This is a genomic window from Oerskovia enterophila, assembly GCF_044748475.1.
Lineage (GTDB): Bacteria > Actinomycetota > Actinomycetes > Actinomycetales > Cellulomonadaceae > Oerskovia > Oerskovia enterophila.
The window spans coordinates 218,805-275,959 of sequence record NZ_JBIVFZ010000003.1; the positions used below are offsets into that span (position 1 = coordinate 218,805).

A 57,155-nucleotide genomic window follows, 5' to 3' on the forward strand; every position below is an offset into this window, starting at 1 on the left:
GGGGGCGGGGGGGGGGTGCCCACCCCCCCCCCCCGCCCCCCCCCGGGGGCGCACGGCCGAGGGGTCGACCGGTGTCTCCGGTCGGCCCCTCGGCCGTCTCACGCGGCCGGCACGGCCAGGCCGCCTAGGTCGTGTCCTGTGAATGTTGTTGGTGTGTGTCCGGTAATGTCCTGGTTGTGGTTGTGGTTGTGGTTGTGGTTGTGGTTGTGGTTGTGGTTGTGGTTGTGGTTGTGGTTGTGGTTGTGGTTGTGGTTGTGGTTGTGGGTCGTGGTGAGTTGACGGATGTGGCGTGGGCGCGGATCGAGTCGTTGTTGCCGGTCGCGACGGGCCGTGGCGGGCGCTGGCGTGATCATCCGTCAGGTGATCAACGGGCGCTGCCCGACCACGACGAGGCCGAGCTCGTCCAGCCGCGCGAAGGTCGTCAGATCAGGAACATCGAAGAGAAGTTCAGGCACGTCGAGGTCTTCCAGATGGGCAGTGTGAGAACTTCCATCATCGAGGGACCTCGACCCGTCCCCGACCTACTCAGCCCCCCAGCGCTACACCCTCAACTGCGATGAGCCTGTATATCACCGATCCCGCTTGCGTGATCTTGGGCGACTGCTAGTGTCCGCGGTACCAGATCACCACCAGTTGTGCCGCAATGAGGGGGCGTCGAGATGTTGGCTCGGAGCGCGTGGTCAGCACTTGGGGGATTTGCCCTGCTCGTGGGAGGAGGGCTTCCTGCGGGGGCACAAGGCCCGATAGATGATGACCGCACGATCGCTAATCCGTCGTTTGACCGCTCAGCTCTACCCGAGGCCACAAGCGTCACGGACTCCGGTTACCGGAATGCGTCAGGAGAGTGCGTCGAGTCGTCATCGGGCGGCTCAGAGCGCACGAGCTCCGGGACGGTCACGATCGGTGTTCAACTGTCGCTTGATCCGGCGACCTGCGAATCCGAGTACTTGGTAGCCACGTACCCCGTGTCCGATGTCCCTGCCAAGACCATCGCCACGTTCTTTGATACGAGAGAGAGCCTCGACGCGTTGCAACAGGCCAAGGTGGCCCGGGCCGCTGGAACGTTCTACCAGTCGCTGACGAACCAGTACCGCGACCCACTGTTCATCGTCGTGTCACAAACCTTCGCGGGTCTCCAGTGGACCACGACCGGGACGTGTATCACCTCAACCAACCCTCAGCACAGCACGTACGCGTACGCCGGAACCGGTTGGTACCGGACGGGGTACAACACCAGCAGTCCTTGGGGATGTACCCCGCAGGCATCGGCCAATACTGTTGCTTCATTCGCCAACACCGCCTTCCCGTGCCCTGGCGGTGGGACGACCTACACCAATCACACGAAGACGATGGTCGTGGGCTACCCGGGCGGCGGCAATACCTGGTCGCGAACTCAATCCAAGAGCGGCGCGTGCAACAACCTGCTCCACACCAACTACGTCCTCTTCAACTGAGTCATGCTGCCCCCCTCGAAATCACCAGATTCCGTCTCGCCGACGAATGAATCGGACGACGGCCGCGTTCTCGCGGCCGTGGCGATTTCTCTAGTCCTCGCCATCGCTTGTCTGATCCTCTTCGTGTACAACTGGATCGTCGCGAGCTTGGCGATCGGATCATTTGTACTACTCGCGGGGGTGGTCGGCTTTACATCGCGAGGAGCTCGACGAGTGTTTGTACTTACCATTGCCTGTGGGCCGCTCGTCGTGCTAGTCGGGTGGTGGCTTGTCGCGATTATGGCCCCCCTATTCGACTGAGCGAAGCGCCGGTATCGAACCAGTGGAACCCTCCTAGGGCGAGGCCTGTGGTTCGCGGAGCCAGAGGATGATGGCGGCGATGGTGAGTTCGGCGCGGTAGTAGGCGGCGCGTTTGGTGTAGCGGGTGGCCAGTGCGCGGAATTGTTTGAGGCGGTTGAAGCAGCGTTCGACGACGTTGCGGCTGGCGTAGGTCTGGGGGGCGAAGGCGGGAGGGCGGCCTCCGGCTGAGCCCTTGCGTTGGCGGTTGGCAGCGTGGTCCTTCTTCTCGGGGCTGGTGAACGCGATGCCGCGTGCGCGCAGCGCCCGGCGGGTCGCCGGGCTGGAGTAGGCCTTGTCGGCCAGGACCCGGTCGGGTCGCTTGCGGGGTCGCCCGGGCCCCTCGCGCTTGACGTGGACCTGGTCCAGCAGGGGCAGCAGCTGGGGGTTGTCCCCGGCCTGCCCGGGTGTGAGGATCACGCTCATCGGTAGCCCGCGACCGTCGACCGCGAGGTGGATCTTGGAGGTCAGGCCTCCCCGCGACCTGCCGAGCGCCTCATCAGTGACCGCGAGGTCTTCGACCCAGTCGGTCTTGCAGCCCCTTTTTTCCGGGCACCGGCGCCATGCTGGTGAACCCGGACGTTCGTCGAGTCGATCGAGAAGGTCCACTCGATCTTCCCGATCGAGTCGTCCTTGACCCGCACATGGTCCAAGATTGTCTCCCACGTGCCGTCCGCGGTCCACAGCCGCAACCGTTCGTGGGCCGTCTTCCACGGCCCGTACTTGGCCGGTACGTCCCGCCATGGCGCCCCAGTGCGCAACCGCCACAAGATCGCGTTGATCACCTGCCGATGATCACGCCAGCGCCCACCACGACCCGTTGCGACCGGCAACAACGGCTCGATCCGCGCCCATGCCGCATCCGTCAGCTCACCACGCCCAACACCCACAACCCAGACATTGCCGGACACATGCCGAGAACATTCACAGGACAGGCCCTAGGACTCCCCTGCCTCGGCCGCGTCGCGGCGCAGGATCCCGACCGCCAGCAGCGCCTGGCCCGCGAGGTAGGTGACCATGACCCAGAACCCCGAGGACAGCGGCCCCGGCACCTCGAAGCCCGGGACGAACGCCCCCAGGGCGATGAGCGCGTCGGAGACCAGGAAGATCGCCCCGCCGATGCCCGCGACCCGGTTCACCCCGGTCGACAGCACCGCCATGAGCGCCAGGCAGAGGCCGTAGACCATGACCGGGACCAGCAGCGCGCCCGCGTGCGGGGCGCACAGGACCACGAGCGCGACGAGGGCGAGCGCGTAGGGGACGAGCAGGACCGGGCGACGCAGCACGCTCGAACCGCGCGACGGCCAGAAGGCCGCGACGTACGCGACCTGCGCGAGCAGGAAGAACCCGACCATGGTCAGGAACGAGGCGTCGCCGCTCGACAGGTCGGGCGCGGAGTCACCGAGCCACGAGAACCCGAGCGCGACGAGCGTCCACCGCACGAGGCGGGACCGCCCGCGCGGCCCTGCGGCCGGTGCGGCGGCCGTGCCCCGAGGCGCCCCCGTGGCGGTCCAGACGACGAGCGCCAGGAGCGGCATGACGAACCACTGGGTCACGTTGGCGACCTGCTCCTGTCCGGCCAGGTGGGCGACCAGGTGCACCGCGGAGAGCAGCAGGAAGGCACCGGCCGCGAGCGCCGCCACGGGGCGGCGCCGCAGCACGGTCACGATCGAGACCGCTCGGTGCGAGGTGGGTGCGTGCGAGACACGAGGAGTCGAGGAGACCACGTCGTTCCTTTCCAGGAAGGGCGACCCGGGTCACGGGCGCCCTGGCGCGCGGCACCGTTGCCGCGCTGACCTGGGGACACGGTAGGGCCTCAGAGCTCGATCGAGTACATCCGGGAGCCGTCCTTCTTCTCGTAACCGAGGCTCGCGTAGAGCCCGTGGGCCCCGGACGGATTCTCGGTGTCGACGTCGAGCTCGGCGTACTCGACCCCGCCGGCCTGGTAGGCGGTCATGCCCGCGCTGAGGAGCGCGAGCGCGATCCTGCGCCCGCGGTACTCCCGGCGCACCCCGAGGGTCTCGGTGTACCCGCTCGAGTACCCCGCGACGGGCCAGTCCTGCTCGTACCGCCCCGACAGGAGGTACCCGGCCACGACGGGACCGCCGCCGGTGCTCGCGCGGGGAGCGACGCCGTCGGGCGCCGTGCTCGCGGCGGGAGCCGCGCCGTCGGGCGCCTCGCTCGCCGACCCGGCGTCCTCGGCTGCGCCTGCCGCGGGCGCGGCGTCGTCGACGACGAGCACGCTCCACTCGGGCGCGAACATGCTGCGCCCGTGCACCCAGGACTCGGGCGTCGCGGGCTCGCTGCCCCAGTGGTCGCGGAACGCGTCGTTGTGGGCCAGGCGCGTGGCCTCGTCGAGCTCGGGAGACCACGGGACGACGCGCAGGCCGTCGCCCAGCGCGACCTCGGGGACGGGCAGCGACAGGTCGCGACGCAGGGTCGAGTAGTAGCGGTTGGCCGTGTAGCCCGCGGCCTCGAACAGGCGGCACTCGGGCGCATCGCCGTCCTGGACGTAGCCCGCGATGCGCGCGGGCAGCTCCTTGCCCGAGGCCGCGAGGAGCTGACGCGCACGACCCGTCGACCAGGCAAGGACCTGACGCCCGACGCCGCGTCCCCGCCACCGCGGGTGGACCGCGCCCTGGACGAACGCGCGGACGACGCTCGCGTCGCCGGGGCGGGTGTCGACCGACGCGTAGGCCCGCGGCTCGCCGTCGGCGTCCAGGCCCACCAGGGTGTCGCGGGCGAGGTCGCGCCACTCCCCCTCGAACATCTCCTCGGTCTCCTCGAGCGAGGTGCGGAACGGATGCCGGTCGTGCTCCTCGACGGCCGCCGTCAGCGCGAAGAGAGCCGGTGCGTCCGCGAGCGTCAGGGAGCGCCAGACCAGGCCGTCGACCTCGGGGAGCGGCAGGTGGGCGGGCGCGGCCACGCGCTCGGCGATCGGGGCGAGGGCCGGCGGGGCGGACGGTTCGGTGCTCATGCGCACCACGCTAGGTCGCAGCGTCGCGCGCAGCATCCTGTTTTCCGGACACCCGGGTGACGGCGTGCGGCCCGGCGTTACAGTTCGCCTCATGCCCCACGACGTCGCCAACGCCCGATCCGCCGCCTTCGCCGAGGCCCTGCGCACCCGCGTGGTCGTCGCCGACGGCGCCATGGGGACCATGATCCAGGAGCAGGACCCGAGCCTCGAGGACTACCAGCAGCTCGAGGGCTGCAACGAGATCCTCAACGTCTCGCGACCCGACATCATCGCCGCCGTCCACGACGCCTACCTCGAGGTCGGCGTCGACTGCGTCGAGACCAACACGTTCGGCGCCAACTGGTCCAACCTGTCGGACTACGACATCGAGGACCGCATCCGCGAGCTCGCCGCGGCCGGGGCACGCATCGCACGCGAGCGCGCGGACGCGTTCTCGACCCCCGAGCAGCCCCGCTGGGTGCTGGGCTCGATGGGCCCCGGGACCAAGCTGCCGAGCCTGGGCCACACGACGTACGCGAACCTGCGCGACACGTTCGCCGAGCAGGCGGCCGGCCTCCTCGAGGGCGGGGTGGACGCGATCCTCGTCGAGACCAGCCAGGACCTGCTCCAGGCCAAGGCCGCGGTCAACGGCTCGCGCGCCGCGATGGCCGCGGAGGGGCGCTCGGTGCCGGTCATCGTGCAGGTCACGGTCGAGACCACGGGCACCATGCTCATGGGGTCGGAGATCGGCGCAGCGCTGACCACGCTCCAGTCGCTCGGCGTGGACGCGATCGGCCTGAACTGCGCCACGGGGCCCGCCGAGATGAGCGAGCACCTGCGCCACCTGTCCAAGCACGCCGAGATCCCCGTGACGTGCATGCCCAACGCGGGCCTGCCCGTGCTGGGCAAGAACGGCGCCTCCTACCCGCTCACGCCGAGCGAGCTCGCCGCGGCGCACGCCCAGTTCGTCACCGAGTTCGGCCTGGGCCTCGTGGGCGGGTGCTGCGGCACCACGCCCGAGCACCTGCGTCAGGTCGTCGAGGCCGTCCGCGCCCGGCCCGTGACCCCGCGCAGCCCCGCGCGCGAGGTCGGCGTCGCGAGCCTGTACTCGCACGTCGACTTCGACCAGGACGCCTCGTTCCTCGCGATCGGCGAGCGGACCAACGCCAACGGGTCCAAGGCGTTCCGCGAGGCCATGCTCGCCGAGAACTGGGACGAGTGCGTCGCGATCGCGCGCGCCCAGACGCGCGACGGTGCGCACCTGCTGGACGTGTGCATCGACTACGTGGGGCGCGACGGCGTCGCGGACGCCCGCGCGGTCGTCTCGCGGCTCGCGAGCGCCTCGACGCTGCCGCTCGTGATCGACTCGACCGAGCCGCCCGTGATCCAGGCGGGTCTCGAGCTCATCGGCGGGCGCGCGGTCGTGAACTCGGTGAACTTCGAGGACGGCGACGGCCCCACCTCGCGCTACGCGCGGATCATGCCGCTGGTCAAGGAGCACGGCGCCGCGGTCATCGCCCTGACGATCGACGAGGACGGCCAGGCCCGCACGGCCGACGCGAAGGTGGCCATCGCGAGCCGCCTGATCGACGACCTCGTGGGCACCTGGGGCATGCGCATCGAGGACATCGTCGTCGACACCCTGACCTTCCCCATCGCGACCGGGCAGGAGGAGACGCGACGCGACGCGATCGAGACCATCGAGGCCATCCGCGCGCTCAAGGCCGCCTACCCGGGCGTGCACACCACGCTCGGCGTCTCCAACGTGTCGTTCGGGCTCAACCCCGCCGCGCGCGTCGTCCTCAACTCGGTGTTCCTGCACGAGGCCGTCGAGGCCGGGCTCGACTCCGCGATCGTGCACGCGGCCAAGATCCTGCCGCTCGCGAAGATCCCCGACGAGCAGCGCCAGGCCGCGCTCGACCTCGTGTGGGACCGCCGCGAGTTCGACGCCGAGGGGAACATGACGGTCGACCCCCTGGCCCGGCTGCTCGACCTGTTCGCGGGCGTCGACTCGGCGTCGCTCAAGGACGCCCGCGCCGCCGAGATGGCCGCGCTGCCGCTCGGCGAGCGCCTCGAGCGACGCATCGTCGACGGCGAGCTCAAGGGGCTCGACGCCGACCTCCAGGCCGCGCTCGACGTGGGCTGGAAGGCCCTCGACATCGTCAACGACCACCTGCTCGAGGGTATGAAGGTCGTGGGCGAGCTGTTCGGCAAGGGCGAGATGCAGCTCCCGTTCGTGCTGCAGTCGGCCGAGGCCATGAAGACCGCCGTGGCCTACCTCGAGCCGCACATGGAGAAGTCCGAGGACGCGAGCGGCCGGTCCAAGGGCACCATCGTGATCGGCACCGTGCGCGGCGACGTGCACGACATCGGCAAGAACCTGGTCGACATCATCCTGACCAACAACGGCTACACCGTGGTCAACATCGGCATCAAGCAGCCCATCGCCGCGATGATCGAGGCCGCCGAGGCCCACGACGCCGACGTGATCGGCATGAGCGGGCTGCTCGTGAAGTCGACCGTCGTCATGAAGGAGAACCTCGAGGAGCTCAACGCCCGCGGGTACGCGCAGCGCTGGCCCGTCCTGCTGGGCGGCGCGGCCCTGACGCGCACGTACGTCGAGGACGACCTCGCCGACGTCTACCAGGGTGAGGTCCGCTACGCGCGTGACGCGTTCGAGGGCCTGCGACTCATGGAGCCGCTCGTCCGTGTGGCGCGGGGAGAGGCGCGCGACGCCGTCGGGCTCCCTCCCCTCAAGAAGCGCCGGCACGCGACCGTGACCGTGACGCAGACGCCCGAGGAGGACCTGCCCGCCCGCTCCGACGTCGCGGCCGACAACCTGGTCCCCACCCCGCCCTTCTGGGGGACGCGCATCGTCAAGGGCATCCAGCTCGCCGACTACGCGGCGTTCCTCGACGAGCGCGCGACGTTCATGGGGCAGTGGGGGCTCAAGCCGGGGCGCTCGTCCGGTGCGGAAGGCGCGGCCGGGGCGTCGTACGAGGAGCTCGTCGAGACCGAGGGGCGCCCGCGCCTCAACGCGTGGCTCGAGCAGGTCCGGACCGACGGGATCGTCGACCCGTCGGTGATCTACGGGTACTTCCCGGTCTGGTCCGAGGGCAACGACGTGGTCGTCGGGCACCACGACGGGCCCGACGGCGGCTCGGGCGGTCCGGTGGGGACCGAGCGGTTGCGCTTCACGTTCCCCCGGCAACGGCGCGACCGTCACCTGTGCCTCGCGGACTTCGTCAAGCCGCGCTCGTGGGTCGAGGAGACCGGGCGCTACGACGTCCTGCCCGTCCAGCTCGTGACCATGGGCGACACCGTCGACGTGCACACGGCCAAGCTTTTCTCGGCCAACAAGTACCGCGAGTACATGGAGCTGCACGGCCTGTCCGTGCAGCTCACCGAGGCGCTCGCCGAGATGTGGCACTCGCGCGTGCGCTCCGAGCTGGGGTTCGCGAGCGAGGAGCCCGACGACGTCCAAGGGATGTTCGACCTGAAGTACCGCGGGGCGAGGTTCTCGTTGGGGTACCCGGCGTGCCCCGACATGGAGGACCGCCGCAAGGTCGTCGAGCTGCTGCGGCCCGAGCGGGCCGGTGTGGTGCTCTCGGACGAGCTGCAGCTGCACCCGGAGCAGTCGACGGACGCGTTCGTGTTCCACCACGCAGAGGCGAAGTACTTCAGCGTGTGATCCCCACGTGAGTCACGAGCATGGTGCTGGGCGGGGAGCTGTGCCAGACTGAACCGGACAGAGTTGTCCGGTTGAGGAGGCTAACGGTGCGCAGTTTCGATCACACCTACGACGTCGTCGTCGTCGGCACGGGAGGTGCGGGACTCGCGACCGCGCTGGGCGCCATCGATGAAGGGCTCAGCGTCCTGCTGCTGGAGAGCACCGACCGGTGGGGCGGCAACACCGCGATGTCGGGCGGCGGCATGTGGCTGCCGAACAACCCGCTCATGCAGCGCGCCGGTGCCGGCGACTCGCGCACGGAGGCGCTCGAGTACATGGAGGCAACGATCGGCGTCGTCGGTCGCGCCTCGACGCACGAGCGCAAGGAGGCGTATGTCGACGGCGTCGACGACTTCGTCCTCACGGCAGAGAAGCACGGCATCGTCTTCGCCCGTGCGACCGACTACCCGGACTACTATCCAGAGCTGCCTGGCGGCAAGATCGGCCGAGCGATCGAGCCCAAGCCGTTCGACGTACGCCAGATCGGCGACCTGGCGAAGTCGCTGCGCATCCTCATGCCGTTGCCGATGATGACAGACGACGTGTGGCAGATCGTGCGCGCCTGGTCGACCCTCGACGGATTCGGGCGCGGCGCTCGAGTCGTCTTCCGTGTGCTGGGCGGCGTCATCACTGGCAAAAAGCTCACCGGCATCGGCGCGGGCCTCGCCGCCCGGCTCGGGCACGCCGTGTTCGTCGAAGGCAAGGCACCCCTGTGGCTGCAGTCGCCGCTGGAGGAGCTGCTCCTCGAGGGCGACCGGGTCGTCGGAGTGCAGGTTCGCAAGGACGGCAATCCGGTGACGGTCGGCGCGAAGCGCGGGGTCATGCTCGCAGCAGGTGGCTTCGACCAGAACAGGGCCAAGCGCCTGGAGCTCCAGGGTGTCGAGGGCACACCGTCTGGCAGCCCAGGTGCTCTCGGCGTCCCGATCGACCTGGCACAACAGGCCGGCGCCGCCGTCGAGCTCATGGAAGACGCCTGGTGGGGGGCGTCGATCGCAGGCCCGGAAGGATTCGGCCCGTCCTTCCTGGTCGGCGAGCGCTCCCTCCCCTTCTCGCTCATCGTCGACGCCCGAGGCGCCCGGTTCGCCAACGAGGCCGAGTCCTATGTCGACCTCGGCCATCACATGCTCGAGCACGACAAGGACGGTGACTACTGGTTCATCCTCGACGCCCGCCACCGCCACCGTTACCTGCGCTCGTTCGCACTGGATCCGAGGCTCAGCAAGGCGATGAGGGCCGAGGGAATCGAGGTGAAGGCGGACACTCTCGAGGAGCTCGCCGAGAGGCTCGATCTTGACAAGGCAACCTTCCGGTCCACGGTGGAGCGTCTCAACGGGTTCGCTCGCACCGGCCGCGATCAGGACTTCGGCAAAGGCGACTCGGCGTACGACCGCTACTACGGTGATCCGACCGTGCGCCCGAACCCTTGCCTGGGAACGATCGAGAAGGGGCCCTTCGTCGCCTACAAGATCGTTATCGGCGACCTCGGCACCAAGGGCGGAGTGGTGACCGACACCAACTCCCGCGCCCTGCGTGAGGACGGCACCGTGATCGAGGGGCTGTACTCCGCCGGCAACAACTCCGCCTCCGTCATGGGACACACCTATCCGGGTCCAGGGTCGACGATCGGCCCGGCTGCCGTGTTCGGCATGCGTGCCGCCCGCCACATGGCCCGCGCACGAGGATGACACGGGTCTAGGCTCCTTGGCATGCCCACGACCGACACGCCGCCGGGCCGAGCCGCCAACCTCGGCCCGGCTGCGGCGGCGCGCAATCGCACCGCACTTCTCGCGGCGGCTCGAGCCGTCTTCGCCGAAAGCGGGATCGAAGCCCCGCTCGCAGCGATCGCCAGGCGAGCCGGCGTCGGGCAAGGCAGCCTCTACCGGCACTTTCCCGACCGGGTCGCTCTCGCTGTAGCAGTCTTCGAGGACAACGTGGCGGAGCTCGAACTGCTCGCCGCCGATCCGCGCTCGACGCTTCGGGACCTGCTCACGACGGTCACGCAGCAGATCGTCGATTCGACCGCGTTCGTCGACCTCGTCCGCGCCGCCAACACTGACCGGCGCGTCGCCTCGCTGGCAACCCGCGTCGAGGCAGTCATCGACGCGCGGGTCCGGTACGGCCATGCGGACGGCACAGTCCCGGGAGATCGCACCGCTTCGGACCTGATGCTCTCGGTGACGATGGTCTCCGCTGCCGTCTCTTCAGACGCGCCCGCGACCACGCGCCTACGGCTCGCGCTACGTGCCTGGCGTCTGCTCGGGGTGGATCTGAGCGAACATTGACCCTGGCGACGTCCCGCGAGCGCTCGTCGGCCGTGACGGGCCGCGGGACGACGTCGCCTGTGAGCGCTGCGATGGACCAGCCACGTCGAACCATCGGCAGGACGTCGTCGCGGAGAGTCGACCAGAGCGTCGAACAACACGGCGCGCCCGATGACTTCTCCCCCGCCACCCGGTCTACCCCCATGACCCTGCCACCGACCCACCGGAGCACATCATGGGATCGATCGAGATCGAGCTGTTCACAACCCTGGACCTCGTCGGGCAGGCGCCCGGCGGGCCCGACGAGGACCCGATCGGGTTCCCGTTCGGCGGCTGGCAGGCTCCCCTGCTGGACGACGTCGCCGGTGAGCAGGTCGCGGCCGCCTACGAGGGCACCGACGCCCTCCTGCTCGGGCGCCGCACCTACGACATCTTCGCCGCCTTCTGGCCCCACCAGGAGGGCAGTCCGGACGACGACTTCGCCGCGCTCTTCAACCGCATCCCCAAGTACGTCGCCTCACGCGGCAAGCCCGACCTCTCCTGGGCCGGGTCTGCGCAGCTCGGCCCCGACCTCGCCGCCGCGGTGCGCGAGGTCCGCGACCGGCACGAGCACGTCAAGGTCGTCGGCAGCCTGGGCCTGGTGCAGACGCTGCTGCGCGAGAAGCTGTTCGACCGCCTCGACCTGTGGGTCCACCCGATCGTCCTCGGCGTCGGGAAGTCGGTGTTCGACGGCGGTGCCGTCCCCACCAACCTGACCCTGCTCGAACCGCCGGCGGCGAGCCCAGCGGGCACCGTGCTCCTGCGCTACGGTCTTGCCGACGGCACCCCCGCGACGGGCGACATGGCCGCTGCCGACCGCGGCGTCAGTGCTGCAGACCAGACCGACTGAGGCAGGAGCACCCATGGCGATCCAGCGGCTGGACAACATCGGCATCGTCGTCGCCGACCTCGACGCGGCGGTCGCGTTCTTCGTCGAGCTCGGGATGGAGCTCGAGGGCAGGGCGCCCATCGAGGGGGCCTGGGCCGGGAGCGTCGTCGGGCTCGACGGGATGCGGTCCGAGATCGCGATGATGCGGGTGCCGGGCGGCTCCGGTCGGCTCGAGCTGTCCACGTACCACTCGCCCGACGCGGTCGACATCGGCCTGGGCACCGCGCCGTCGAGCACCCTGGGCCTACACCGCGTGATGTTCGCTGTCGACGACATCGACGACACGGTCGAACGGCTCGGCGCGCTCGGTGCCACGCTCGTGGGCGAGATCGTCCGGTACGAGGACGCCTATCGGCTCTGCTACCTCCGCGGGCCGGAGGGGATCATCGTGGCCCTGGCCGAGGAGCTCGGGTGAGCAGGGTCCAGGCCCCAGAAGCCGCTGAGGTAGAACGTCCTGCGTGAGGTAGTACCCACCGGGTTCTCTCTCGCGCGGGACGTTCTACCTCAGCGAAAGACGAAGCGACCTCACGCCGGCTGCGGCACCGCCACGAGTCCCCGCGACCGCTCGAGCCGCTCCACGAGCAGCGTGCCCGCGGCCACGACCGGCAGGAGCACGAGGTTCCCGACCAGCATGGTCCGCAGGAACGGCAGCCCGGCGACGTAGCTCGCCACGAGCCCGTCGAGCCCCGCGGGGTACCAGACCCCGCGACCCTGGAACCAGACGCCGAAGTTGGTCCAGAAGAAGAACCACAGCGACCCGCCGACGCCCAGCCCGGCGGCTGCGCCCACGCGCCCCCACCCCGACGTGCTGCGCGTCAGGAGAGCTGCGAGGCCCACGACGAGCCACGCGCTCCAGGTGAACAGCGCGATCGACGTGTTGCCCAGCGCGAGGTCCGAGACCACCGCGACGACCAGCGGCGCCAGGAACGCCAGGCGGTGCCGGACGAGGACCGCGGCGACGAACGCCGCCGAGGTCACGAGCTCGAGGTTCGGCGGGGCGCCGATCTCCTCGCGCACGAGCCGGAACACGATCGCGAGCGCGACGAACGCCACCGCGATCGCGGGGCGCCACCAGCGGGTCAGTAGGTCTCGAGCTTCCACGTGATCTCGTCTCCCGTCTCCGTCACGAGCGACCCGGCGCCGACCTGGGCCATCTCACCGTTCACGTACAGGGCCCAGAACTCCTTGGCGGAGTCCTGCGCCTCGCGCCCGTCGATCCCCGTGACGAACGCGTTCTCGCCCTCGCCCTGGACCACGGCGGTGGGGTCGGCCACGATGAGGAGCTCGAGCGCGGTCTTCCCGGCGACGCCCTCGTAGGTGAGCTCGACGTCGTCCGCCGAGTCGTCAGCGTCGCTGCTCGTCGCGTCATCCGCCGAGTCGGACGCGTCGTCGTCCGCGGCGACCGTCGAGGAGGCCGTGGTGTCGGCCGCGGGCGTGTCCTCGCCCTGGGCGCATCCGGCCAGGAGGCCGACCGCGAGCAGGAGGGACGTCAGGGCGGTCAGCGAGCGTGCCGGGGTGGCACGAAGAGTCTGGGGGTTCACACCTGGCAGTCTACGAACGCTCGCCCCGAGGCGGGGCGAGCGCCCAGCAGACGGGACGTCAGGCGTCGATGCGCGCCCTGTCCAACCCTGCGGCCCCCGCGATGATGAAGTCCTTGCGCGGTGCGACGTCCGATCCCATGAGCAGCTCGAACACGCGCTCGGCGGACTCGGCGTGCTCCGCGGTGACGCGGCGCAGCGTGCGGTGGCGCGGGTCCATGGTGGTCTCCGCGAGCTGGTCGGCGTCCATCTCCCCGAGCCCCTTGTAGCGCTGGATGTCCTCCTTGTAGCGCTTGCCGGACCGGTCGAGCTTCTTGAGCACGTCGCGCAGCTCGGCCTCGGAGTACGTGTAGATGTACTCGTTCTTGCGCGAGCCCGCGCCGATGACCTCGACGCGGTGCAGCGGCGGCACGGCCGCGTAGACCCGGCCCGCGTCCACGAGGGGGCGCATATACCGGAAGAAGAGCGTGAGCAGGAGCGTGCGGATGTGCGCGCCGTCCACGTCCGCGTCCGTCATGAGCACGACCTTGCCGTAGCGCGCGCCCTCGAGGTCGAACGAGCGCCCCGAGCCGGCACCGATGACCTGGATGATCGCGGCGCACTCCGCGTTGCGGAGCATGTCCGTGACCGAGGCCTTCTGGACGTTGAGGATCTTCCCGCGGATGGGCAGGAGCGCCTGGAAGTCGGAGCTGCGGGCGAGCTTGGCCGTGCCGAGGGCCGAGTCCCCCTCGACGATGAAGAGCTCGCTGCGCTCGACGTCGTCGCTGCGGCAGTCGGCGAGCTTGGACGGCAGCGACGAGGTCTCGAGCGCGTTCTTGCGGCGCGAGATCTCCTTCTGCTTGCGCGCGGTGATGCGGGCGCGCATCTCGGCGACGACCTTGTCGAGGAGCAGGGAGGCCTGCGTCTTCTCGTCGCGCTTGGTCGAGGTCAGCATGGCGCCGAGCTGCTGCTCGACGACGCGCGCCACGATCGCCCGGACGGGGGCCGTCCCGAGGACCTCCTTGGTCTGCCCCTCGAACTGCGGCTCGGCGAGCCGGACCGTGAGCACGGCCGTGAGTCCCGCGAGGACGTCGTCCTTCTCGATGCGCTCCGAGGCGTCCTTGGTGGACACCTTGAGCCGGCGGGCGTTGGTCTCGACGCCCTTGCGCAGGATCTTGAGCAGCCCGGCCTCGAAGCCCGCGAGGTGCGAGCCGCCCTTGGGCGTCGAGATGATGTTGACGAAGGTCCGCAGCTCGGTGTCGTAGCCCGTGCCCCAGCGCAGCGCCACGTCGACCTCGCAGTCGCGCGTGACCTCCTGCGGGGTCAGGTGGCCCCGCTCGTCGAGGACCGGGACGGTCTCCTTGAACGTGCCGGAACCCGTCAGGTGCCACGTCGCGGTCACCGCGGGGTCCGGGGCGAGGAAGTCGACGAAGTCGATCGTGCCGCCCGAGTGCTGGAAGCTCTCCTCGACCGGGCCGTCGGCGCCGGGCGTGCCGGGCAGCCCGCGCTCGTCGCGCAGCGTGATCTTGAGGCCGGGCACGAGGAAGGTCGTCTGCCGCGCGCGCGTCACGAGCTCGTCGTAGGAGAAGACCGCGGTCTTGGGGAACACCTGGCGGTCCGCCCAGTAGCGCACGCGGGTCCCGGTCCTCCCGCGGGGCGCCTTGCCCACGACGGCCAGCTCGGAGCGCTCGACGAACGGTGTGAAGGCTGCGTCCGGGTCCGGTCCGGACGCGGGGTCCGCGAACACCCCGGGCTCGCCGCGGTGGAACGTCATGCGGTAGGTCTTGGAGCTGCGGTCCACCTCGACGTCGAGGCGCGAGGACAACGCGTTGACGACCGAGGCGCCCACACCGTGCAGCCCGCCCGAGGCCGTGTACGAGCCGCCGCCGAACTTGCCGCCCGCGTGCAGCTTGGTGAAGACGACCTCGACGCCGCTGAGGCCCGTCTTGGGCTCGATGTCCACGGGGATGCCGCGCCCGTTGTCCTTGACCGTCACCGAGGTGTCGGCGTGCAGCACGACCTCGATCGCGTCGCAGTTGCCCGCGAGGGCCTCGTCGACCGAGTTGTCGATGATCTCCCACAGGCAGTGCATGAGACCGCGCGAGTCGGTGGACCCGATGTACATGCCGGGTCGCTTGCGGACGGCCTCGAGTCCTTCGAGGACGGAGAGGTGCCGTGCGGTGTAGCTGGACTCAGAGGTGGTCGTCACGAAGGGAAAGCCTAGACGCTGCCACCCACAGGTCCTCGCCGCCGGGCCGTGACGCGTCGCACTCGGTTCCCACGGCCTCCGTATTCCCGAGAAGCCGCGGCTACGCGGGTAGCGAACCCGGGCCATTTCGGTACGAGGAAAGGGTCCCGGGATGATTACATGGTCACGTGACTGCTACGACGACTGAACCGCTGACCGTGGCCGACCGTTGCGACCGTTGCGGCGCCCAGGCGTACGTGCGCGTGACCATGCCGAGTGGGGAGCTGCTCTTCTGCGCCCACCACGCCCGCGCGCACGCTGCCGCCTACGCAGACATCGCGACGCACGTCCAGGACGAGACCGACCGCCTGCTCGCGGAGCACGGCGCTCGCTGAGACCCCCGCGTGCGCTCGACGCGCACAGGACACCCTGAACCCCGACCGGTGATCATCACCGGCCGGGGTTCTTTCTGTCCGGACCACGGCGCCCGGGCGACGTGCGTGCCGGACGGAGCCCCCGCCGTCGGGCCGCAGGAGCAGCGCCCGTGCCGCTCCCGACGGCGCGGGCGCGCCTCGTGCAAGCCTCTCGCCAGCACGCGACGCTCCCCCGTGCCCGACGGCGCCACGCGCCCCCCGTACCCCGTCTCGCCCGGGCCGGGCGTGGGCAGGGCGCACGACCCCGGACGTACGAGAGGCCCGCACCCCTCGCGGGGTGCGGGCCTCTCGGCGCTGCTGGTGGAACCGGTCAGTCCAGGTAGTCGCGCAGGACCTGCGAGCGGCTCGGGTGACGCAGCTTCGACATGGTCTTGGACTCGATCTGACGGATGCGCTCGCGCGTCACGCCGTAGACCTTGCCGATCTCGTCGAGCGTCTTGGGCTGCCCGTCGCTCAGGCCGAAGCGCATGGAGACCACGCCGGCCTCACGCTCGGAGAGCGTGTCGAGGACCTGGTGCAGCTGCTCCTGGAGCAGCGTGAAGCTCACGGCGTCCGCGGGGACGACGGCCTCGGAGTCCTCGATGAGGTCACCGAACTCGCTGTCGCCGTCCTCGCCGAGCGGCGTGTGCAGCGAGATGGGCTCGCGGCCGTACTTCTGGACCTCGACGACCTTCTCGGGGGTCATGTCGAGCTCCTTGGCGAGCTCCTCCGGCGTGGGCTCGCGGCCCAGGTCCTGGAGCATCTGGCGCTGCACGCGGGCCAGCTTGTTGATGACCTCGACCATGTGCACCGGGATACGGATGGTGCGGGCCTGGTCGGCCATGGCTCGCGTGATGGCCTGCCGGATCCACCACGTCGCGTACGTCGAGAACTTGTAGCCCTTGGTGTAGTCGAACTTCTCGACCGCACGGATCAGACCGAGGTTGCCCTCCTGGATCAGGTCCAGGAAGAGCATGCCGCGGCCCGTGTAGCGCTTGGCGAGCGAGACGACCAGACGCAGGTTGGCCTCGAGCAGGTGGTTCTTGGCGCGACGACCGTCGCCCGAGATCCACTCGAGCTCACGGCGCAGCTTGGGCTCGAACGTGTCGCCCGAGCTCAGGCGCTCCTCGGCGAACAGGCCGGCCTCGATGCGCTTGGCGAGCTCGACCTCCTGCTCGGCGTTCAGCAGCGCGACCTTGCCGATCTGCTTGAGGTAGTCCTTGACCGGGTCCGCCGTGGCGCCCGCGGTCACGACCTGCTGGGCAGGGGCGTCGTCGTCGTCCGCGTCGGAGTAGACGAAGCCACGCGACTCGTCGGCCTCCTCGGCGGGCTTGGCGGCGGTCGCGGGGGTCTCCGCGTCGTCGTCGGTCTCGACGAGGTCCTCGACCACGACCTCGTCGGAGTCCTCGTCGTCCTTGGCGCCGCGCTTGCGGCGCGTCGTGGCCGCGGCCTTGGGTGCAGCCGTCTTGGCCGTCGTGGCACGCTTGCGCGCCGCGGGGGCCTTGGCGGCGGGCGCTGCGGCCTCGTCGGTCGCGGCGTCCGTGGACTCAGCCGCGGCGGCTGCGGTGGCCGCAGCGGTGCGCGTCGTCGTGACGGCACCTGCCCGCGGGGTCGCGGCCTTCTTGGTGGCGGGCTTGACGGCCCGCGACGTCGTGGTGGAGCGCGAGGAGGTGGCGGCGGCGACCTTGGTCGCGACGGGGATCTCGACCTCGACACCGGCACCGGCCAGTGCACGCAGCACGGCCTTCAGACGCTTGGGGTCGCCGATCGTCGCGCTCTCGCAGGCGTTGCGGAAGCTCTCGGCGTCGACCCGGCCGTTCTCACTGCCCTTGCGCAGCAGTTCCTGCAACGCGGGGTGTTCGAACTCGTGCGGGAGAGCGGGGTTCTGGGAAGAGGGCGCCACAAACCGACCTTTCGGCAATCACTGGAGGGGCGTGCCCGGGAGATCGGAGGACTCTCGGATCATGTGCGGACACCTATATTGTACCGGCCGAACCGTCGTCGGACGCCGGTGAAGCGTGTTCCGACGCGGGTGAGTTGCCGCCAACGGGCCTGCACACGTCCACTCCGCTGCTGTCGTCCCCTGGTCAACGCACCGGAGCCGCGGAAGATTCCCCCCGACGATGGTCCTGGTCACACCCTCCTGCCCGCGCGCGTCGCGGCCGTCCGGGCGACGCCTCACGGGTCCTGCGAGCCGTGTCAGGGTCGGTGGGGCTTGACCGCGAGCACCGGGCAGGGAGCGTCCAGGAGGATGCGCTGGGCGTTGGACCCGAGGATGAGCTTGCCGACCGGGCTCCGCCGCCGCAGACCGATGACGATCAGGCCGGCACCATGGGTCTCCGCGGTCGACACCAGGTCCTCCGCGACCTCGCCCGTGCCCGTCACGACCTGGTGAGCGATCCCCGCCTCGTCGAGCGGCGCCGTGATCCGGGCGATGTCCGCGAGCCGCTCCTCGACCTGCTCGGGGAGGGACCGGCCGTCCTTGTCGCTCACGACGACCAGGAGCTCGCTCCGACGGCTGATCGCCTCGTCGACGGCCGTGCCGAGCGCCTCGCGCCCCTCGGGGGTGGACAGGTAGCCGACAACGACTGTCATGGGATTCCTCCGTCATGCCTGAGGCATGCCTGCTGGCGCGCGCAGGACGGGCTGCTCCCGGGCTGCGGACCGGGACCACCCCGGCAGGTGCGACGGTACCGGAACGCCCGTGGATCCTCACCTCGCGACACCTGCCTCGGCGCGGGCCCAACCCGGCGCGAGCCCCACCTCGAGCGCGCTCCTCACGAGCAGCGCGAGCCGGTAGGCGGGATCCGCGTCGAGCGCCCTCCCGAGCCGGTCCGCGGCGAGCCCGCCGTCGCCCTCCCACCAGGCGAGGAGGGCGAGGAGCGTGAGCGCCGGCGCCTGTCGCCCCGTGCGGCCGGCTCCCACGACGGCCTCGAGGACCGTGCGTGCGCTCCGCACGACGTCCGGGTCCGGCGGGAGCCCGACCGCGGGGTCGACCATCGCCGCGATGGCCGAGGCGGTCCCCGCCTCGACCCGCGGTCCCGGGACGGCGGTCGCGGTGAGGCGCGCGACGTCCTCGGTGCCCGCGGCGAACGAGAGCAGGACGGCGTCCCGGACCGGGATGCTCTCGAGCGCCGCCTCGAGTCGTCCCAGGAGGGCGGGCGGAAGCACTGTCTCGCCCCCACCCTCGCGCCGGTCGGCGACCGCGACCGCGGACCGCCACGCCTCGAGCCCTCCGGCCCGCCAGCGGGCTGCGGCGTCCCCGCCGACCGCGAGCGCCTTCTCGCGGTCGGCGCGCCAGCGCGCGGAGGCCCGGACCGCCCGACGGCGCAGCGCGGGCTCGACGACCGGGATCGCGAAGGAGTGGGCCCGGGAGGGCGCGACCGCAGCCCCCGCAAGGACCATGTGCGCGCCGACCTGGGTGGACTCGAGGTCGGTGAGGGGCCTGCCTGCCGCGGGGCAGCACGCCTCGTCGAGGCAGTCGAGCGAGGAGTACCCCCGCGGGCCCACGACCCAGACCTCGAGGTCGCCGAGGAAGTCCTCGGCGGCCTCCCGGCAGTGCTCGACCGCCGCACGCTCACGGGCCGCCGGGGCGCCGCCCGCGCGCAGGTCCACGTCGGTGTACACGACGAGCACCGCGCGCCGTGCACCGTCGGCGCACAGGTGGGACACGAGCGTGCGGGCGACCTGCGGGCCGTGCTCGAGGTCCGCGAGGTCGGCCAGGTCCGTACGGGCGACCAGGCCCACCCGGCCGCGCGGGGCGCGCAGGCTGATCAGGACCGCGCTGTCGGCGGGGCGGTACCCGAGCCGGAAGGGGACGTAGGCGAGAAGCTCGCGGGGCCCGCGGGCCCGGATCGTGGTCGTCATGTCGCTCATCCCACCGCGCGACCGGCGTCCTGAGGAGAGGGCGGGCACGGCTGTGGACATCGGGCCGGGCCGGCGTGGGCTGTGGTCGAGCCACGTACCGCGCACTGACTACGGTGTGGGGGTGCGTCGTCCACCTGACTCGATCGATCGCCCCCGGACCGTGGGGGCGACCGCTGCCGCAGCCTGCCTCGCGCTCGGTCTGCTCGCGGGCTGCTCGGCCCCCGCCGACTCTCCGACCGGACCCGACCGAGGCACGGGCGCGACGCCGTCGGGCGATGCCTCCGCCCCGGCTCCCGAGGGCCTGTCCCCCGTTGCCGACATGCCCTCGTTCGACGAGAGCTCCGTCGCTGGCTCGCTCGTCGCGGGCTTCCCGGCCGACGTCGTCCCCGTCCCGCCCGAGGCGCAGGTCCTCGCGAGCTCCGCGGCCGACGTCGAGGGCCAGCCCCTGCGCCAGGTCACGCTCAACCTCGCGTCGACCGCCTCGGTCCAAGAGGTCCTCGACTTCTACTCGCAGGCGATGGCCGCGGCGGGCTTCACCGCGGTCGAGGGCTCCTCGACGGGCGGCCTGAGCGGCCAGGCCGCGTTCAACCGGGCGACGCCCGAGGGCGCGACCGAGACCCTGTTCGTGGGCGTCCTCGACACAGAGGACGCCCGGCTCGTGACGGTCAGCGGGCAGGTCGCGCCTCCCGCGTGACCTAGGCTGCGGTCATGCCTGCTGACGCCCCTGCGCCCGCCTCCCTGCCCGTCGACCGCGAGAACCTCCGCCCCGACGTCGACGCGGCTCTCAGCGCCTTCCTCGACGCCCAGCGGGCCCAGCTCGCCGCGATCGGCGAGGACGCCGCACCGCTCGCCCAGGCGACCGCCGACCTGCTCACGGGCGGCAAGCGGCTGCGAGCCGCCTTCTGCTACTGGTCCTGGCGCGCGCACGGCGGCCAGGTCGACGACGGACGCCGGCGCGCGGCCGTCCGGACGGGCGCCGCGCTCGAGCTCTTCCAGGCGGCCGCGCTCTTCCACGACGACGTCATGGACAACTCCGACACCCGGCGCGGCCGTCCCGCCGCACACCGGGCGTTCGCGGCGCGGCACCGCGACGCGGCCTGGTCCGGCAGCGACGTCCAGTACGGCTCGTCGGCCGCGATCCTGCTCGGCGACCTGTGCCTCATCGGGAGCCAGGCGGAGATCCGTGGGGCGCTCGTCGGGGTCCCCGAGGACGTCGCGCTGCGGACCCGGACGCTGTTCGACGACATGCAGACCGAGGTCACGGTCGGGCAGTACCTCGACGTGCTCGCGCAGGCCGTGCCGTGGGGCCAGGACCTCGACGCCGACGAGGCCAGGGCGCGCGCGGTGATCCGCTCGAAGTCGGCGCGGTACTCGGTCGAGCACCCGCTCGCGCTGGGGGCGGCCCTCGCGGGCGCCTCCCCCGACCGCCTCGCGGCGGTCCCCACCTACGGTCTGCCGATCGGCGAGGCGTTCCAGCTCCGCGACGACCTGCTGGGAGTGTTCGGCGACCCGTCCACGACGGGCAAGCCCGCCGGGGACGACCTGCGCGAGGGCAAGCGGACCGTGCTGGTCTCGCGGGCGCTGCGGACCGCGACGCCTGCCCAGCGCGAGCTGCTGCTGGGTGCTCTGGGCGACCCCGCGCTGGACCTGGCCACGGTCGACACGCTGCGTGGGCTGCTGGTCGAGACCGGCGCGGTCGCGGCGGTCGAGCGGCTCATCGACGAGCTGAGCGAGCAGGCCTTCGCGGCGCTCGACGCAGCCGACCTCGCGGCGCCGGGTGCCGAGGTGGTCGCCGAGCTCGCGCGCGCCGCGGTGCAGCGCACGGCCTGAGGCTCGGCGCGTCGGCGTCGGACACCGACCGGCCCGCGCTGCGCCTCCGGCGGCGCGCGTCCGACGGTCGCCGCTCGACGGTGCGCGTCACCGCCGAGCGGCGCCGGGCGTCAGGAGGTCAGAGCAGCGCCTGGGCGACCCGACGCACCTCGGCCTTGCGTCCGGCGAGCAGCGCCTCCATGGGCGACGTCCCGAGCGCCTCGTCCGGGCTGAAGAGCCACTCGATGATCTCCGCGTCGGTGAAACCGAAGTCGGTGAGGACCGCGACCGTGCCCTGCACGGACATGAGCACCACGTGGCGCCCGTCCTCGGGGTTCTCGGGGGCGGGCGCCACGTTGGCCGGGTTGGCGCGGTGCGCCGGGACCACGAAGGCCGCGGGGATCTGGAACGAGGTGCGTTCGCCACGCTTGACGCCGACGACGCGCCGGTCCTGGACGATGCTGCGGGCCTGCGTCACGGTCGTGCCGAGCACCTCGGCGAGTTGGGGAAGGGTCAGCCACTCGGGAACGAGCTGCTCGAGGTCAGTCACATCAGTCACGGGACCAGCGTACGTGGCTCCGGGCACGGCGCCCGCCCCCCGTCGCTCACGATCCGTCCGCACGACCCCCACCACCACGATGCGGCGCCTCACCGGTTCCACGTCCCAGGACGCCTAGACTTCCCACGTGGCAACTGTGACGACTGATCCGTTCGTCGGCCGCCTGGTCGACGGGCGGTACGAGGTCGTGTCCAAGATCGCCCGTGGCGGCATGGCCACGGTGTACCTGGCGCTGGACCGACGACTCGACCGCGAGGTCGCGCTCAAGGTCATGCACCCCCACCTGGCCGAGGGCTCGGACGGCGCGGAGTTCGTCTCGCGCTTCCGGCGCGAGGCGCGGGCCGCGGCGGGCCTGACCCACGCGGGCGTGGTCGCCGTCTACGACCAGGGGATCGACGGCGAGACCAGCTACCTGACCATGGAGTACGTACCGGGCACGACGCTCCGCCACGTCCTGCAGGACGAGCGCGTGCTGGCCGTGGGCCGCACCCTCGAGCTGCTCGAGGAGATCCTGGACGCCCTGGCCGCGGCCCACCGCAAGGGCCTGGTCCACCGCGACGTCAAGCCGGAGAACGTCCTGATCGACGCGTCCGGGCACGTCAAGGTCGCGGACTTCGGTCTCGCGCGTGCCGTGACGGAGGCCGCGTCGACCGCGACCAGCACCATCCTCGGCACAGTCGCCTACCTCGGCCCCGAGCTGATCACGTCGGGCCGCTGCGACGCACGGACGGACGTGTACGCGGTCGGTGTCATGGCCTACGAGATGCTCACGGGCCGCCTCCCCTACACGGGCGAGACCCCGCTGCAGGTCGCCTTCCAGCACGTCAACTCCGACGTGCCGCCACCCTCCGACGTCGAACCATGGCTCCCCGCCGAGCTCGACGTGCTGGTCTGCGCCCTCGCGGCGCGCACACCCGACGACCGGCCGGTCGACGCCGGGGCGGCCCTGACCCTGGTGCGCCAGACCCGGGCAGCGCTCGACCCGGCCGTCCTCGACCGGCGATCGGTCTCCGCGAGCAGCGGCACGGCAGGCACGGCAGGCACGGACCGAAAGAGCCCGGACTCCGGCGCGACGGCGGTGCTGGCCTCGGTCGCCGCGGTGGGGGCCGCGACCGCCGGCGCGTCTCGCGCCGCCCTGGACAGGCAGGCCGGCTCCCTCGCGCCCGCCCAGCCCGACTCGACCCCCACGACCGTCCTCACAGACATCGGGCCCGCGTCGACCGCTCACCTGGTCACGACGTCGGCCCAGGGCGACGGCGTGCAGCACACGCTCGCGATGTCGCGCGGCGACCTGGCGGTCGACGGCCCCGACGACGGCACCCCCTCACCCCGGTCACGCCGTCGGCGTGCCGGCTGGTGGTGGTTCGTGGTCGTCCTGTTCCTCGCCGGGGCCGCTGTCGGCGCGTCCTGGTGGTTCCTCAGCGGCCCGGGCGCCTACACGGCCGTCCCCGGGAACCTGGTGGGCGCGACGCAGGCCGAGGCCGAGACGACGCTCCGGGCGGTCGACCTGCGCAGCACGGTCAAGGAGGCCTACGACGACAGCTTCCCGGCCGGCACGGTGATCTCGACCGATCCCCCCGCGGGCGGCAAGGTCCGCAAGGACGGTGCCGTGAACCTGCTGGTCTCGCTCGGGGTCAAGATGCTCGACGTCCCGACCGGGCTCGTCGGGACCACGGCTGACTCGGCGACCGCTGCCCTCGAGGCCGCGGGCTTCGAGGTCGGCGACCCGGTCGAGGACTACAGCGACAACATGCCCGCGGGCGACGTGCTCGCCGTCTCGGTGCCCGAGGGCAGCTCGCAGCCCCACAGCACCGTCGTCCAGCTGACGGTCTCCCAGGGGCCTGCCCCCGTGACGGTCCCGCAGGTCGTGGGGCTCGAGAAGGAGGCCGCGCTCAAGGCCCTCACCGACCTCGGCCTCGACCCGAGCTCGACCGACGACTACTCCGAGACGGTCGCCGCGGGGCTCGTCATCAGCCAGACCCCCGAGAACGGGAGCGAGGGTCACCGCGGTGACAAGGTCGCGCTCGTCGTCTCGCTCGGCCCACCGCTCGTCGAGATCCCCAACACCTACGGGCGCAACGTCACCGAGGCCGAGAAGATGCTCACGGACGCGGGCTTCGTCGTCGAGGTGCGCCACCCGCAGGGCATCAGCCCGCTCAACATCGTCTACGCCCAGTCACCCGAGGGCGGGGCCGGGAAGACCGCGCCCAAGGGGTCGACGGTCGTCGTCAACGTCTTCTGACGTGCTCGGTCTTCTGATCGGCTCGGTCTCCGGACCCTGCTCGGTCTTCTGACCCCGGCTCGGCCACCTGGCCGTTCGCGAGCCCCCTCCGGGCCCCTCGACCTCGCACACTCCCTCTCCCCCGGCACGAGACAGCCCGACGGCGGCGCACCTGCGGGTGCGCCGCCGTCGGGCTGCGTGGGTCTTCCCGGGCCTCGGGCCCGGTCGTGAGCGGACGCCGGCTCAGCGCGCCTGGAGCATCTCCGCGACCTGGAAGGCCATCTCGAGCGACTGCTGGTGGTTCAGGCGCGGGTCCACGAGGGTCTCGTAACGCAGGGCCAGCCCCGCGTCGTCGATCTCCTCGCTGCCGCCCAGCACCTCGGTCACGTCGTCGCCCGTGAGCTCGACGTGCAGTCCGCCGGGCACCGTGCCGAGCGAGCGATGGACCTCGAAGAAGCCGCGGACCTCGTCCAGGACGTCCTCGAGGCGGCGCGTCTTGTACCCGCTGTCCGAGGTGATGGTGTTGCCGTGCATGGGGTCCGTGACCCACGTGACGGGGGCGCCGGACTCGCGCACGGCCTCGACGAGCGCGGGCAGCGCGTCGCGGATCCGACCCGCTCCCATGCGCGTGATGAACGTCAGCCGGCCCGGGATCGCGTCCGGGTTGAGCTTGTCGATCAGGCGCAGCGCGTCGTCGGGAGCCGTGGCGGGACCGAGCTTGACCCCGATCGGGTTGGCCACGCGCGACAGGAAGTCCACGTGCGCGCCGTCGAGCTGGCGCGTGCGCTCACCGATCCACAGGAAGTGCCCCGAGGTGTCGTACGCGTTGCCCGAGCGCGAGTCGATGCGCGTGAGCGAGCGCTCGTAGTCGAGGATGAGCGCCTCGTGGCTCACGAAGAACTCGACCGTGCGCAGCGCGTCGAAGTCGACCCCGCACGCCTTCATGAAGCGGATCGCACGGTCGATCTCCGCGGCCGTGCTCTCGTAGCGCGCGTATGCGGGGTTGCGCATGAAGCCGCGGTTCCACTCGTGCACCTGTCGCAGGTCGGCGAAACCGCCACCCGTGAACGCCCGAACCACGTTGAGGGTCGCCGACGAGATCCGGTAGGCCTGCATGAGCCGCTCGGGGTCCGGGACGCGGTCCTCGGTCGTGAAGGCGTGCCCGTTGACCATGTCGCCGCGGTACGCGGGCAGCGTGACCCCCTCGCGCGTCTCGTCGTTCGAGCTGCGCGGCTTGGCGTACTGCCCCGCGAGCCGACCCATCTTCACGATAGGCATGCTCGCGCCGTGCGTCAGGATCACGGCCATCTGCAGGATGGTGCGGACCTTGTTGCGGATGCGCAGGGCGTTGGCGTCCGCGAACGTCTCGGCGCAGTCACCGCCCTGCAGGAGGAAGGCCTCACCCCGGCCCGCGGCGGCGAGCCGCGAGCGCAGGGTGTCGGCCTCCGAGGGGACCACGAGCGGCGCGGAGGCCGCGAGCCGCGCGGACACGTCCGCGAGGGCCGCGGCGTCGGGCCACGTGGGTTGCTGCTGCGCGACGAGGGAACGGAACGCGTCCAGTCCCTGGGTGATCTCCGCGCCGGTCGTGGTCGCCATCAGCGGATCAGTGCGCCGTGGGAGCAGCGGGCACGAGCGGCTGGCCGATCTCGCCCAGCAGGTCGCCGAACCACGGCTGGGAGACGTCGAACGCCTTGCCGCCCGCGATGCGCGGGAACTCGATCGCGCGCAGGCGGTCGCCGTTCTCCTCGTCGTGGCCGATCACGCCCGACTCGCCCTTGAACGCGCAGTCCACGGCGAGGTCCGTCATCGACTTGATGAGGCGCAGGTCCTCGGCGTTCGCGGCCGCGGCGCGCGAGTAGTAGCCCGACTTCTGGACCATGGTCTTCTCGGCGCCGAGCTTCTCCGCGAACTGCTTGGCGAACCAGGCACCCGGGTTGATGGTGTCGAGCTTGACGTGGCCGAACGGGTCGCGCTCGACCGTCTCGCCCGACGCCTCGAGCTGCGCGACGATCTCGTTCATGCCCGCGCCCTCGGACAGGAAGATGTTGACGTTGCCGACCTCGTCCATGACGGTGCGCAGACGCGCGGCCTCGGCCTCGATGTCGAGCGCGAGCTCGGGGACGAACACCGCGTGGATGTCCCACCGCTCCTTGGTCAGGCCGATGCCCGGGACCCACTCCTGCGTGTCGAGCCACTTGCGGTACTCGGCGGCCGAGGCGGCGGTCAGCCAGCCGCAGTGACGGCCCATGACCTCGTGCACGATCAGCATGCGCGGGCCCGAGCGGTGCTCGCCGATGATGTTGCGCGCGAAGCCCGCGGCCTCCTCGGCGGCGGTCCACGCACCGAGCGACTGACGGATCGGGATCACGTCGTTGTCGATCGTCTTGGGCAGGCCCACGACCGTGAGCTCGTAGTCGTTCTCGTGCAGGTAGGCCGCGAGGTCCGCCGCGGTCGTGTTGGTGTCGTCGCCACCGATGGTGTGCAGGACGTCGACGCCGTCGGCCTTGAGCTGCTCCGCGGCGACCTGCAGCGGGTCCTGGCCCTCCTGGACGAGGCCGCGCTTGACGCAGTCCTTCGCGTTGGTGAGCTTGACGCGCGAGTTGCCGATCGGCGAGCCACCGAAGCGGTGCAGGATGCCCGCGTTCTTCCGGGTCTCCTCGTCGACGACGATCTTGTTGCCGGTCAGCAGGCCGTGGTAGCCGTGCTGGTAGGCGATGATCTCGACCTCGGGGGCGAGCTCGGTGTAGCGCTCGATCAGACCGCCCACGGCGGAGGACAGGCACGGGGCGAAACCACCGGCCGTCAGGAGTGCGACGCGACGAACCTGCCGACGATCAGACATAGCAAAGGAGCCTCTCGTTGAAGGATGCCGCCGTGCCTGCGTCGATCGACGCCGGGGATCCCCCGGGGCAGCGGGACGGCCTGCTCCCTCAGTCTACTGACGGCGCGGGGTCCTCCTGCGGCGGTTCCGGCACCTGGACGTCCGGGACCGGCCTGCCGCCCGGCGCTGCGGGCGAGGCCGGCGGTGTGGTAGCGGCGGGTCCGGCCGCGAGGCGCGCCTTGGCCGTCGCGGCGTAGATGTCCACGTACTCCTGGCCCGACAGGCTCATGATCGCGTACATGATCTCGTCCGCGACGGCGCGCAGGATGAAGCGGTCGTTCTCCATGCCCTTGTAGCGGCTGAAGTCGAGCGGCTCGCCGATCACGATCCCGATCCGCATGGGCTTGGGGATCACCTTGCCGATGGGCTGGGCGATGTTGGTGCCGATCATCGCGACCGGGACGACGGGCGCGCCGGACTCGAGCGCGAGGCGGGCCACGCCGGTCTTGCCGCGGTACAGGCGCCCGTCGGGGCTGCGCGTGCCCTCGGGGTAGATGCCGAACAGCTCGCCGTCGCCCAGGACCCGCAGGCCCGTGTTGAGCGCGGCCTCGCTGGCCTTGCCGCCCGCACGGTCGACGGGGATGGTGCCCACGCCCCGCATGAACCCGGCCGTCAGACGCCCTTTGACGCCTTTGCCCGTGAAGTAGTCGGACTTCCCGAGGAACTGGACCTTGCGGTTCAGCACGAGGGGCAGGATGAAGGAGTCGATGACCGCGAGGTGGTTGCTCGCGAGGATCGCTCCGCCCTCGTCGGGGACGTTGTCGACGCCGCGCGTCCACGGACGGTACAGCAGCCGGAGCAGGGGGCCGACCATCACCTGCTTCATGAACCAGTAGAACAACGTTCCTCCTTGGAGCACCCCGCGAACACGGGCTGCGGTTCCGACTCTAGAGTGAACCCCATGGCCGCACCGAATGCAGGACCGCAGGACGAGAACGACGGGAAGGACGACGCGATCGAGCCGACCGACGACCAGCCGACCACGCCGAAGGACGACCTCCCCGACGTCGAGGCCCGCTGGGCCGACATCGTGGCGGACCTCTCGGACGTCTCGGCCGCGGCGGAGTCGGCCGTCGCCGAGGCGGGTCCCGGCCCGTCCGGGCCCGACGCGCGCCCCTCGGCCCCGCGCGACCTGCACGAGACGTTCCCGGTCGCGCCCTGGGTCCAGGGCCCGGCCGGCCCCCGGGACTGGCCGGCCACGCCCGAGGTCGAGGACCTCGAGGAGGCCGAGAGCCACTTCACTCCCCCGGACCCGGACATCGGCATGGGCCGCGACCCGCTGCTCACCATGGCCTGGGGCCTGGTCGCCGGCATCCCGATCCTCCTGCTCGTCGGGATGGTCGTGCTCCGCCCGTTCCCGACGATCGTGGCCCAGGTCGCGGGCGGCCTGTTCCTGGTCGGGCTCGCGGTGCTCGTGTGGCGCATGCCCCACCGCCGTGAGGACGACCGTGCGGGGCCGGGCGCCGTCGTCTGACGATCCGCGCCCCGCACGCACCGCGGCAGGGGTCCGGGCGGCGCCGGGTCGTGCCCTCCCGTGCCCGACGACGTCGCGCGCCCCGGGTGCGCTGCGCACCCGGGCGGGACGACCGACCGGCCATCTTCCCTGACAGGACGGCCGACCGAGCAGCCCGACGGCCCACGACCTCGTGCAGAGGTCGTGGGCCGTTCCCGTGACAGAGGCGATGCGACTAGCTGCGAGCGAGGTCCGCGGCGCCGACGATGCCGGCCTCGTTGCCCTGCTGGGCGAGGTCGATCTGCGCCTCGGGGCGGTGCCCACGAGCCGAGAGCTGGTCGGCGAACGCCTTGCGCACCGGCTGGAGCAGCAGGTCGCCGGCTGCGCCGACGCCACCGCCGATGACGATCAGCTCGGGGTCGAGCAGCGCCGTGACCGAGGCTGCACCCTCGCCGATCCACCGGCCGAGGGTTGCGAGCAGCTCGATCGCGAGCTCGTCGCCGTCCTGCGCGGCCTGCGTGATCTGGGGGCCGTTGAGCTTGGAGGCGTCGCCGCCCGCGAGCTCGAGCAGCGCGGCAGCCCGGTCCGGCTGGGCGATGAGCGCGGCCTGGCCGTCGCGCACGAGCGCGCTGCCCGACGCGTACTGCTCCCAGCAGCCCTCGTGGCCGCACCCGCAGTAGTGCCCGCCGGGCACGACGCGCATGTGCCCGACCTCGGCCGCCACACCCCAGCGACCGCGCACGAGCTTGCGGTCGACGATGATCGCGCCGCCCAGCCCCGTGCCGACCGTGAGCATGAGCATGTCCGAGGCGTCGCGTCCCGCGCCGAACTGGAACTCGGCCCAGCCCGCGGCGTTGGCGTCGTTCTCGACGACGATCTTCACGTCGTCGTCGCCGATCAGCGCGCGGACCTTGTCGGCCAGCGGGTACTCGCGCCACGCGATGTTGGGGGCGAAGAGGACCGACGTGCGGTCGGGGCTCACGAAGCCGGCTGCGGCCAGGCCCATGGCCTCGACCTCGAACTCCTTGGACAGCTCGGCGTACACGTCGGCGACCGCTGCGTCGATGCTCGCGACGTCGTCGGGCTCGGTGTCGCGACGCGTCTGCGCAAGGATCTTGCCGTTCTCGTCGACCACACCCGCGGCGATCTTCGTTCCGCCGATGTCGACTCCGATGGCATGCATGTCAGGTCCTCACTCACGTAGCGGTCTGGAACTCACAGGATGGGAACACCCGCCGGTAACGGTTGTGCACCGCCTCGGCATCGGTTCTGCGTACGTCCGTCGGCTCCGATCGTCGGTCGATCCCGGCGTTCGCCCAGGTACGGCCTGAAATCTTGCGCAACAGCGCACAGCACCATGAAGAGTACCGACTCGGAGGCGGTCAACGACACTTCCGACCTGTGGGTAGTGTTCTCACACCGTCGACTTCTGCCACTGGAGCCAGCATGGACGAGTTCAGCGCACCGCGCATCATCGATGTCGATCCCCTCGACAACCTCAACGACCTCTTCGCCAGCCGTGTCGCGGCCGGGCCCGACCAGCCGATGGTCGAGGTCAAGAGCGGGCCGGGCGCCCCCTGGAAGACACTGACCGCACGGGAGGTCGACGCCGACGTCGTCTCCGTCGCCAAGGGCCTCGTGGCCCTGGGCATCCAGCCCGGCGAGCACGTCGGCATCATGTCCCGCACCCGCTACGAGTGGACCCTGCTCGACTGGGCCACGTGGGCCGCGGGAGCGGTGCCCGTGCCGCTCTACGAGACCTCGAGCGCCGAGCAGGTCCAGTGGATCCTCTCGGACGCGGGGGTCAGGCTGCTGGTGGTCGAGTCCCCCGCGCACGCCGCCACGGTCGAGGAGGTCCGGGCACAGGCGCCCGAGCTGGGCCAGGTGTTCGTGATCGACGACGGCGGGATCGCCGCGCTCAAGGAGGCGGGCAAGGACGTCAGCGACGACGAGATCGCCCGCCGTCGCGGCCTCGCGAACCTCGCGGACGTCGCGACCATCATCTACACCTCGGGCACCACGGGACGGCCCAAGGGCGCCGAGCTCACGCACGAGAACTTCTACTCGCTGACCGTCAACGCCGTGAAGGCGCTGCCCGAGGTCTTCGCCGAGGCGAACGGTCGCACGCTGCTGTTCATGCCCCTGGCGCACGTGTTCGCGCGCTTCATCGGCGTGCTCGTCGTGGCGGGCGGCACGGTCCTCGGGCACACCCCGGACACCAAGACCCTCCTCGAGGACCTGGGCGAGTTCAAGCCGACGTACATCCTCTCGGTCCCTCGCGTGTTCGAGAAGGTCTACAACTCCTCGGAGCAGAAGGCCGCCGCCGGTGGCAAGGTCAAGATCTTCCACTGGGCCGCCGCGACCGCGATCGCCTACTCCCGCGCCCTGGACGACCCCAAGGGCCCGGGCATCGGTCTCAAGCTCCAGCACAAGGTCGCCGACGCGCTCGTCTACAAGAAGCTGCGCGCGGCGCTCGGCGGGCAGACCAAGTGGGCCGTCTCGGGCGGCGCCCCGCTCGGCGAGCGGCTCGGACACTTCTACCGCGGCATCGGCGTGCGCATCCTCGAGGGCTACGGCCTGACCGAGACCACCGCGCCGACGTCGGTGAACCGTCCGACCGCGACCAAGATCGGCACCGTCGGGCCCCAGCTCCCGGGCTGCGGGGCCAGGATCGCCGAGGACGGCGAGATCCTCCTCAAGGGCCACCACGTGTTCCGCGGGTACCACAACAACCCGCAGGCCACGCAGGACGCGTTCGTCGACGGCTGGTTCCGCACGGGCGACCTGGGCTCGCTCGACGCCGACGGGTTCCTGCGCATCACGGGCCGCAAGAAGGAGATCATCGTGACCGCCGGCGGCAAGAACGTCGCCCCGGCCGTGCTCGAGGACCGCATCCGTGCGCACGCCCTTGTCAGCCAGTGCGTGGTCGTCGGGGACGGGCAGCCGTTCATCGGCGCGCTCATGACGATCGATCCCGAGGGCCTGCCCGGGTGGCTCGCGATGCACGGCAAGGAGCCCATGACCGTCGAGGCCGCGGCGATCGACGTCGACGTCCTCGCAGCGCTCGACACCGCCGTGGACCGCGCCAACAAGGCCGTCTCGCGCGCCGAGTCCATCCGCAAGTTCACGATCCTGACGACGGACTTCACGGTCGAGAACGGCTACCTGACGCCCTCGCTCAAGGTCAAGCGCAACGTCGTGCTCCAGGACTTCTCGGTCGAGGTCGACGCGATCTACGCGGGTGCTGCCGCCCACTGATCCGCACGGAGAGCGCACAGCAGGACGGCCGGTCCCCACGAGGGGGGCCGGCCGTCCTGCTGTCCGCGGTCCCCGCTCTCAGAGCCGCGCGAGCCGCGCGACGAGCGCGGGCGACCCGATCGCCACGGCCCCCATGGCCTGGACGTCGTCCGCGACCTCCCGGTCGCTCGTGACGACCGCGACGGGCCGGCCTTCCGGCTCGGCCGCGACGAGCCGGCGGATCAGGTGGTCGGCGATCTCGCCCGACGTGAACAGCACGCGTACCCCGCGGGTGCTCGCGGGCGGCAGGTGGCCCAGGTCCTGGCCGTCGAAGCAGCACGTGACCTCGGCCCCCGTGCGCGACGCGACGCGCACGAGCCCGTCCACGAGACGGCGGCGCTGCTGCGCGAGGGTCAGCGCACCGAAGCCGGTCTTGGTCACGTTGTACCCGTCGACGATCAGGTGCATCTGGGGGACGGCCAGGACGTCGTCGAGCAGCGCGGGATCGTCCCCGGCACGCCCGCGCGACCCGGGCCGGGTGCGGCCGGGGACCCCCGGGGCACCTGCGCTGTCCGCGGGAGCGACGGTGTCGGCCGGGCGGAGCGTGGTCGGCGGGATCCCGAGCTCGCGACGGAGCCCGACGGCCGCGTCCACGACCGTCTCCAGCAGGAGCCGGGCGCGCGCGTTGGCCAGCTCGGCACCGGTGTGCGTGAGCGTGCGCGCCTCGTCCCGGGCCGCGTGCGCCCGGTCGAGCGCGACCGACGCCTCGCGCCGCTCGTCGGCGGCCCGGGCCGCGAGCGCCTCGGCAGCCTCGGTGCGCGCGGCAGCCTCGGCGAGCGCTGACCGCGCCTCGGCGCGGGCACGGTCGGCGTCCGAGCGGAGCTTGCGCTCCTGCCGACGCAGGGTCGCGATCTCGGCCCGCGCCTCCTCGAGCGCTGCGCGGTCCGCCGCCGCTGCCTCCTGGGCCGCGGCGAGCTCCGCGACGGCCCGGTCGCGCTCCCCCGCGGCGCGCTCGGCCTCCAGCGCGCGGCGCTGCGCCTCGGCCTGCGCCTCGAGGGCCTCGGCCGCGCGGGCCAGGTGGGCCTCCCAGCCGTCGGGTCGCAGGAGGAACGCGCCGACGGCCAGCTCCACGAGGTCGCTCGCGGCCCGCGCTCCCTCGCCCTCCCCCTGCCCGACGGCGGAGCCCCCGTCCCGCGCGGGAGCCGTACCTGTCGTCGTGCTCGAGTCGTCCGACGTGGGGGTGGGGACCAGGGCCTCCGCCGCCTCGGGCGCGGCGTCGCCGCGCGCCCCGCCTCCCGCGCCCGCCGCGCCCTGGGCGGCGTCGCCTGCCGCCGACGTGCCGCCGTCGGGCCGGAGGGCTCGCGCCTCCCGCGGGTGCGCGGTGCTCCACGCGGCCGCGACCGCGTGCCGGAACGACGCACTGGTCTCGAGCGCCTGCCACAGCGGCGCCGCGCCCGACACCGCGCGCCGGCGTGGCGCGAACGTGCGGACCCTGCGCAGGGGCACCGGGACGGTCGACGGCTCCCAGGTGCCCAGGACACGCGCGGAGAGCTCGAGGAGCTGGGTGCGGACGACGGAGGGGACGACGAGCGGGTCGGGCGGCGCGTCGTCCGACCGATGCGGTGTGTCCTTCTTGTCCCGACTCGTCCCATCCATGGGTCCACACTACGGGCAGCGATCATGCATCGCGCGGACGGACGTGTCAGTGCCCGCGGCTACCTTCACCCCATGTCGTCCACGACCGTCCCCACCCGGGACGCACCACGCCGACCGCCCGCGCCGGGCGGGACCCGGTTGCTCTCGGTCCACGCCTTCACGCCCACGGCGGTCGAGGGAGCCGCTCCGGTCCAGCTCGGGCTCGACGAGCTCGGTACGCCCCTGCAGGACGTGACCTTCGTGGTCGTGGACCTCGAGACGACGGGCGGCTCGCCCGCCTCGGCCGGGATCACGGAGATCGGGGCGGTCAAGGTCCGCGGCGGCGAGGTGCTCGGCGAGTTCCAGACCCTCGTCAACCCCGGTACCCCGGTCCCCGCGTTCATCGCGCGCCTCACGGGGATCACCACGGGGATGGTCGCGACCGCCCCACCCATCGAGGCCGTGCTGCCCAGCTTCCTGGAGTTCTCCCGCGGCGCGGTGCTCGTCGCGCACAACGCGCCGTTCGACATCGGCTTCCTCAAGGCCGCCGCCCGGGACGCGGGCTACGAGTGGCCGGGCAACCAGGTCCTCGACACCGTGCCGCTCGCGCGACGCGTCGTGACCCGCGACGAGGCCCCCAACCACAAGCTCTCGACCCTGGCCTCGCTCTTCCACGCGACCGTGACCCCCGAGCACCGCGCGCTGGCCGACGCGCGCGCGACGGTCGACGTGCTGCACGCGCTGCTCGAACGCATGGCGCCGTTCGGGGTCACGCACCTCGAGGACCTCGCGACCGCGACCGACCCGGTCCCGGCCGACGTCCGGCGCAAGCGCACGCTCGCCGACGGACTACCCGACGGGCCAGGTGTCTACATGTTCCGTGGTCCCGGCGAGGAGGTCCTCTACGTGGGCACCTCGACGTCGATCAGGCGCCGGGTGCGCAGCTACTTCACGGCCGCGGAGAAGCGTGGCCGCATGACCGAGATGGTCCGGATCGCCCACGCCGTCACGCCGGTCGAGTGCGCCACGGTGCTCGAGGCCCAGGTGCGCGAGCTCCGGCTGATCGCCGAGCACTCGCCGCGCTACAACCGTCGGTCCAAGTTCCCCGAACGCATGAGCTGGGTCCGTCTGACGAGCGAGCACCACCCCCGCCTGTCGATCGTCCAGGACGTGCGCGCGGACGCCGCGCACATCGGTCCGTACTCGTCGCGGCGCCAGGCACAGCTCGCGATCGACGCCCTGCACGACGCCCTCCCCGTGCGCCAGTGCACCTCGCGGCTCCCGCTGCTGCCCGCCCGGGGGGCGAGCGCGTGCGCCCTCGCCGAGATGGGACGCTGCGGCGCTCCGTGCACCACCGCGCAGGAGCCGCAGGGCTACCCGGCCGTGGCGGGGCGCGCACGGGCGACCATGCTCACCGACCCGGCCGACGTCGTCGAGCACCTGACCGCGCGCATCGCCGAGCTCGCCGCGACCGAGCGCTACGAGCAGGCCGCCGACGTCACCTCCCGGCTCGAGGCCTTCCTCCTGGGCGCCGGGCGCGCCCAACGGCTCCACCCGCTCGCGGCGTGCGCCCAGCTCGTCGCTGCCCGCCCCGTCGAGGGCTCCCGCTGGGAGATCGTGGTCGTGCGGCACGCGCGGCTCGCCGCCACGGGCCTCTCCCCCTCCGGCGCCGACCCCTGGCCGACGATCGACGCGCTCGTCGCGACAGCCGAGGACGTCCCGGCCCCCGTGGCGCCCGCGCCCGCGTGCCACCCCCACGAGGCCGACCTGGTCCTGGGATGGCTCGAGCAGCCAGGGGTCCGGCTCGTCGACGTCAGCCACCCGCTCGCGTGGCCCGTCCGCTCGGCCCGCGCCTTCGCGGACGGCACCCGCACCGCGCAGCGCGTCGCCCACCACGGCAGGGCTAGATTGGGCAGCGGTTCCCCGACCGGCGAACCACGTGCCACGGACCCGACGGAGGACCCATGCTGACCGCGATCGTGCTGATCGACACCGAACCGAACCTCATCCCGGAGGTCGCCTCGCACGTCGCCTCGCTCAAGGGTGTCAGCGAGGTCTACTCGGTGACCGGCAAGGCGGACCTCGTCGCGATGGTGCGCGTCAACGAGCACGACGACCTCGCCGACGTGATCGCCGACAAGATCAGCAAGGTGCACGGCGTGCTGCGCACCGAGACGTTCATCGCGTTCCGCGCGTACTCCGACGTGGACCTCGAGCAGGCGTTCGCCCTCGGCCTGGACGACTGACCCGCGCAGGTCGAGGCGGACCGGGCAGGGCGCCGCACCACGAGCCGGCGCGCGGCGCCGCACAGGCAGCTCCGGTCCTGACGAACCGCTGGAACCCCGGTGGGGCGGCCCTCGCAGGCCGCCCCACCGGTACGTGTCAGCGCGACGACGCGGCGACCCAGCGGTCGAGAGCGGCCGCGGCCGCCCCCGAGTCGATGCTCGTGGCGGCGTGCTGCATGCCGGCCGCGAGGCGCTCGACGAGGGTTCCCTCCGCGGTCCCCGGCAGGCTCGCGTCCGCCACGAGCGCGGCTGCTGCGTTGAGCAGGACCGTCTCTCGCGCGGGGCCCGGGTCGCCCGCGAAGACGCGCCGGGCGACCTCGGCGTTGAACACCGCGTCGGCCCCGCGCAGGTCCTCGACCGTGATCCGCTGGAGACCGAGGTCGCGGGCCGCGTCGAGCGAGTGGACGGTCACCGCCCCGTCGCGCACCTCCCAGATCGTCGAGGTGCCCGTCGCCGCCAGCTCGTCGAGGCCGTCGTCGCCGCGGAAGACGATCGCCGACGCACCACGGGACGCGAAGACCCCCGCGACGAGCGGCGCCATGCGCTCGTCGGCCACCCCGATCGCGGCGGCGCGAGGCTGCGCCGGGTTCGTGAGCGGCCCCAGGAAGTTGAAGGCGGTCGGTACGCCGAGCTCCTTGCGAGCGACCGCCGAGTGCCGGAACGAGGGGTGGAAGACCTGCGCGAAGCAGAACGTGATGCCGACCTCGTCGACGATCTGGGCCACGCGCTCGGGTGCCTGGTCCAGCCGGATGCCCAGGACCTCGAGCACGTCCGCCGACCCCGACGAGGACGACGCGGCACGGTTGCCGTGCTTGACGACGCGCACCCCGGTCCCGGCGATGACCACGGCGGCCATCGTCGAGACGTTGACCGTGTGCGCACGATCGCCCCCCGTCCCCACGATGTCGACCGAGGGGCCCGCGACCTGGAAACGCGTGGCGTGCGCGAGCATCGAGTCCGCGAGGCCCCGCAGCTCACCGACCGTCTCGCCCTTGGACCGCAGAGCGATCAGGAACGCTCCGAGGCGGACGGGGCTGACCTCGCCCGTCATCACCCTGTCCATGGCCCATGCGGTCTGCGCGGCGCTCAGGTCATGGCCGGCGATGAGCTCCGTGAGGAGCCCGGGCCACGTCGGCTCCGGCTGCTCGGACACCAGGACGGTGGCCGTCGGCGTGGGGTCGGAGGAAGCGTGTGCCGGGTTGCCCGGGGTCGTGGTCACAGGACCTGCCCTTCATGAGGTCATTCGATCAGCGAGACGATCGCCCGCTGCAGCTCGATCGCGTCGAAGGGCCGAGGAACGGCATCGTCGGCGAGCGACCACGATGCTAGCCAACCGTCCTGGGGCCTGCCCGTGAGGACCAGAACGGGAGGGCACTCGTAGATCTCGTTCTTGAGCTGACGGGACAGCCCCATGCCCCCGGCCTTGTCGGCCTCGCCGTCGAGCACGAGGAGGTCCCAGCCGCCCGCGTCGGCCGCGGCGACGACCGCAGGAGCGGTCGCGACCTCCTTCCAGACGATGTCAGGAGCACCGACCCGGACCCGACGCCCGACCGCCATCCGGACCTGCTCGCGGACGGTCGCGTCGTCGCTGTAGAGCAGGATGCGGGGAGCGCGCGCCTCACGGGGCGCGGTGGTCGGCTCGACGGCCGTCCCCTGGGCCGACAGCGCGCTGCCGGGGGACGTGGTCGTCGTGCCGCTCGTGGTCGACGTCATCGTCGCCTCCATCTCGTTCGGGTCTCACGTGGTCCCGACCGGTGCCGGCCGGGTCTGGTGGCACCACGCCCGCGGTGCACGGTCGCCGACCGGCACCTGCTCGACGGGCACAGCGCTCCCCGGCATCTTGGCACGTCGGGTCCCGCCACGGCACCCCCCGCACCGGCCGCGACCGTCCCACGTCCGCCCACCGGACAGGGCAGCGCCCGCGACCGGCATCGTCGCGAGGGCGAGACGACCGTCGAGGCGCCTCGCGTGCCGTCGGGAGCGTCGGTCATTGTCGTCGTTTCATGGCAATTCCCAGCGCACCGTCAGGAAATTCCCTGGGCCGCACTCTTCGCAGAACGCCCGGAATGACGCCCTTTCATGGCACTTCAACGCGATCCGTCACGAAGTGCAGGGCTTGGTGGGGAGATCTGGAGACTTTGTGAGATTCGCCGCGCGCCACCCCCCGGTTCGATGGCCCAAATCGCTCCGACGTCGGCCATAATGGCTGGTGTGTCGACCGCAACGGCTGCCCCCCACGCCCACCAGCACGTGAGCGTCAACCGACCGAACCCAGTTTCGGTCGGGACGATCGTGTGGCTGGCCAGCGAGCTCATGTTCTTCGCTGGACTGTTCGCTATGTACTTCACCGCACGCTCGGTGATCCCGGCAGAGGAGTGGGCTTCTCAGACCGAGAAGCTCAACATCCCCTTCGCCGTGATCAACACGTCGGTGCTGGTCCTGTCCTCCGTGACCTGCCAGCTCGGAGTCCTCGCGGCGGAGCGCTTCCAGCCCGTCCGCACCGGATCGATCTTCCAGGTCAACCGGTGGGGGATGAACGAGTGGATCACGCTCACGTACATCATGGGTTCGTTCTTCATCGGTGGTCAGATCTACGAGTACGCCGAGCTCGTGCACGAGGGACTCACCATCTCGTCGCACCCCTACGGCTCGGTCTTCTTCATGGCCACGGGCTTCCACGGCATCCACGTCGTCGGTGGTCTGATCGCCTTCCTGTTCCTTCTCGGCCGGTCCTTCTCCGCCAAGAACTTCGGGCACCACGAGGCCACGACCGGCATCGTGACGTCCTACTACTGGCACTTCGTCGACGTCGTGTGGATCGCGCTGTTCTTCGTGATCTACATCCTCCGTTGACGCGGTGACGCCCGCGGCACCGATGCCCGGACAACCACACCTGCCCCCTGCACCCCCCACTTGCGAGACGAGGATCATTTCGTGAAGGCACTCGCCGCCCGCAGACACCACCGCTTCGCTCCGGTCGTGCTGCTGCTGCTGGCGCTGCTGGTCACCGGCGGCGTCTACGCCGCCTTTGCCCCGAGTCCAGCCAGCGCTGACACCGCCAGCACTGAGGACATCGAGACTGGCCAGAAGCTTTTCCAGGCGAACTGCGCCACCTGCCACGGCCCGAACGCGGAGGGCTCGGACACCGTTCCGTCCCTCGTCGGCGTCGGTGCGGCCGCTGTCGACTTCCAGGTGTCGACCGGTCGTATGCCCATGCAGATGGAGGGCCCTCAGGCCATCCAGAAGCCGCGCCAGTTCGACGACGAGCAGACTGCGCAGCTCGCTGCGTACATCGCGTCCCTGGGCGCCGGCCCGGCGATCCCGACCGACGAGCAGATCGACGCCTCGCTCGGCGACCCCGCGAACGGCGCGGCCGTCTTCCGCACCAACTGCGCGATGTGCCACAACGCCGTCGGCGCGGGCGGTGCTCTCTCGGAGGGCAAGTTCGCCCCTGCGCTGTGGGACACCTCCGAGCGCAACATCTACCAGGCCATGCTGACCGGCCCGCAGTCCATGCCGGTCTTCAACGACATGAACATCACGCCCGACGAGAAGCGCGACGTCATCGCGTTCCTCGTCGACCAGCGCCAGGGTTCTGCCGGTGGACTTGACCTCGGCTCTCTCGGCCCCGTCAGCGAGGGCCTCTGGGCGTGGATCGTCGGGCTCGGCCTGCTGATCGGCGCCGCTGTGTGGATCGGAGCGAAGTCGTCGTGAGCGACAACCAGAACTCGACGGACCTGACGAAGCAGGGCGGGCAGGAGCTCGACCGCTTCCAGGATCCGGGTATCCCGGCTCACAAGAGCCGGATGGCAGACCGTGACCCCCAGGCCGCCAAGCGTGCCGAGATGCAGGTCGTGATCCTCTTCACGATCTCGATCATCGGCACCATCGGCATGCTGGTCGCCTTCTTCGCCCTGCCGGAGGACACCTCCATCGCCGGCATCCGTACGGCGAACCTCATCATCGGGCTCGGCCTGGCCTTCGCGCTGCTCGGCATCGGTCTCGCGGCCGTGCACTGGGCCAAGACGCTCATGTCGGACCACGAGCACGTCGACGAGCGCCACGCGCAGCGCAGCTCGGACGCAGTCCGTGCCGAGGCCGTGCAGGCCCTGACCGAGGGCGCTGAGGACTCGGGCATCGCCCGCCGTGGCGTGCTCAAGGGCGCGGTCGTGACGGCCCTCGCGCTGTTCCCCCTCGCGATCGCTGTTCCCCTCGTGGCAGAGGTGGGTGGAGACTGGAACGTCAGCAAGTTCCGTCACACCCTCTGGAAGCCCAAGATGCGCCTCGCGCTCGACCCGTCGGGCCGCCCGATCAAGGCCGAGGACGTCACGATCGGCAGCGCCTTCCACGTGATCCCGGACGTGCCCGAGGAGGTGCGCAACTCCCACGAGTGGATCTCGGAGAAGGCCAAGGCGATCGTCCTGATGGTCCGCCTCGACCCGCGTGACCTCAAGGAGGCGCCCGACCGCAAGGACTGGTCCTACGACGGCATCGTCGCGTACTCCAAGGTCTGCACCCACGTCGGCTGCCCCGTCGCGCTCTACGAGCAGCAGACGCACCACCTGCTGTGCCCGTGCCACCAGTCGACCTTCGACGTCGCGGACGGCGCCAAGGTCGTCTTCGGCCCGGCCAAGAGGCCGCTCCCGCAGCTGCCGATCACCGTTGACGACGAGGGCTACCTGGTTGCGCAGAGCGACTTCCACGAGCCCGTCGGACCGAGCTACTGGGAGCGCCTGAAGTGAGCACCAGCACCGCGGGACCCGCTGAAGCGACCGCAGACTACCTGGACCAGCGGACCGGCATCGCCGGGGCCGTGAAGGAGTTCGCCCGGAAGGTCTTCCCCGACCACTGGTCGTTCCTCCTGGGCGAGATCGCCCTCTACTCGTTCGTCGTCCTGATCATCTCGGGATTCTTCCTGACGATGTTCTTCGTGCCGAGCATGGGCCTGGTCACGTACCACGGTGAGCCGGCGACCATGAACGGCGTGCTCATGTCCGAGGCCTTCGCCTCGACGCTGCACACCTCGTTCGAGGTGCGCGGCGGCCTGCTCATGCGCCAGATCCACCACTGGTCGGCGCTGCTGTTCATGGCCGCGATCGTGACCCACATGATGCGCGTGTTCTTCACCGGCGCGTTCCGCAAGCCCCGCGAGCTCAACTGGATGGTCGGGTTCCTCCTGATGATCATGGGGCTCGCCGCGGGCTTCACGGGCTACTCGCTCCCGGACGACGTCCTGTCCGGCAACGGCCTGCGCATCACCGACGGCGTGGTCAAGTCGATCCCGGTCATCGGGTCGTACATGTCCTACTTCATCTTCGGTGGCGAGTTCCCGGGCGAGCACATCATCCCGAGGCTCTTCACGCTCCACATCCTCGTGGTCCCGGGCCTCATCCTGGCGCTCGTCGCGCTCCACCTGTTCTTCGTCGTGCTGCACAAGCACACGCAGTACCCGGGTGGCGGCCGCACCAACGGCAACGTCGTGGGCTTCCCGCTCTTCCCCGTGTACGTCGCCAAGGCCGGTGGCTTCTTCTTCGTGGTGTTCGGCGTCATCGCCGCCATGGGCGCCACGATGGCCATCAACAACGTGTGGAACTACGGGCCGTACGACCCCTCCCCCGTCTCGGCGGGCGCCCAGCCCGACTGGTACATGCTCTTCCTCGAGGGTTCGCTACGACTCATGCCGGGGCAGACCGAGTACGTGATCGCGGGCTACACGCTCTCGCTCAACATCCTCATCCCGGCGGTCGTGATCCCGGGCCTGCTGTTCACGTTCCTCGCGGTCTACCCGTTCCTCGAGGCCGCGGTGACCAAGGACAAGCGCGAGCACCACGTGCTCGACCGCCCGCGCAACGTCCCGGTCCGCACCGGGCTCGGTGTCGCGTTCCTGACGGCGTTCATCATCCTGGCCCTGGCGGGGTCGAACGACCTCATCGCGACGCACTTCCACCTGTCGATCAACGCGATCACCTGGGTGTTCCGGGTCCTGCTCTTCGTCGGTCCGGTGATCGCCTTCTGGATCACCAAGCGCATCTGCCTCGGGCTCCAGCGCAAGGACCGCGAGCTCGTCCTGCACGGGCACGAGACCGGCCGCATCGTGCGCTTCGCGCACGGCGAGTACATCGAGGTCCACCGTCCGCTCGACGAGCAGGAGCGCTGGCTCCGTGTGAACTACACGGCCCACGCCCCGCTCGAGATCGACCCGGCGACCGACTCGCGCGGTGTCCGCCGCAAGCGCTACAAGAAGGACCGTCGACTCCAGCGTCTGTCGCAGTTCTTCTACGAGGACCGGGTCGAGCCCGTGACCCCGTCCGAGCTCGCGGCATCGCACTCGCACGGAGAGCACGACGCCCTGGGCGCCGCGGACACGACGCACGCCGTCGAGTCCGGGTCGGCCGTGGGTGGCGGCAGCCACATCGTCAGCCCTGACGACACCGGGGCCGGCAGCACCAAGCACTGACCCGCTCCCCGCGGGGCACCAGAAGACCCGTGAGATTGTCTCGGCCTCGGCCGGAACAATCTCACGGGTCTTCTGCGTTCCACCGGTGTCGCGTTCGATCGCATTTGCCGCTCTCGAGCGCGTTCGTCAAAGATGTCGCTCCTCTCCGGCGCGGCACACGATCCAGGAGGCAATCCGGCATGGCTGTCTACACCCTTCCCGAGCTGTCGTACGACTACGGCGCACTCGAGCCCCACATCTCCGGCCGCATCATGGAGCTGCACCACTCCAAGCACCACCAGGCCTACGTGACCGGCGCCAACACCGCGCTCGACAAGCTCGCCGAGGCCCGCGACTCGGGCGACCTGGCCGCGGTCAACCTCCACGAGAAGAACCTCGCGTTCAACCTCGGCGGCCACGTCAACCACTCCGCGTTCTGGACCAACCTCTCTCCCGAGGGCGGCGGCGAGCCCACGGGCGACATCGCCGCAGCCATCGACGAGGACTTCGGCTCGTTCGAGAAGTTCAAGAAGCACTTCGCCGCGGTCGCCGCAGGCGTCCAGGGCTCGGGCTGGGCCATCCTCGCCTGGGACACCCTCGGCAAGAAGCTCATCATCGTCCAGCTCTACGACCAGCAGGGCAACATCGCCCTGGGCCTGGTCCCCATCGTCCTGCTGGACGTCTGGGAGCACGCCTACTACCTCGACTACCAGAACGTGCGCGCCGACTACGTCACCGCCTGGTGGAACCTCGTCAACTGGGCCGACGCCGACGCACGCCTCGCACGCGCCCGCACCCAGGGCGAAGGCCTCATCATCCCCGCCTGACCCTCTGCGTCGCCCCACGGGCCGCACAGCCCCCTTCTCGGGGTGCCTGTGCGGCCCGTGCGTCGTCCGGGGACGCCCACGGGGCACCGATCTCCGCGGTGCGCCAGCCGTCGCGGCTCGAACGCCGGACGTGCACACATCGAGGCGTCCCGTCCCGCTCGTCGCCGCCCAGAGTCAGCAGACCGGGACGGCGCGCGCACCGGTCAGGGCCGACGACGAGGCGCGCTCTCCTGCCGGCCTGGAAGGCTGCGACGCCGGTTCCTGCTCCGGCCTCCCTTCCTCGGCCGAGGAGCTCTGGAGGGAGGCTGCTGGGTCCGCGTGGTCGTAGGGCGGCCACAGGTGTCGCCCTCGTGGCCTCTCCGATGCTCTTCGTGCTTGCCTCCGGCAGACCACCAGGTCTTCTCGCCCAGATCGAGCAGCGCCCCTTCTCCTCGATCACACAGGCACTCCTCCGGCGACGCCCCCGGGCAACGATCACGCCCTGGGGCGGCGCGCCGGTCCCCCACGGAGAACACGCCCTCGTGCAACGTGAGCAGGAGTCCGCGCTTCGTGCCCGGGAACGCCGACGGGCCCCGCCTCCCAGAGGGAGACGGGGCCCGTCGTGACGTTCAGGCGATCAGTGCGCGTGCTGTCCGCGAGAGAACTCGAAGACCCAGCCCACCAGTGCGACGGCGCCGAGGACGGCGCCGATGCCGAAGATCCACCAGCCCAGGGCGAGGCCCAGGAAGGCGATCGCCGCTGCACCGGCGATGGCCAGCGGCCACCAGCTCCAGGGCGCGTACACGCCCTGGTCGCCGGCGCCCTGCTCGATGAGACCGTCCGGGTCGTCCTCGGGCCGGGCGTCGATGCGCTTGGCCGTCAGCGCCAGGTAGCCACCGATCATGGCCGCGAGGCCGAAGGTCAGGAACAGCGCTGCGGAGCCGACGGGCTCCCAGTGGCTCCAGAACCCGTAGACGAGCGCCACCAGGAGGAAGAACGGTGCGAGGAAGAGGTGGAGCCTCGATTCGACCTTCACTTGCCGTCCTCCTTCTCGCCGGCGTGCGGCTCGTCGATGATCATGGTCGAGGTCGACGAGCTGGAACGCTCGGTGCCCTCGACACGGTCCACGGCGGCTGCGGTCTCGCCGCGGCGGTCGGCATCGCCGTAGACCTGCTGCAGGACGCTCGGGTTGGGCTCCGCGTGGTCCATGGCCGCGACCTCAGGGTGGTGCAGGTCGAACGCGGGGCGCTCCGAACGGATCCGGGGCAGCGAGGTGAAGTTGTGCCGCGGAGGCGGGCAGGACGTCGCCCACTCGAGCGAGGCCCCGTAGCCCCACGGGTCGTCCACGGTGACCTTGGGCGCGTTGCGCCAGGTCGTGTAGACGTTCCAGAGGAACGGCAGGGTCGAGGCGGCGAGGATGAAGGCGCCGACCGTCGAGACCTGGTTCATCCACGTGAAGCCCTCCTCCGGCATGTAGTCCGCGTAACGACGCGGCATGCCAGCCACACCCAGCCAGTGCTGGACGAGGAAGGTCGCGTGGAAGCCGATGAACAGCAGCCAGAAGTGCAGCTTGCCGAGCTTCTCGTTGAGCATGCGACCCGTGAACTTGGGCCACCAGAAGTAGAAGCCCGCGAACATCGCGAACACCACGGTGCCGAAGACCACGTAGTGGAAGTGCGCCACGACGAAGTAGGAGTCGGAGAGGCTGAAGTCCAGCGCGGGGCTCGAGAGGATGACTCCCGTGAGACCACCGAAGAGGAAGGTCACGAGGAAGCCGATCGACCAGAGCATGGGCGTCTCGAACGTGAGTTTGCCCCGCCACATGGTGCCGATCCAGTTGAAGAACTTCACACCGGTCGGAACTGCGATGAGCATGGTCATGAACGCGAAGAACGGCAGCAGGACCGCACCGGTGACGTACATGTGGTGAGCCCACACCGTCACGGAGAGGGCAGCGATCGCGATCGTCGCGTAGACCAGACCCTTGTAGCCGAAGATCGGCTTGCGGCTGAAGACCGGCAGGATCTCGGAGACGATGCCGAAGAACGGCAGCGCGATGATGTAGACCTCGGGGTGCCCGAAGAACCAGAAGAGGTGCTGCCAGAGGATGGCGCCACCGTTCTCCGGGTTGAAGATCTGCGCACCCAGGCGACGGTCCGCGCCGAGCGCGAACAGCGCTGCGGCCAGCGGGGGGAAGGCCATCAGGACCAGGAGGCTCGTGACGAGCGTGTTCCAGGTGAAGATCGGCATGCGGAACATGGTCATGCCCGGGGCGCGCATCGTGATGATCGTCGTGATGAAGTTGACGGCACCGAGGATGGTTCCGAACCCGGCCAGCGCCAGGCCGAAGACCCAGAGGTCTCCACCAGCTCCTGGACTGAACGTCGTGTTCGACAGCGGCGCGTACGCGAACCACCCGAACGACGCGGCCCCCTGCGGGGTGAAGAAGCCGGCGGAGGCGATGAGCCCACCGAACAGGTACAGCCAGTACGCGAACATGTTCAGTCGCGGGAACGCGACGTCAGGCGCGCCGATCTGCAGCGGCATGATGACGTTCGCGAAGCCCGCGAACAGCGGGGTCGCGAACAGCAGCAGCATGATCGTGCCGTGCATCGTGAAGAGCTGGTTGTACTGCTCCTTGCTCTGCACGATCTGGATGCCGGGCTCGAAGAGCTCGGCACGGATCACGAGGGCCATGAGGCCACCGATGCAGAAGAAGATGAACGACGTGATCAGGTACATGTACCCGATCGTCTTGTGGTCGGTCGAGGTGACCCACTTGATGACGGTTCGTCCGAGCGTCTGGCGCTTCGGGGCGAGACCGGGAATGACTTCGGCCTGCGCGACCATCAGTTCTCACCTTCCGTGACGACGGGCTGGTTCGGGTCCTGGAGGCGGTTCAGGTCCAGCCCGAGCTCGCCGATCTGTCCCTTGTCCTCGAGCTTCTGCATCTGGGCGTCGTACTCCGCACGGGAGACCACGGCCACGTTGAAGAGCATGCCCGAGTGGTGCTCACCGCAGAGCTCGGCGCACTTGCCGGCGTAGACACCCTCACGCGTGGGGGTGACCTGGAACTCGTTGGTGCGCTCCGGGATCATGTCCATCTTGTAGAGGAACGCGGGGATCCAGAACGAGTGGATGACGTCGCGGGAGTCCAGCTTGAAGCGGACGACCTCGTTGACGGGCAGGTAGAGCGTCGGCAGCGAGGTCGCGGTGCCCGGGGCACCCTCGATCTCGTCCTCGGAACGGAGGTCGCCGACGTTGGCCTCGTGCTGGCCGGACTCGTAGACGTCGTCCGTCAGGTAGTTGAAGTCCCAGCTCCACTGCTTGCCGATGACCTGGATCTCGACGTCAGGGGTCTCGGAGAGATCCTTGATCGCCGTCATGTCACGGTCGGTGTAGTAGAAGAGCACGAGCACCATGACGATCGGCACAGCCGTGTACATGATCTCGAGGGGCAGGTGGTAGCGCGTCTGCACGGGCAGGACGTGGTCGTCCTTGCGCTTGCGGTAGGCAGCGACGCACCACAGGATCAGTCCCCACGTGATGACGCCGACGATCAGTGCCGCGATCCAGGACCCGTTCCACAGCGATGTGATGCGGGCGGTCTGGTCGGTCACCTCACCGTCGGAATATCCGGGGAGAAATCCGCGCTGAACGGTCTCACTGGCACAACCGGACGCCACCGCAGCGACAGCGACAGCGGTTGCCGTCGCTCGCAGGATGGTTCGCCGTGTGCGGCTAGGGGATTGCGAGTGCAAGGGGGGCCTTTCACTTCAACGTCCGACAGGGGGGCTCGATCTCTCCACGAGGTCCCCGCAGAACCTTCGTCCTCGACCCACAGAGCCTAGCGCTTGAATGCCCTCCCGCGCGCCGTCAACGCGCCTTGTGAACGTGACGAATCCGCCAACTTTCCCCGAAAACACGGGGTTCGGCACACCTCTGACCGTTCTGTCAGATCGTCGCTTCGCCCGAGCCTCGCGCTACCGTGCAGACTGTGAGAAGCAGCCTCGGCACATTCGGCGCATCTCCAATGAAAGTCCGCCGATCGACGGGCCCGCGGAGCACTCCCCACCGTATTCCACGCCACTCAGGAGCACATGTGACGGATACCACCACTCCCCCGCGTCGGGTCTACCTCGACAACGGGGGCAGGGCGCTCCTGCACCCCCTCGCCCGCACCGCGTTCGACCAGGCGCTCGACGACGGCTGGGCAGATCCACGTCGACTGCACGCCGAGGCACGTCGCGCGGCCGTGCTCCTCGACGGCGCACGCGAGGCCGTCGCGGCGGGCCTGGGCGCCCGCACCGAGGAGATCCACTTCTCGTCCTCGCACACCGCGTCGCTGCACGCGGCGGTCGGTGCGGTCGCGCTCGGGCGTCGGCGGGCTGGACCGGGCATCGTCGTCTCGGCGGTCGAGCGCGCGGCCGTCCTGCACGCGGCCGAGCTCGCGACGTCCTCGGTCACCCCCACCGCCGCCGACCTCTCCACGACGGACACCCCCCGGACGGACCTCCGCCCGGAGACCAGCGTGGCTCTCGAGACGCCGTCGACGGCGCGCCCCCTCGTGACCGTCCCGGTCGACCTGCTCGGACGGGTCGACGAGGCCGCGATGATCGCGGCCGTCTCGTCCCCGGGCGTCGCGCTCGCCGCGCTCCAGGCTGCCAACGGCGAGGTCGGGACCCTCCAGCCCGTCGGAGCCGTCCACGACGCCGCCCGCCGCGCGGGCGTCCCGCTCCTCGTGGACGCGGGCGCCGTCGTCGGGCACGCCGAGGTACCCGGCGCCTGGGACCTGCTCGCCGCCGACCCGGGCGACTGGGGCGGCCCCGCCGGGGTCGGTGTCCTCGCGGTGCGCAACCGCGTCCGCTGGCGCCGCACGTGGCCCGAGGACGCCGACCCCTGGTTCCCGGGCGGGGTGAGCGTCCCCGCGGCGTTCGCCGCGGCCGTCGCGCTCCAGTCCGTCCTGGCCGACCGCGCGGCCCAGGACGCGCGCCGGCGCGCGATCGTCGCCAAGGTCCGGGACGTCGTCGGGCAGATCCCCGACGTCGAGGTCGTGGGCGACCCCGACGACCGGCTCCCCCACGTCGTGACCTTCTCGTTCCTGTTCGTGGACGGCGAGGCCCTCGTGAGCGAGCTCGACCGTGCGGGCTTCGCGGTCGGGTCCGGCTCGGCGTGCACGTCGAGCTCGCTCGAGCCCAGCCACGTCCTGGCCGCCATGGGCGTCCTCACGCACGGCAACGTCCGCATCGCGCTCGACCGGAGCACGACCGAGGAGGACGTCGACCGCTTCCTCGCCGTCCTGCCCGGCGCCGTGGCGCGCGTGCGCGCCTCGCTCGGGGTGAGCGGGCTGTGAGCACCGAGCCGACCACGCAGCCGCCGGTCCCGGAGGTCGTCGACGCGCGCGGGCTGCGCTGCCCCCTGCCGGTCATCCGGCTCGCCGCGGTCGCGCGCGACCGGTCGCCGGGCGACGTGCTCACGGTCTGGTCGACCGACCCCGCGGCCCGCCACGACGTGCCCGCGTGGGCGCGCATGCGCGGGCATGCCGTGGTCGAGAACACCGTGCTGGACGACGCAGTGGTCGAGACCGCGGGCGACGCGCGTCCCGCGCCCGACGACGCAGGTCCCTCGGGCGCGCAGGCGGCGGCCCAGGAGAGCGCCACGCGCGTGCCCGAGGGCGGTACGACCTGGGCGATCACGGTCCGTCTGGGCGGGTGAGCGGAAGGTCCGAGGACGCCGACGGCCCGGCCACCGTGAGGTGACCGGGCCGTCGTGGCTCGACCGCTGCGAGGTCCGCAGGGCCGGGCGCTGCGGATCAGCCGAACGAACCGCCGCACGCGCAGGCGCTGCCCGCGTTGGGGTTGTCGATCGTGAAGCCCTGCTTCTCGATCGTGTCGGCGAAGTCGATGGTCGCGCCGTCCAGGTAGGGGACGCTCATCTTGTCGACGACGACCTCGACGCCGTCGTAGTCCTTGAGGACGTCGCCGTCCAGGACGCGCTCGTCGAAGTAGAGCTGGTAGATCAGGCCCGAGCATCCGCCGGGCTGGACGGCGACGCGCAGACGCAGGTCGTCGCGGCCCTCCTGCTCGAGGAGGCTGCGGATCTTGCCGGCCGCGAAGTCCGTCAGCAGGACGCCGTGGGTGGCGGTCTCGGTGGTCTCGCTCATCGTGTTCTCCGCACAGTCTTCGGTGGGCTCTCGCCCCGTGGTGTGCCGTCGGCCTGCGGCTCCCGCTCCCGGGCAGGCCGATCGGTCCTCAGGCTTGTCGCATACCCGTCAACACGACGGGTCGTGGTTCTGTTCCCGAGTCTACGACGGCGGCGCCCGCGGCTCGTCGTGGGGCCCACGAGGCGGTCCGCGGGTACTGGGCCTCAGGCTCCTGGCGCGCTGCCGCTCCACGTCCGCGCCACGCGCCCGACGCGTGCCCTCGCCGCCGACAGGTCGCGGCCCAGCTCGTAGGCCCCGCTGATCCCCGCGGCCGCCTGCTCGCGCCGGCCGGCGAGGACCTCCCGGGCGAGGACGACGACGGGGAGGCCGAGCGCGGCGGCCCGGCGGGCGACCTCGGGCAGGGCGCCGTCGTGCACGGCCGAGGCGTCGAGCGCGTCGACGACCACGACCGCCAGGTCGGCCGCGGCGACCCGGGCGTCGAGCCCCACCACGTCCGCGACGACCGCGGTGCCCGGCAGCAGCCGTGCTCCGAGCGCCGCGAGGCCGAACCCCAGGCCACCACCGGCCCCAGCACCGGGCAGCGCCGTGAGGGCACGGCTCGTCTCCCGGACGGACTGCGCCGCGCCGGCCGCGGCCCGAGCGCCCGGGCCGGGCGGCGCCGTCGGGCCTGCGAGCAGCGAGCGCGACGCCGGACCGGTCGGCACGTGCGCGAGGGCTCGCGAGACCTCGTGGGCCCAGTGCCCGTGCGCCCGCTCGAGCTCCTGGGCGAGCGCAGCCAGGGCGGGGTCCGCGTCCGCGAGCGCGCCGTTCGTCCCGTGCAGGCCCAGCAGGGGCAGGTCGGAGTCCACGGCGCCGACCAGCTCGGTCCCCGCGAGGTGCTCGCGCGCCGCGAGCACCTGGGCCGCGTCGGCCCGGCCCGCCTCGCCGAGAGCCGTGCCTCCCCGGGTCAGGGGCCCGTCCCCTGCTCCCGCGAGCGCCGCGACCAGGCCCGCGCCCGCGTCGTGCGCGCCCAGGCCGCCGGTCGCCACGACGACGCGCGACGCGAGCCGTGCGGCCTGCGCGACGACCTGCCCGACGCCGTAGCTCGTCCGCGCGCCCAGGTCGCCCTGGTCAGGGTGCGCAGAGGCGCCCGGGGGGTCGGTGAGTGCCGAGCCGACCGTCGCCCCGAGAGCCGCGGCCTCGACGTACGCGGTGCGCGCGCCGCCCGGCGAGGCCGGTCCGAGGCGGAACGTCACGGGCACGTCACGCCCGCGGGTGTCACGGGCGACGGTCACGACCTCGTCCGTGACGTGCTCGGCCAGCGCGCGCAGGAAACCGTCCGCGCCCGGGTCCAGCACGCACGCGTCGACCAGCGCGCCCGACGCCGCCCCCCAGACCGTGGCGACCAGGTCCCGCACCTCGCTCGCGGAGAGCGTGCCGTCGGTCAGTGCGAGCGGTTCCGCGACGGCGAGGAGAAGGCGCATGGCGCGATTGTGCCAGGTCCGCGTGCCGTCGGTGGCGCGGGTCACACCGGGTCGCTCTCGCGAGGCGACCACCTCGCGAGACGGACCTGCTCACGAGACGTGCGCGGCGCCGTCGGGCGGCCCGGAGGAGCCGGACGAACCCCCTCGTCCCGGCCTCGTTGTGCGACGATGTTCCCGTGAGCACCCTGCTGGACAACACCTTTGCGGAACCTGCCCCGTCCCCCCTCCTGCTGCTCGGGCAGGGCCGGGACCTGGCCTCCGAGCGAGGGGTCGAGTGCACCGGCGAGCTGCCGGCGGCGAGCGACCCCGACCTCGTCGAACGTGCCCGCGCGGCCCGCGCCGCGCTCGGCTCGCGAGCCTTCGTCCTGGGCCACCACTACCAGCGCGACGAGGTCATCGACTTCGCGGACGTCACGGGCGACTCGTTCAAGCTCGCGCGCGAGGCCGCGGCCCGCCCCGAGGCCGAGTTCATCCTCTTCTGCGGCGTGCACTTCATGGCCGAGAGCGCGGACATCCTCACCTCGGACGCCCAGCAGGTCGTCCTGCCGGACCTCGCGGCGGGCTGCTCGATGGCCGACATGGCCGCGATCAACCAGGTCGAGGACGCGTGGGAGGTCCTCCAGGACGCCGGGATCGCCGACGTCACGCTCCCCGTCACCTACATGAACTCGACCGCCGCGATCAAGGCCTTCACGGGTCGGCACGGCGGGACCATCTGCACGTCCTCGAACGCGGAGGTCGCGCTGCGGTGGGCGTTCGACCAGGTGGGTGGGGTCGACGGCACGGGCAAGGTCCTGTTCATGCCCGACCAGCACCTCGGACGCAACACTGCACTCCTCAAGCTCGGCATGTCCCCCGCGGACTGCGTCGTGTTCGACCCCCGCAAGCCCAACGGCGGCCTGACCGACGCCGAGCTGCGCGACGCCCGCATGATCCTGTGGCGCGGGCACTGCTCGGTGCACGGGCGCTTCTCCGAGCGCAACGTGACCGACATCCGTGCCGCCGTCCCTGGCGTCAACGTCCTGGTCCACCCCGAGTGCAAGAACGAGGTCGTGGAGGCCGCGGACTACGTCGGCTCGACCGAGTACATCATCAAGATGCTCGACGCGGCCGAGCCCGGCTCGTCCTGGGCGATCGGCACCGAGCTCAACCTGGTGCGCCGCGTCGCGCGCGCGCACCCGGACAAGCAGGTGCACTACCTCGACTCGACGGTCTGCTTCTGCTCGACCATGAACCGCATCGACCTGCCCCACCTCGTGTGGGCCATGGAGTCGCTCGTCGCGGGCCGCACCGTCAACCGGATCGTGGTCGACGCCGACGACGCCCACTGGGCTCGCGTCGCGCTCGACCAGATGCTCGCCCTGCCCGGGCTGTAGGACCCCCGGCGGGTCCGTCGGCGCGCGCCGGCGGACCCGCCGACCGCACGACTGCACTGCCGCAGAAGAACCGAGGGGTGAGTGATGACCACCGGAAACGGTCTGAGCATCGGCATCTACGTGTTCGACGGGGCCGAGGAGCTCAACGTCGCCGGCCCCTTCGAGGTGTTCACCGCGTGGCGCGAGCGCTCTGCCCTCAAGCCGCGGGTCGCCACGTTCTCGTGGGACGGGCGCGGGGTCCGGCTGGCGCAGGGCCTGCACATGGTGCCCGACAGCTCGGCCGACGACGTCGGCCCCCTCCAGCTTCTCGTCTATCCGGGCGGTCCCGGGGTGCAGCCGCTCGTCGGCGACCGGATCCATCTCGAGTGGCTCCACGCCATGCGCGTCCAGACCCCGCTGCTCGCGAGCGTGTGCACGGGCTCGCTCGCCCTGGCAGCGGCCGGGCTGCTCGCCGGTCGCCCCGCGACGACCCACTGGGACCACTACGACGAGCTGGCCGGGATCGACCCCAGCATCATGGTCGACACCGAGACCCGCTTCGTGGACGACGGCGACGTCGTCACCTCGGCAGGAGTCTCGGCCGGGATCGACATGGCGCTCCACCTGGTCGAGCGGTTCGAGAACGCGGAGGTCGCGGACCAGGTGCGCCACGACCTGCAGTACGAGGGCGCCTGAGCCCGAGGGTGGGCGCGTCGCCGGTCAGGCGGACCGGCGCGTCCGTCAGGCGCTCGTGCGCTCCTCGTACCGGCCCGTGCGGTGTGCCCACCGGTCGAACACAACCGTGAGGAACGGCGGCAGCGTGGCCGCGAGGGCGAAGAACACGGTCAGGAGCGTCCAGCGCTGGCGGACCGCGACGAGGATCGCGAGGAGGACGTACGCGATCACGAGCGCGCCGTGGACCGGGCCGAAGATCTTCACCCCGATCTCGGAGGCCTCGGCGATCCACTTGACGTACATCCCGACGAGCAGGCCCGCCCAGGAGAACGCCTCGGCGATCGCGACCGCGCGGAAGGCGCGGACGGTCCAGTGGTGCGAGGTCGTGGGCTGCACTGCCTGTGCGGCGTGCGTGGCGCTGTCGGGCAGGGGGGCGGCGGTCCGGGTGGTCACGGGGGCCATCCTCACACGTCGCCCTGGACGGTCCGAAACCCTGTGGCGCGTCTCCGCGGCGGCCTCGGCCCGGCGTGACGCCGCCCGGGATACCTGATACCGCACGTTCCGGGTTGTACCCTGCGACGGTGACCCGACAGATCCAGCTCACGATCGCCAGCACCCTGCCGCGCAAGGCCGTCCCGGGCCGCGGGGTCCTCGACCCCTCCGTGACACGCATGCGCGTGCGCCCGGGCGACCTCGACTTCTACCTGCACGTGAACAACGGCGTGTACCTGCAGATGATGGACGTGGCCCGCAGCAACTTCCTCGCCGACCTCGGCGCGTTCGGCCTGCTCCGCGACAAGGGCTGGTACCCCGTCGTGGCCTCCTCGACCATGAAGTACCGCCGCTCTCTCCAGCTGTGGGACCGCTTCGAGATCACGACCCGGGTGCTCGGGTGGGACGAGCGCGTGGTCTACCTCGAGCAGGTCTTCTCCCGGGGCGGCGACCTGTGCGCCCGCGGGCTGATCGCGGGCCGGTTCCTCTCGAAGGCGGGCGACCGCATCCCCGGGCCCGACGTCGTCGGGCTGCTGGGCGCGGACGTCACGAGCCCCGAGCTCCCCGCGGACGTGCGCGACTGGGCCCAGGCCGTGGACGTCGCGGCCCGCTGACCTCCGGTCGCCCTAGGGTCGTGGCCATGACCGACGAGGTGCTCGAGCACGCCCTGCTGCACGTGGTCCCCGGCCGCGAACAGGCCTTCGAGGAGGCCTTCGGCACGGCGCGCGGGATCATCGCGTCCGTGCCGGGCTTCCGCGACCTCTCGCTCGGCCGCTGCCTCGAGCGGCCCGCGACGTACCTCTTGCTCGTGCGCTGGGACAGCCTCGAGGCACACACCGTGGGTTTCCGCGGCTCGGCCGGGTACCAGGAGTGGAAGGCGCTGCTCCACCACTTCTACGAGCCGTTCCCGGTCGTCGAGCACTTCCGCGAGGTGTCGTGGGACGAGGTCGACCCGACCACCCGTCCCGCCTGAGGCACGGCCTGGGCTCCGGTCACCAGGAAGCCCTCGCGCGACGCGGCGCGGCGAGGGCAGCGCCCGCCAGGATCGTCACGAGACTGGCGGGCACCACCTGGAGGGGCCGGTGGGCTCTGCGGGGAGCCGCCGACGCTAGACGAGGGCGAGCTCCTTGACCGGCTCGGGCTCGTCGGCGTCCGGCTCGTGCGGCACCGACCCGGTGCGCAGCGGCTTGAACCTGTCGATGACCACGACCAGCGCGAGGGACACGGCTCCCCAGATCCCGAACGTGGTCAGGTGCGCACCGACCGTGTCGCCGCCGAAGTAGAGGATCGAGCGGATCGCCTCCACGGCCGCGGGCATGGGCAGGATCTCGTGCAGGACCCGGAAGACCTCCGGCTCCATGTAGATCGACAGCCCGCCCCCCGAGGCGGGGACGCCGACGAGCATCAGGATGCCGACCGCGGGGACCACCGCGAGCATCCCGAACAGCCGTTCGAGCACCGCGCTGAACATGGCCACGCAGAAGATCGCGACGATCCCTGTGCCCCACAGCGGCCAGAAGTGCCCGGACACGCTCCCGGTGATCGGACCGGCGATGAGCCACAGGACCGCCGACATGAACACCGCCCACCCCGCCACGATGGGCACGAGCCGGCGCAGCGGTCGGGAGCTCGGTGCCGCGTTGGCGCCGACGATGATGATCATGAATCCCGACAGGACCCAGCCCATGGCCAGGTACATGCTCACCGAGCCCATGGTGTCGGTGGTCGACAACGGGGCGACGTCGTCGGTCTCGAGGTCGAGCTGCTGCCCCGCGGCGACCTGACCGAACACCGCCGTGACGACCTGCTTCGCGCTGGCGCCGGCGGCCTGGTTGGTCACCAGGGTCGCGCTCGGGCGCTCGGCCGACGGCAGGACGAACGCCGCGCTGACCGTGCGGTCCCGCACCTGGGTGCGCGCCTCGTCGGCCGAGCCCACGGCCCGCAGGTCGAACAGGCCCGGCATGCTCCGGTCGAGCCCGTCGACCGCGTCCTGGGCCTGGTCCACCGTGGCGCCGACGACCGCGACGGGCATGTCCCGCGGCGTCGGGGACGACATGGCGCCGAGCATGACCGAGATCATCATGGTGACCATCGCGAGCGGGAAGAAGAGCAGGGCGGCATAGCGCCACCGGCGGGTCGCAGGCCGCGGACCGCCGTGCAGCGAGGGCACGGTCACGGGGGGCGGCCCCGCGTCCGGGTTGCGGCGGCGCTTGCGGGCGTCGAACGCGAGCGTCAGCACCAGAGCGACGACCGCACCCACGACCAGGACAAGCAGGTGCGATCCCACGCCCGACCCGTCGAAGTACAGGACCGAGCGCAGTGCCTCACCGACCGCCGGCAGGGGAAGGACCCCGTGCAGGACCGTGAAGAACTCCGGCATGGTGTAGACGCTCATGCTCATGTTCGAGGCCGGCATGCCCAGCACGGTCAGGAGGAGCATGGCCGCGATCACGGCCATGGGCCCCAGGAAGCGCGTCAGCAGGAGCTGGACCGCGCCGACCGAGAAGACCCCCAGCCAGGCGATGCCCAGCACCTCCGGGGTGTGCCCCTGGACCACGCCGAGCAGCGGCCCCGTGACCGTCCAGACGAGGGCCGCGACCAGGGCGGCCCAGCCGGCCAGGAGCGGCACGGCTCGCCGGAAGCGCAGCAGCTCGGGCGAGTTGGAGAGGGTCACGCTGAAGGGCAGGTAGCCGGCCATCACCAGGGCCGTGGCCAGGAACATCGCGCCAAGGCCCGCCGGGTCGGACGTGGGGAGCGGGGCGAGGTCCTCGGTCTCCAGGGTCAGCCCCTGGGCCAGGACCTGCGGGGCGAGCATGCCCGTGACGGTCGAGGACTGCGACGCCCCGGCCGAGCTTGCGGTGTACACCGTCGCAGAGCCGTCGGCGACGTGCACGGCTCCCGACACCTCCCGGTCGAGCACCAGGCCGCGCGCCTCCTCGTCGGAGCCGACGAGGAGGACGTCGACAGCGTCGGGGTCGGCAGCCTCCAGCGCGTCGGCGAAGGCCTGGGCCTGCGGCGCGCTTCCCGAGACGGCGACGGGCATGCCGTGCGGTGCCGGGGCGTGCATGGTGCCCAGGTAGCCGCTGATCATCATCGACACCATGACGAGCGGCATGAAGAACATGGCCACGTACCGCCCGATGGTCTCGGCCTTGGCGCGCTTGAGGGCGGCCGCCTCGGCGTCGGCCTCAGCGCCGTCCGTCGTCGTGACGGTCGGGGAGTCGGGGTCCGGTAGCACCTGGTCCGAGCTGCGCGCGGGTGTCTTGTTGCTCAAGTGTGTGCTCCTGTACGGCGTGGCGAGAGGGCGACGTGCTACCCCGTGCGCCGTTGCAAGGGCGCCGCCTCGATGTGCGGCTGGGATGAACCAACCGGACGAGATTACGCCACGTGGCGTAAAAATGTCACGTGCTGGACGCGAGGGTCCCGCCCAGCGACGCGGCGAGCACCCCGGCCGTCCGGATGGCATGATCGCCGCAGTCGGACCGCCGCACGAGCCGTGGCTCCCGGCTGCCCACGGAGCCTGACGGGGACGGGCTCGTGCCCGCGCAGGTCGGAGCCCCTGACCGGTCGTCGACGAGGCGCCCACCAGCACACGACCGAACCACCACGAGACGAGGCCCCACCGCATGGGACAGCACAGCGACCGGGCGCGCGAGACGCTGCTGAACTCGGCCGAGGAGCTCTTCGCGCGCGACGGCATCGACGCGGTGTCCAACCGGCGGATCACCGAGCACGCAGGCACCGCCAACCACTCGGCCATCGCCTACCACTTCGGCGGCCGCGACGAGCTGCTGCGCGCGCTGCTGGGCCGGCACCTCGAGGAGATGAACAGGCGCCGGACGGCGCTCGTCGCCTCCTTGAGCGACGACGCCGACGTGCGCGACCTGCTCGCCTGCCTGCTCCTGCCCTGGATCGAGCACCTGGCATCGTTGCCCGTCCCCAGCTGGCGTGCGCGGTTCGTCTTCCAGGTCCGCACGGTCCCCTCGGTCGCCGAGGCGCTCGCCGGACTGACCACGGCCAACCCCGTCGTCGAGG

Annotated in this window: 51 protein-coding genes (1 of these 51 only partly in view); 27 read left to right on the plus strand and 24 right to left on the minus strand. The window is 71.3% G+C overall.

What is annotated here, in order from left to right; all coding sequences use genetic code 11:
- Positions 1-176 precede the first annotated feature (176 nt).
- Both ACIPWA_RS10350 and ACIPWA_RS10355 read left to right on the plus strand, forming a co-directional pair.
- Positions 177-560, plus strand: a complete 384-nt coding sequence (locus ACIPWA_RS10350; RefSeq protein ID WP_400290759.1) for a hypothetical protein — start codon at positions 177-179, stop codon at positions 558-560.
- A 405-nt stretch (positions 561-965) separates the two neighbouring features.
- Positions 966-1,454 (plus strand): hypothetical protein, encoded by a 489-nt coding sequence (locus ACIPWA_RS10355; protein ID WP_056652183.1) that lies wholly within the window; start codon positions 966-968, stop codon positions 1,452-1,454.
- A gap of 333 nt (positions 1,455-1,787) precedes the next feature.
- On the opposite strand, the gene ACIPWA_RS10360 is transcribed toward ACIPWA_RS10355, so the two are convergent.
- The 3 genes from ACIPWA_RS10360 to ACIPWA_RS10370 all read right to left on the minus strand — a co-directional run bounded on the left by ACIPWA_RS10360 (position 1,788) and on the right by ACIPWA_RS10370 (position 4,767).
- Positions 1,788-2,680 (minus strand): IS5 family transposase gene (locus ACIPWA_RS10360; RefSeq protein WP_400290732.1). Its coding sequence is split into 2 segments (ribosomal slippage): positions 1,788-2,294 and positions 2,297-2,680, totalling 891 coding nucleotides; the frame shifts between segments, so codons are not numbered across the junction.
- Positions 2,681-2,728: 48 nt separating this feature from the next.
- Positions 2,729-3,517, minus strand: coding sequence for a lysoplasmalogenase (locus ACIPWA_RS10365; protein ID WP_231907672.1), 789 nt, complete (start codon positions 3,515-3,517; stop codon positions 2,729-2,731).
- 89 nt (positions 3,518-3,606) lie between these two features.
- Positions 3,607-4,767: a GNAT family N-acetyltransferase gene (locus ACIPWA_RS10370; protein WP_400289966.1), complete on the minus strand. Its 1,161-nt coding sequence runs from the start codon at positions 4,765-4,767 to the stop codon at positions 3,607-3,609.
- A 91-nt stretch (positions 4,768-4,858) separates the two neighbouring features.
- Here ACIPWA_RS10370 and metH point away from each other — a divergent pair, with 91 nt between their 5' ends.
- The 5 genes from metH (at position 4,859) to ACIPWA_RS10395 (ending at position 12,080) form a co-directional block, all read left to right on the plus strand.
- Complete coding sequence (gene metH / locus ACIPWA_RS10375) at positions 4,859-8,437, plus strand: methionine synthase (RefSeq protein ID WP_400289968.1); 3,579 nt, start codon at positions 4,859-4,861, stop codon at positions 8,435-8,437.
- 86 nt (positions 8,438-8,523) lie between these two features.
- Positions 8,524-10,161, plus strand: coding sequence for an FAD-binding protein (locus ACIPWA_RS10380; protein ID WP_400289969.1), 1,638 nt, complete (start codon positions 8,524-8,526; stop codon positions 10,159-10,161).
- A gap of 21 nt (positions 10,162-10,182) precedes the next feature.
- Positions 10,183-10,758, plus strand: a complete 576-nt coding sequence (locus ACIPWA_RS10385; RefSeq protein WP_400289971.1) for a TetR/AcrR family transcriptional regulator — start codon at positions 10,183-10,185, stop codon at positions 10,756-10,758.
- A gap of 214 nt (positions 10,759-10,972) precedes the next feature.
- The gene (locus ACIPWA_RS10390) at positions 10,973-11,626 is read left to right on the plus strand and encodes a dihydrofolate reductase family protein (protein WP_400289972.1); all 654 of its coding nucleotides are present in this window, start codon (positions 10,973-10,975) and stop codon (positions 11,624-11,626) included.
- 13 nt (positions 11,627-11,639) lie between these two features.
- Positions 11,640-12,080 (plus strand): VOC family protein, encoded by a 441-nt coding sequence (locus ACIPWA_RS10395; RefSeq protein ID WP_400289973.1) that lies wholly within the window; start codon positions 11,640-11,642, stop codon positions 12,078-12,080.
- A gap of 110 nt (positions 12,081-12,190) precedes the next feature.
- On the opposite strand, the gene ACIPWA_RS10400 is transcribed toward ACIPWA_RS10395, so the two are convergent.
- From ACIPWA_RS10400 to ACIPWA_RS10410, 3 genes are read right to left on the minus strand one after another with little or no spacing between them, the layout of a single operon-like run.
- Positions 12,191-12,766, minus strand: a complete 576-nt coding sequence (locus ACIPWA_RS10400; RefSeq protein ID WP_400289975.1) for a DUF6580 family putative transport protein — start codon at positions 12,764-12,766, stop codon at positions 12,191-12,193.
- Positions 12,745-13,206, minus strand: coding sequence for a DUF4430 domain-containing protein (locus ACIPWA_RS10405; RefSeq protein WP_400289977.1), 462 nt, complete (start codon positions 13,204-13,206; stop codon positions 12,745-12,747). The genes ACIPWA_RS10400 and ACIPWA_RS10405 overlap by 22 nt, the downstream gene beginning before the upstream one ends.
- A gap of 58 nt (positions 13,207-13,264) precedes the next feature.
- On the minus strand, positions 13,265-15,391 hold the full coding sequence (locus ACIPWA_RS10410; protein WP_056650205.1) for a DNA gyrase/topoisomerase IV subunit B: 2,127 nt from the start codon (positions 15,389-15,391) through the stop codon (positions 13,265-13,267).
- A 167-nt stretch (positions 15,392-15,558) separates the two neighbouring features.
- On the opposite strand from ACIPWA_RS10410, the gene ACIPWA_RS10415 reads away from it, so the two are divergent.
- Positions 15,559-15,765 carry a DUF7455 domain-containing protein gene (locus ACIPWA_RS10415; protein ID WP_056650208.1) on the plus strand — a complete coding sequence of 69 codons (207 nt, stop codon included), beginning with the start codon at positions 15,559-15,561 and terminating at the stop codon, positions 15,763-15,765.
- 349 nt (positions 15,766-16,114) lie between these two features.
- Here the strand turns inward: ACIPWA_RS10415 and ACIPWA_RS10420 are convergent, their stop codons facing one another.
- From ACIPWA_RS10420 to ACIPWA_RS10430, 3 genes are all read right to left on the minus strand, one after another.
- Positions 16,115-17,686: an RNA polymerase sigma factor gene (locus ACIPWA_RS10420; protein WP_068624759.1), complete on the minus strand. Its 1,572-nt coding sequence runs from the start codon at positions 17,684-17,686 to the stop codon at positions 16,115-16,117.
- Between the two features lie 296 nt (positions 17,687-17,982).
- Entirely contained in the window at positions 17,983-18,378 is a 396-nt protein-coding gene (locus ACIPWA_RS10425; RefSeq protein ID WP_400289980.1) for a universal stress protein, read from the minus strand.
- Between the two features lie 117 nt (positions 18,379-18,495).
- Complete coding sequence (locus ACIPWA_RS10430) at positions 18,496-19,650, minus strand: DUF4192 domain-containing protein (RefSeq protein WP_400289981.1); 1,155 nt, start codon at positions 19,648-19,650, stop codon at positions 18,496-18,498.
- A 121-nt stretch (positions 19,651-19,771) separates the two neighbouring features.
- Between ACIPWA_RS10430 and ACIPWA_RS10435 the strand changes: the two genes are divergently transcribed.
- A complete protein-coding gene (locus tag ACIPWA_RS10435; RefSeq protein ID WP_400289982.1) occupies positions 19,772-20,344 on the plus strand; it encodes a hypothetical protein in 573 nt (190 codons plus the stop codon).
- Between the two features lie 14 nt (positions 20,345-20,358).
- Positions 20,359-21,480 (plus strand): polyprenyl synthetase family protein, encoded by a 1,122-nt coding sequence (locus ACIPWA_RS10440; protein ID WP_068624755.1) that lies wholly within the window; start codon positions 20,359-20,361, stop codon positions 21,478-21,480.
- Between the two features lie 118 nt (positions 21,481-21,598).
- On the opposite strand, the gene ACIPWA_RS10445 is transcribed toward ACIPWA_RS10440, so the two are convergent.
- Complete coding sequence (locus tag ACIPWA_RS10445) at positions 21,599-22,018, minus strand: Rv2175c family DNA-binding protein (RefSeq protein WP_056650227.1); 420 nt, start codon at positions 22,016-22,018, stop codon at positions 21,599-21,601.
- 127 nt (positions 22,019-22,145) lie between these two features.
- Here ACIPWA_RS10445 and pknB point away from each other — a divergent pair, with 127 nt between their 5' ends.
- A complete protein-coding gene (pknB, locus tag ACIPWA_RS10450) occupies positions 22,146-24,260 on the plus strand; it encodes a Stk1 family PASTA domain-containing Ser/Thr kinase (protein WP_400289984.1) in 2,115 nt (704 codons plus the stop codon).
- Positions 24,261-24,482: 222 nt separating this feature from the next.
- On the opposite strand, the gene ACIPWA_RS10455 is transcribed toward pknB, so the two are convergent.
- The 3 genes from ACIPWA_RS10455 to ACIPWA_RS10465 all read right to left on the minus strand — a co-directional run bounded on the left by ACIPWA_RS10455 (position 24,483) and on the right by ACIPWA_RS10465 (position 27,961).
- The gene (locus tag ACIPWA_RS10455) at positions 24,483-25,835 is read right to left on the minus strand and encodes a class II 3-deoxy-7-phosphoheptulonate synthase (protein ID WP_400289986.1); all 1,353 of its coding nucleotides are present in this window, start codon (positions 25,833-25,835) and stop codon (positions 24,483-24,485) included.
- 7 nt (positions 25,836-25,842) lie between these two features.
- Positions 25,843-27,081, minus strand: coding sequence for a pyrophosphate--fructose-6-phosphate 1-phosphotransferase (locus ACIPWA_RS10460; RefSeq protein WP_056650236.1), 1,239 nt, complete (start codon positions 27,079-27,081; stop codon positions 25,843-25,845).
- 88 nt (positions 27,082-27,169) lie between these two features.
- Complete coding sequence (locus tag ACIPWA_RS10465) at positions 27,170-27,961, minus strand: lysophospholipid acyltransferase family protein (protein WP_231907543.1); 792 nt, start codon at positions 27,959-27,961, stop codon at positions 27,170-27,172.
- A gap of 60 nt (positions 27,962-28,021) precedes the next feature.
- On the opposite strand from ACIPWA_RS10465, the gene ACIPWA_RS10470 reads away from it, so the two are divergent.
- Complete coding sequence (locus tag ACIPWA_RS10470; RefSeq protein WP_056650239.1) at positions 28,022-28,594, plus strand: hypothetical protein; 573 nt, start codon at positions 28,022-28,024, stop codon at positions 28,592-28,594.
- 214 nt (positions 28,595-28,808) lie between these two features.
- Here ACIPWA_RS10470 and ACIPWA_RS10475 read toward each other — a convergent pair whose 3' ends face one another.
- The gene (locus ACIPWA_RS10475) at positions 28,809-29,756 is read right to left on the minus strand and encodes an ROK family glucokinase (RefSeq protein WP_056650244.1); all 948 of its coding nucleotides are present in this window, start codon (positions 29,754-29,756) and stop codon (positions 28,809-28,811) included.
- A 263-nt stretch (positions 29,757-30,019) separates the two neighbouring features.
- On the opposite strand from ACIPWA_RS10475, the gene ACIPWA_RS10480 reads away from it, so the two are divergent.
- Complete coding sequence (locus tag ACIPWA_RS10480) at positions 30,020-31,831, plus strand: AMP-dependent synthetase/ligase (RefSeq protein WP_056650247.1); 1,812 nt, start codon at positions 30,020-30,022, stop codon at positions 31,829-31,831.
- Positions 31,832-31,909: 78 nt separating this feature from the next.
- Here the strand turns inward: ACIPWA_RS10480 and ACIPWA_RS10485 are convergent, their stop codons facing one another.
- Positions 31,910-33,466, minus strand: a complete 1,557-nt coding sequence (locus ACIPWA_RS10485; RefSeq protein WP_400289993.1) for an NYN domain-containing protein — start codon at positions 33,464-33,466, stop codon at positions 31,910-31,912.
- Between the two features lie 72 nt (positions 33,467-33,538).
- Here ACIPWA_RS10485 and ACIPWA_RS10490 point away from each other — a divergent pair, with 72 nt between their 5' ends.
- Positions 33,539-35,416 carry a DEDD exonuclease domain-containing protein gene (locus ACIPWA_RS10490; protein WP_400289994.1) on the plus strand — a complete coding sequence of 626 codons (1,878 nt, stop codon included), beginning with the start codon at positions 33,539-33,541 and terminating at the stop codon, positions 35,414-35,416.
- A complete protein-coding gene (locus ACIPWA_RS10495) occupies positions 35,410-35,691 on the plus strand; it encodes an Lrp/AsnC family transcriptional regulator (RefSeq protein WP_056650255.1) in 282 nt (93 codons plus the stop codon). Before ACIPWA_RS10490 ends, ACIPWA_RS10495 begins: the two co-directional genes overlap by 7 nt.
- Positions 35,692-35,827: 136 nt before the next feature.
- Here ACIPWA_RS10495 and trpD read toward each other — a convergent pair whose 3' ends face one another.
- Positions 35,828-36,883: an anthranilate phosphoribosyltransferase gene (gene trpD, locus ACIPWA_RS10500; RefSeq protein WP_068706698.1), complete on the minus strand. Its 1,056-nt coding sequence runs from the start codon at positions 36,881-36,883 to the stop codon at positions 35,828-35,830.
- An 86-nt stretch (positions 36,884-36,969) separates the two neighbouring features.
- Positions 36,970-37,443 carry a hypothetical protein gene (locus tag ACIPWA_RS10505; protein WP_231907549.1) on the minus strand — a complete coding sequence of 158 codons (474 nt, stop codon included), beginning with the start codon at positions 37,441-37,443 and terminating at the stop codon, positions 36,970-36,972.
- Positions 37,444-37,932: 489 nt separating this feature from the next.
- Between ACIPWA_RS10505 and ctaE the strand changes: the two genes are divergently transcribed.
- The 5 genes from ctaE to ACIPWA_RS10530 all read left to right on the plus strand — a co-directional run bounded on the left by ctaE (position 37,933) and on the right by ACIPWA_RS10530 (position 42,993).
- Positions 37,933-38,583 (plus strand): aa3-type cytochrome oxidase subunit III, encoded by a 651-nt coding sequence (ctaE, locus tag ACIPWA_RS10510; protein ID WP_082608858.1) that lies wholly within the window; start codon positions 37,933-37,935, stop codon positions 38,581-38,583.
- Positions 38,584-38,664: 81 nt separating this feature from the next.
- Entirely contained in the window at positions 38,665-39,444 is a 780-nt protein-coding gene (gene qcrC / locus ACIPWA_RS10515; protein WP_056650262.1) for a cytochrome bc1 complex diheme cytochrome c subunit, read from the plus strand.
- Positions 39,441-40,472, plus strand: a complete 1,032-nt coding sequence (gene qcrA / locus ACIPWA_RS10520) for a cytochrome bc1 complex Rieske iron-sulfur subunit (protein WP_056650265.1) — start codon at positions 39,441-39,443, stop codon at positions 40,470-40,472. Before qcrC ends, qcrA begins: the two co-directional genes overlap by 4 nt.
- Positions 40,469-42,187 (plus strand): cytochrome bc1 complex cytochrome b subunit, encoded by a 1,719-nt coding sequence (gene qcrB / locus ACIPWA_RS10525; protein ID WP_056650267.1) that lies wholly within the window; start codon positions 40,469-40,471, stop codon positions 42,185-42,187. Before qcrA ends, qcrB begins: the two co-directional genes overlap by 4 nt.
- 179 nt (positions 42,188-42,366) lie before the next feature.
- Complete coding sequence (locus ACIPWA_RS10530) at positions 42,367-42,993, plus strand: superoxide dismutase (protein WP_068706694.1); 627 nt, start codon at positions 42,367-42,369, stop codon at positions 42,991-42,993.
- Positions 42,994-43,609: 616 nt separating this feature from the next.
- Here ACIPWA_RS10530 and ACIPWA_RS10535 read toward each other — a convergent pair.
- Genes ACIPWA_RS10535 through ctaC form a run of 3 tightly spaced genes read right to left on the minus strand, consistent with a single transcriptional unit; the run spans position 43,610 to position 46,733 of the window.
- A complete protein-coding gene (locus tag ACIPWA_RS10535) occupies positions 43,610-44,008 on the minus strand; it encodes a cytochrome c oxidase subunit 4 (RefSeq protein ID WP_056651272.1) in 399 nt (132 codons plus the stop codon).
- A complete protein-coding gene (ctaD, locus tag ACIPWA_RS10540; RefSeq protein WP_056651268.1) occupies positions 44,005-45,822 on the minus strand; it encodes an aa3-type cytochrome oxidase subunit I in 1,818 nt (605 codons plus the stop codon). The genes ACIPWA_RS10535 and ctaD overlap by 4 nt, the downstream gene beginning before the upstream one ends.
- Entirely contained in the window at positions 45,822-46,733 is a 912-nt protein-coding gene (gene ctaC, locus ACIPWA_RS10545; RefSeq protein ID WP_056651265.1) for an aa3-type cytochrome oxidase subunit II, read from the minus strand. Before ctaC ends, ctaD begins: the two co-directional genes overlap by 1 nt.
- 341 nt (positions 46,734-47,074) lie before the next feature.
- Here ctaC and ACIPWA_RS10550 point away from each other — a divergent pair, with 341 nt between their 5' ends.
- Together ACIPWA_RS10550 and ACIPWA_RS10555 are read left to right on the plus strand one after the other, a co-directional pair.
- Positions 47,075-48,325, plus strand: a complete 1,251-nt coding sequence (locus ACIPWA_RS10550; RefSeq protein WP_400290004.1) for a cysteine desulfurase family protein — start codon at positions 47,075-47,077, stop codon at positions 48,323-48,325.
- Entirely contained in the window at positions 48,322-48,687 is a 366-nt protein-coding gene (locus tag ACIPWA_RS10555; RefSeq protein ID WP_400290006.1) for a sulfurtransferase TusA family protein, read from the plus strand. Before ACIPWA_RS10550 ends, ACIPWA_RS10555 begins: the two co-directional genes overlap by 4 nt.
- A gap of 97 nt (positions 48,688-48,784) precedes the next feature.
- Here the strand turns inward: ACIPWA_RS10555 and ACIPWA_RS10560 are convergent, their stop codons facing one another.
- Positions 48,785-49,135: a HesB/IscA family protein gene (locus ACIPWA_RS10560; RefSeq protein WP_056651260.1), complete on the minus strand. Its 351-nt coding sequence runs from the start codon at positions 49,133-49,135 to the stop codon at positions 48,785-48,787.
- Positions 49,136-49,338: 203 nt separating this feature from the next.
- On the minus strand, positions 49,339-50,598 hold the full coding sequence (locus ACIPWA_RS10565; protein ID WP_400290009.1) for a glycerate kinase: 1,260 nt from the start codon (positions 50,596-50,598) through the stop codon (positions 49,339-49,341).
- Between the two features lie 176 nt (positions 50,599-50,774).
- On the opposite strand from ACIPWA_RS10565, the gene nadA reads away from it, so the two are divergent.
- A complete protein-coding gene (gene nadA / locus ACIPWA_RS10570; RefSeq protein WP_056651253.1) occupies positions 50,775-51,974 on the plus strand; it encodes a quinolinate synthase NadA in 1,200 nt (399 codons plus the stop codon).
- An 84-nt stretch (positions 51,975-52,058) separates the two neighbouring features.
- On the plus strand, positions 52,059-52,649 hold the full coding sequence (locus tag ACIPWA_RS10575; RefSeq protein ID WP_400290012.1) for a DJ-1/PfpI family protein: 591 nt from the start codon (positions 52,059-52,061) through the stop codon (positions 52,647-52,649).
- A gap of 45 nt (positions 52,650-52,694) precedes the next feature.
- Here ACIPWA_RS10575 and ACIPWA_RS10580 read toward each other — a convergent pair whose 3' ends face one another.
- On the minus strand, positions 52,695-53,081 hold the full coding sequence (locus tag ACIPWA_RS10580; protein ID WP_400290014.1) for a DUF3817 domain-containing protein: 387 nt from the start codon (positions 53,079-53,081) through the stop codon (positions 52,695-52,697).
- A 128-nt stretch (positions 53,082-53,209) separates the two neighbouring features.
- Here ACIPWA_RS10580 and ACIPWA_RS10585 point away from each other — a divergent pair, with 128 nt between their 5' ends.
- Together ACIPWA_RS10585 and ACIPWA_RS10590 are read left to right on the plus strand one after the other, a co-directional pair.
- Entirely contained in the window at positions 53,210-53,734 is a 525-nt protein-coding gene (locus ACIPWA_RS10585; RefSeq protein WP_056651497.1) for an acyl-CoA thioesterase, read from the plus strand.
- A gap of 26 nt (positions 53,735-53,760) precedes the next feature.
- Positions 53,761-54,093 carry an antibiotic biosynthesis monooxygenase family protein gene (locus ACIPWA_RS10590; RefSeq protein ID WP_400290017.1) on the plus strand — a complete coding sequence of 111 codons (333 nt, stop codon included), beginning with the start codon at positions 53,761-53,763 and terminating at the stop codon, positions 54,091-54,093.
- A gap of 135 nt (positions 54,094-54,228) precedes the next feature.
- Here ACIPWA_RS10590 and ACIPWA_RS10595 read toward each other — a convergent pair whose 3' ends face one another.
- The gene (locus ACIPWA_RS10595) at positions 54,229-56,394 is read right to left on the minus strand and encodes an ABC transporter permease (protein ID WP_400290019.1); all 2,166 of its coding nucleotides are present in this window, start codon (positions 56,392-56,394) and stop codon (positions 54,229-54,231) included.
- Positions 56,395-56,746: 352 nt separating this feature from the next.
- Between ACIPWA_RS10595 and ACIPWA_RS10600 the strand changes: the two genes are divergently transcribed.
- A protein-coding gene (locus tag ACIPWA_RS10600; RefSeq protein WP_068627442.1) for a TetR/AcrR family transcriptional regulator crosses the window boundary here: on the plus strand, positions 56,747-57,155 show its 5' portion. Its footprint extends 251 nt past the window's final position; the window shows 409 of its 660 coding nt (coding positions 1-409); the start codon lies at positions 56,747-56,749; the stop codon falls past the right edge of the window.

What these genes read in the sequence shown, in the direction of transcription:
- ACIPWA_RS10370 (WP_400289966.1), bottom strand. Translation starts at nt 4,767, where the DNA reads ATGAGCACCGAACCGTCCGCCCCGCCGGCCCTCGCCCCGATCGCCGAG.
- metH (WP_400289968.1), top strand. Translation starts at nt 4,859, where the DNA reads ATGCCCCACGACGTCGCCAACGCCCGATCCGCCGCCTTCGCCGAGGCC.
- ACIPWA_RS10385 (WP_400289971.1), top strand. Translation starts at nt 10,183, where the DNA reads ATGCCCACGACCGACACGCCGCCGGGCCGAGCCGCCAACCTCGGCCCG.
- ACIPWA_RS10390 (WP_400289972.1), top strand. Translation starts at nt 10,973, where the DNA reads ATGGGATCGATCGAGATCGAGCTGTTCACAACCCTGGACCTCGTCGGG.
- ACIPWA_RS10395 (WP_400289973.1), top strand. Translation starts at nt 11,640, where the DNA reads ATGGCGATCCAGCGGCTGGACAACATCGGCATCGTCGTCGCCGACCTC.
- ACIPWA_RS10425 (WP_400289980.1), bottom strand. Translation starts at nt 18,378, where the DNA reads ATGACAGTCGTTGTCGGCTACCTGTCCACCCCCGAGGGGCGCGAGGCG.
- ACIPWA_RS10430 (WP_400289981.1), bottom strand. Translation starts at nt 19,650, where the DNA reads ATGACGACCACGATCCGGGCCCGCGGGCCCCGCGAGCTTCTCGCCTAC.
- ACIPWA_RS10440 (WP_068624755.1), top strand. Translation starts at nt 20,359, where the DNA reads ATGCCTGCTGACGCCCCTGCGCCCGCCTCCCTGCCCGTCGACCGCGAG.
- ACIPWA_RS10455 (WP_400289986.1), bottom strand. Translation starts at nt 25,835, where the DNA reads ATGGCGACCACGACCGGCGCGGAGATCACCCAGGGACTGGACGCGTTC.
- ACIPWA_RS10460 (WP_056650236.1), bottom strand. Translation starts at nt 27,081, where the DNA reads ATGTCTGATCGTCGGCAGGTTCGTCGCGTCGCACTCCTGACGGCCGGT.
- ACIPWA_RS10470 (WP_056650239.1), top strand. Translation starts at nt 28,022, where the DNA reads ATGGCCGCACCGAATGCAGGACCGCAGGACGAGAACGACGGGAAGGAC.
- ACIPWA_RS10475 (WP_056650244.1), bottom strand. Translation starts at nt 29,756, where the DNA reads ATGCATGCCATCGGAGTCGACATCGGCGGAACGAAGATCGCCGCGGGT.
- ACIPWA_RS10480 (WP_056650247.1), top strand. Translation starts at nt 30,020, where the DNA reads ATGGACGAGTTCAGCGCACCGCGCATCATCGATGTCGATCCCCTCGAC.
- ACIPWA_RS10485 (WP_400289993.1), bottom strand. Translation starts at nt 33,466, where the DNA reads ATGGATGGGACGAGTCGGGACAAGAAGGACACACCGCATCGGTCGGAC.
- ACIPWA_RS10490 (WP_400289994.1), top strand. Translation starts at nt 33,539, where the DNA reads ATGTCGTCCACGACCGTCCCCACCCGGGACGCACCACGCCGACCGCCC.
- ACIPWA_RS10495 (WP_056650255.1), top strand. Translation starts at nt 35,410, where the DNA reads ATGCTGACCGCGATCGTGCTGATCGACACCGAACCGAACCTCATCCCG.
- ACIPWA_RS10505 (WP_231907549.1), bottom strand. Translation starts at nt 37,443, where the DNA reads ATGACGTCGACCACGAGCGGCACGACGACCACGTCCCCCGGCAGCGCG.
- ctaE (WP_082608858.1), top strand. Translation starts at nt 37,933, where the DNA reads ATGGCTGGTGTGTCGACCGCAACGGCTGCCCCCCACGCCCACCAGCAC.
- ACIPWA_RS10530 (WP_068706694.1), top strand. Translation starts at nt 42,367, where the DNA reads ATGGCTGTCTACACCCTTCCCGAGCTGTCGTACGACTACGGCGCACTC.
- ctaD (WP_056651268.1), bottom strand. Translation starts at nt 45,822, where the DNA reads ATGGTCGCGCAGGCCGAAGTCATTCCCGGTCTCGCCCCGAAGCGCCAG.
- ACIPWA_RS10560 (WP_056651260.1), bottom strand. Translation starts at nt 49,135, where the DNA reads ATGAGCGAGACCACCGAGACCGCCACCCACGGCGTCCTGCTGACGGAC.
- ACIPWA_RS10565 (WP_400290009.1), bottom strand. Translation starts at nt 50,598, where the DNA reads ATGCGCCTTCTCCTCGCCGTCGCGGAACCGCTCGCACTGACCGACGGC.
- ACIPWA_RS10575 (WP_400290012.1), top strand. Translation starts at nt 52,059, where the DNA reads ATGACCACCGGAAACGGTCTGAGCATCGGCATCTACGTGTTCGACGGG.
- ACIPWA_RS10590 (WP_400290017.1), top strand. Translation starts at nt 53,761, where the DNA reads ATGACCGACGAGGTGCTCGAGCACGCCCTGCTGCACGTGGTCCCCGGC.